This is a genomic window from uncultured Paraglaciecola sp., assembly GCF_943787955.1.
Classification (GTDB): Bacteria; Pseudomonadota; Gammaproteobacteria; order Enterobacterales; family Alteromonadaceae; genus Paraglaciecola.
Map to the genome: position 1 here is coordinate 115,343 of NZ_CALSOK010000014.1, position 48,789 is coordinate 164,131.

The 48,789-nt window shown below is 40.0% G+C and carries 53 protein-coding genes and 5 pseudogenes (1 of these 58 running past the window's edge); 17 read left to right on the forward strand and 41 right to left on the reverse strand.

Annotated features, from left to right (window positions below; translation table 11 throughout):
* Together Q0Y52_RS14105 and Q0Y52_RS14110 are read left to right on the forward strand one after the other, a co-directional pair.
* Positions 1-754 carry the end of a glycoside hydrolase family 43 protein gene (locus tag Q0Y52_RS14105; protein ID WP_297822596.1) on the forward strand. Its footprint begins 887 nt before the window's first position, so 754 of the gene's 1,641 nt are visible here — the last part of the coding sequence; its start codon lies beyond the left edge, outside the window; it ends in the stop codon at positions 752-754.
* Positions 755-945: 191 nt separating this feature from the next.
* Positions 946-2,016 (forward strand): annotated as a pseudogene (locus Q0Y52_RS14110) (IS1182 family transposase); the annotation flags it as partial.
* A 457-nt stretch (positions 2,017-2,473) separates the two neighbouring features.
* Here Q0Y52_RS14110 and Q0Y52_RS14115 read toward each other — a convergent pair.
* Both Q0Y52_RS14115 and Q0Y52_RS14120 read right to left on the reverse strand, forming a co-directional pair.
* Positions 2,474-2,659, reverse strand: a pseudogene (locus Q0Y52_RS14115) (SDR family NAD(P)-dependent oxidoreductase); the annotation flags it as partial.
* Positions 2,660-2,800: 141 nt separating this feature from the next.
* Positions 2,801-3,055, reverse strand: coding sequence for a hypothetical protein (locus Q0Y52_RS14120; RefSeq protein ID WP_297822598.1), 255 nt, complete (start codon positions 3,053-3,055; stop codon positions 2,801-2,803).
* 82 nt (positions 3,056-3,137) lie between these two features.
* On the opposite strand from Q0Y52_RS14120, the gene Q0Y52_RS14125 reads away from it, so the two are divergent.
* Positions 3,138-3,338 (forward strand): hypothetical protein, encoded by a 201-nt coding sequence (locus tag Q0Y52_RS14125; protein ID WP_297822600.1) that lies wholly within the window; start codon positions 3,138-3,140, stop codon positions 3,336-3,338.
* Between the two features lie 850 nt (positions 3,339-4,188).
* Here Q0Y52_RS14125 and Q0Y52_RS14130 read toward each other — a convergent pair.
* The 11 genes from Q0Y52_RS14130 to Q0Y52_RS14180 all read right to left on the reverse strand — a co-directional run bounded on the left by Q0Y52_RS14130 (position 4,189) and on the right by Q0Y52_RS14180 (position 12,059).
* Complete coding sequence (locus Q0Y52_RS14130) at positions 4,189-4,464, reverse strand: HPr family phosphocarrier protein (protein WP_297822602.1); 276 nt, start codon at positions 4,462-4,464, stop codon at positions 4,189-4,191.
* A complete protein-coding gene (gene rapZ, locus Q0Y52_RS14135) occupies positions 4,464-5,306 on the reverse strand; it encodes an RNase adapter RapZ (RefSeq protein ID WP_297822605.1) in 843 nt (280 codons plus the stop codon). Before rapZ ends, Q0Y52_RS14130 begins: the two co-directional genes overlap by 1 nt.
* Positions 5,307-5,756: a PTS IIA-like nitrogen regulatory protein PtsN gene (gene ptsN, locus Q0Y52_RS14140; RefSeq protein ID WP_297822606.1), complete on the reverse strand. Its 450-nt coding sequence runs from the start codon at positions 5,754-5,756 to the stop codon at positions 5,307-5,309.
* A 34-nt stretch (positions 5,757-5,790) separates the two neighbouring features.
* Positions 5,791-6,078 (reverse strand): ribosome hibernation promoting factor, encoded by a 288-nt coding sequence (gene hpf / locus Q0Y52_RS14145; RefSeq protein WP_297822608.1) that lies wholly within the window; start codon positions 6,076-6,078, stop codon positions 5,791-5,793.
* A gap of 25 nt (positions 6,079-6,103) precedes the next feature.
* Positions 6,104-7,597 (reverse strand): RNA polymerase factor sigma-54, encoded by a 1,494-nt coding sequence (locus Q0Y52_RS14150; RefSeq protein WP_297822610.1) that lies wholly within the window; start codon positions 7,595-7,597, stop codon positions 6,104-6,106.
* 168 nt (positions 7,598-7,765) lie between these two features.
* Positions 7,766-8,491 carry an LPS export ABC transporter ATP-binding protein gene (lptB, locus tag Q0Y52_RS14155; protein ID WP_297822612.1) on the reverse strand — a complete coding sequence of 242 codons (726 nt, stop codon included), beginning with the start codon at positions 8,489-8,491 and terminating at the stop codon, positions 7,766-7,768.
* A complete protein-coding gene (lptA, locus tag Q0Y52_RS14160; protein ID WP_297822615.1) occupies positions 8,491-9,039 on the reverse strand; it encodes a lipopolysaccharide transport periplasmic protein LptA in 549 nt (182 codons plus the stop codon). The genes lptB and lptA overlap by 1 nt, the downstream gene beginning before the upstream one ends.
* On the reverse strand, positions 9,002-9,568 hold the full coding sequence (gene lptC, locus Q0Y52_RS14165; protein ID WP_297822617.1) for an LPS export ABC transporter periplasmic protein LptC: 567 nt from the start codon (positions 9,566-9,568) through the stop codon (positions 9,002-9,004). The genes lptA and lptC overlap by 38 nt, the downstream gene beginning before the upstream one ends.
* Positions 9,565-10,119 (reverse strand): 3-deoxy-manno-octulosonate-8-phosphatase KdsC, encoded by a 555-nt coding sequence (kdsC, locus tag Q0Y52_RS14170; protein WP_297822619.1) that lies wholly within the window; start codon positions 10,117-10,119, stop codon positions 9,565-9,567. The genes lptC and kdsC overlap by 4 nt, the downstream gene beginning before the upstream one ends.
* Entirely contained in the window at positions 10,119-11,078 is a 960-nt protein-coding gene (locus Q0Y52_RS14175) for a KpsF/GutQ family sugar-phosphate isomerase (protein WP_297822621.1), read from the reverse strand. Before Q0Y52_RS14175 ends, kdsC begins: the two co-directional genes overlap by 1 nt.
* Positions 11,079-11,102: 24 nt before the next feature.
* Complete coding sequence (locus Q0Y52_RS14180) at positions 11,103-12,059, reverse strand: calcium/sodium antiporter (protein ID WP_297822623.1); 957 nt, start codon at positions 12,057-12,059, stop codon at positions 11,103-11,105.
* Positions 12,060-12,482: 423 nt separating this feature from the next.
* On the opposite strand from Q0Y52_RS14180, the gene Q0Y52_RS14185 reads away from it, so the two are divergent.
* Genes Q0Y52_RS14185 through murA form a run of 7 tightly spaced genes read left to right on the forward strand, consistent with a single transcriptional unit; the run spans position 12,483 to position 17,115 of the window.
* On the forward strand, positions 12,483-13,283 hold the full coding sequence (locus Q0Y52_RS14185; protein WP_297822625.1) for an ATP-binding cassette domain-containing protein: 801 nt from the start codon (positions 12,483-12,485) through the stop codon (positions 13,281-13,283).
* On the forward strand, positions 13,280-14,059 hold the full coding sequence (gene mlaE, locus Q0Y52_RS14190) for a lipid asymmetry maintenance ABC transporter permease subunit MlaE (RefSeq protein WP_297822627.1): 780 nt from the start codon (positions 13,280-13,282) through the stop codon (positions 14,057-14,059). The genes Q0Y52_RS14185 and mlaE overlap by 4 nt, the downstream gene beginning before the upstream one ends.
* Before the next feature lie 11 nt (positions 14,060-14,070).
* Positions 14,071-14,538: an outer membrane lipid asymmetry maintenance protein MlaD gene (mlaD, locus tag Q0Y52_RS14195; RefSeq protein ID WP_297822629.1), complete on the forward strand. Its 468-nt coding sequence runs from the start codon at positions 14,071-14,073 to the stop codon at positions 14,536-14,538.
* 3 nt (positions 14,539-14,541) lie between these two features.
* A complete protein-coding gene (locus Q0Y52_RS14200; RefSeq protein WP_297822630.1) occupies positions 14,542-15,210 on the forward strand; it encodes an ABC transporter substrate-binding protein in 669 nt (222 codons plus the stop codon).
* The gene (locus tag Q0Y52_RS14205; protein ID WP_297822632.1) at positions 15,211-15,525 is read left to right on the forward strand and encodes an STAS domain-containing protein; all 315 of its coding nucleotides are present in this window, start codon (positions 15,211-15,213) and stop codon (positions 15,523-15,525) included.
* A gap of 28 nt (positions 15,526-15,553) precedes the next feature.
* Complete coding sequence (locus Q0Y52_RS14210; protein WP_297822634.1) at positions 15,554-15,811, forward strand: BolA family protein; 258 nt, start codon at positions 15,554-15,556, stop codon at positions 15,809-15,811.
* A gap of 44 nt (positions 15,812-15,855) precedes the next feature.
* Complete coding sequence (murA, locus tag Q0Y52_RS14215; protein WP_297822637.1) at positions 15,856-17,115, forward strand: UDP-N-acetylglucosamine 1-carboxyvinyltransferase; 1,260 nt, start codon at positions 15,856-15,858, stop codon at positions 17,113-17,115.
* A 22-nt stretch (positions 17,116-17,137) separates the two neighbouring features.
* Here murA and Q0Y52_RS14220 read toward each other — a convergent pair whose 3' ends face one another.
* From Q0Y52_RS14220 to Q0Y52_RS14230, 3 genes are all read right to left on the reverse strand, one after another.
* Positions 17,138-18,145: a trypsin-like peptidase domain-containing protein gene (locus tag Q0Y52_RS14220; RefSeq protein ID WP_297822639.1), complete on the reverse strand. Its 1,008-nt coding sequence runs from the start codon at positions 18,143-18,145 to the stop codon at positions 17,138-17,140.
* Between the two features lie 152 nt (positions 18,146-18,297).
* Positions 18,298-19,662 carry a DegQ family serine endoprotease gene (locus Q0Y52_RS14225; protein ID WP_297822641.1) on the reverse strand — a complete coding sequence of 455 codons (1,365 nt, stop codon included), beginning with the start codon at positions 19,660-19,662 and terminating at the stop codon, positions 18,298-18,300.
* A gap of 66 nt (positions 19,663-19,728) precedes the next feature.
* Positions 19,729-20,166, reverse strand: a complete 438-nt coding sequence (locus tag Q0Y52_RS14230) for a DUF1043 family protein (protein WP_297822642.1) — start codon at positions 20,164-20,166, stop codon at positions 19,729-19,731.
* A gap of 185 nt (positions 20,167-20,351) precedes the next feature.
* Between Q0Y52_RS14230 and zapE the strand changes: the two genes are divergently transcribed.
* Both zapE and Q0Y52_RS14240 read left to right on the forward strand, forming a co-directional pair.
* Entirely contained in the window at positions 20,352-21,458 is a 1,107-nt protein-coding gene (gene zapE, locus Q0Y52_RS14235; RefSeq protein ID WP_297822644.1) for a cell division protein ZapE, read from the forward strand.
* 113 nt (positions 21,459-21,571) lie between these two features.
* Positions 21,572-22,294, forward strand: coding sequence for a YebC/PmpR family DNA-binding transcriptional regulator (locus tag Q0Y52_RS14240; protein ID WP_297822646.1), 723 nt, complete (start codon positions 21,572-21,574; stop codon positions 22,292-22,294).
* A 54-nt stretch (positions 22,295-22,348) separates the two neighbouring features.
* Here the strand turns inward: Q0Y52_RS14240 and Q0Y52_RS14245 are convergent, their stop codons facing one another.
* The 6 genes from Q0Y52_RS14245 to Q0Y52_RS14270 all read right to left on the reverse strand — a co-directional run bounded on the left by Q0Y52_RS14245 (position 22,349) and on the right by Q0Y52_RS14270 (position 28,768).
* Entirely contained in the window at positions 22,349-23,521 is a 1,173-nt protein-coding gene (locus Q0Y52_RS14245) for an ABC transporter permease (protein WP_297822648.1), read from the reverse strand.
* Positions 23,521-24,438, reverse strand: coding sequence for an ATP-binding cassette domain-containing protein (locus Q0Y52_RS14250; RefSeq protein ID WP_297822650.1), 918 nt, complete (start codon positions 24,436-24,438; stop codon positions 23,521-23,523). The genes Q0Y52_RS14245 and Q0Y52_RS14250 overlap by 1 nt, the downstream gene beginning before the upstream one ends.
* A 99-nt stretch (positions 24,439-24,537) precedes the next feature.
* Positions 24,538-25,557, reverse strand: coding sequence for a 5'-methylthioadenosine/S-adenosylhomocysteine nucleosidase (locus tag Q0Y52_RS14255; RefSeq protein ID WP_297822652.1), 1,020 nt, complete (start codon positions 25,555-25,557; stop codon positions 24,538-24,540).
* 182 nt (positions 25,558-25,739) lie between these two features.
* On the reverse strand, positions 25,740-26,294 hold the full coding sequence (folE, locus tag Q0Y52_RS14260; protein WP_297822654.1) for a GTP cyclohydrolase I FolE: 555 nt from the start codon (positions 26,292-26,294) through the stop codon (positions 25,740-25,742).
* A 360-nt stretch (positions 26,295-26,654) separates the two neighbouring features.
* Positions 26,655-27,083: a CopD family protein gene (locus Q0Y52_RS14265; protein WP_297822656.1), complete on the reverse strand. Its 429-nt coding sequence runs from the start codon at positions 27,081-27,083 to the stop codon at positions 26,655-26,657.
* An 8-nt stretch (positions 27,084-27,091) separates the two neighbouring features.
* Positions 27,092-28,768 (reverse strand): chloride channel protein, encoded by a 1,677-nt coding sequence (locus Q0Y52_RS14270; protein ID WP_297822658.1) that lies wholly within the window; start codon positions 28,766-28,768, stop codon positions 27,092-27,094.
* A 185-nt stretch (positions 28,769-28,953) separates the two neighbouring features.
* Between Q0Y52_RS14270 and Q0Y52_RS14275 the strand changes: the two genes are divergently transcribed.
* Both Q0Y52_RS14275 and erpA read left to right on the forward strand, forming a co-directional pair.
* Positions 28,954-29,658, forward strand: a complete 705-nt coding sequence (locus Q0Y52_RS14275; protein WP_297822660.1) for a DUF6776 family protein — start codon at positions 28,954-28,956, stop codon at positions 29,656-29,658.
* 113 nt (positions 29,659-29,771) lie between these two features.
* Positions 29,772-30,116 carry an iron-sulfur cluster insertion protein ErpA gene (gene erpA / locus Q0Y52_RS14280; RefSeq protein ID WP_007641372.1) on the forward strand — a complete coding sequence of 115 codons (345 nt, stop codon included), beginning with the start codon at positions 29,772-29,774 and terminating at the stop codon, positions 30,114-30,116.
* A gap of 77 nt (positions 30,117-30,193) precedes the next feature.
* On the opposite strand, the gene Q0Y52_RS14285 is transcribed toward erpA, so the two are convergent.
* The 8 genes from Q0Y52_RS14285 to rpe form a co-directional block, all read right to left on the reverse strand.
* Positions 30,194-31,012 (reverse strand): DUF1338 domain-containing protein, encoded by an 819-nt coding sequence (locus Q0Y52_RS14285; RefSeq protein WP_297822663.1) that lies wholly within the window; start codon positions 31,010-31,012, stop codon positions 30,194-30,196.
* Between the two features lie 24 nt (positions 31,013-31,036).
* Complete coding sequence (gene astD / locus Q0Y52_RS14290; RefSeq protein WP_297822665.1) at positions 31,037-32,509, reverse strand: succinylglutamate-semialdehyde dehydrogenase; 1,473 nt, start codon at positions 32,507-32,509, stop codon at positions 31,037-31,039.
* A 2-nt stretch (positions 32,510-32,511) separates the two neighbouring features.
* The gene (astA, locus tag Q0Y52_RS14295; protein WP_297822667.1) at positions 32,512-33,546 is read right to left on the reverse strand and encodes an arginine N-succinyltransferase; all 1,035 of its coding nucleotides are present in this window, start codon (positions 33,544-33,546) and stop codon (positions 32,512-32,514) included.
* Between the two features lie 10 nt (positions 33,547-33,556).
* The gene (locus Q0Y52_RS14300; RefSeq protein ID WP_297822670.1) at positions 33,557-34,777 is read right to left on the reverse strand and encodes an aspartate aminotransferase family protein; all 1,221 of its coding nucleotides are present in this window, start codon (positions 34,775-34,777) and stop codon (positions 33,557-33,559) included.
* Between the two features lie 363 nt (positions 34,778-35,140).
* On the reverse strand, positions 35,141-35,377 hold the full coding sequence (locus Q0Y52_RS14305; protein WP_297822674.1) for a hypothetical protein: 237 nt from the start codon (positions 35,375-35,377) through the stop codon (positions 35,141-35,143).
* A gap of 247 nt (positions 35,378-35,624) precedes the next feature.
* Positions 35,625-36,254, reverse strand: coding sequence for an aminodeoxychorismate/anthranilate synthase component II (locus Q0Y52_RS14310; protein ID WP_297822678.1), 630 nt, complete (start codon positions 36,252-36,254; stop codon positions 35,625-35,627).
* Between the two features lie 24 nt (positions 36,255-36,278).
* Positions 36,279-37,283, reverse strand: a complete 1,005-nt coding sequence (gene trpS / locus Q0Y52_RS14315; protein ID WP_297822680.1) for a tryptophan--tRNA ligase — start codon at positions 37,281-37,283, stop codon at positions 36,279-36,281.
* A gap of 39 nt (positions 37,284-37,322) precedes the next feature.
* Positions 37,323-37,994 carry a ribulose-phosphate 3-epimerase gene (rpe, locus tag Q0Y52_RS14320; protein WP_297822682.1) on the reverse strand — a complete coding sequence of 224 codons (672 nt, stop codon included), beginning with the start codon at positions 37,992-37,994 and terminating at the stop codon, positions 37,323-37,325.
* Positions 37,995-38,305: 311 nt separating this feature from the next.
* Here rpe and Q0Y52_RS14325 point away from each other — a divergent pair, with 311 nt between their 5' ends.
* Together Q0Y52_RS14325 and Q0Y52_RS14330 are read left to right on the forward strand one after the other, a co-directional pair.
* A complete protein-coding gene (locus tag Q0Y52_RS14325; RefSeq protein WP_297822684.1) occupies positions 38,306-38,947 on the forward strand; it encodes a TorF family putative porin in 642 nt (213 codons plus the stop codon).
* Positions 38,948-39,106: 159 nt separating this feature from the next.
* Positions 39,107-39,409, forward strand: coding sequence for a hypothetical protein (locus tag Q0Y52_RS14330; protein ID WP_297822687.1), 303 nt, complete (start codon positions 39,107-39,109; stop codon positions 39,407-39,409).
* A gap of 6 nt (positions 39,410-39,415) precedes the next feature.
* Here the strand turns inward: Q0Y52_RS14330 and Q0Y52_RS14335 are convergent, their stop codons facing one another.
* From Q0Y52_RS14335 to pilM, 11 genes and pseudogenes are all read right to left on the reverse strand, one after another.
* Positions 39,416-40,261: a Dam family site-specific DNA-(adenine-N6)-methyltransferase gene (locus Q0Y52_RS14335; protein ID WP_297822689.1), complete on the reverse strand. Its 846-nt coding sequence runs from the start codon at positions 40,259-40,261 to the stop codon at positions 39,416-39,418.
* A gap of 61 nt (positions 40,262-40,322) precedes the next feature.
* The gene (locus Q0Y52_RS14340; RefSeq protein ID WP_297822691.1) at positions 40,323-41,486 is read right to left on the reverse strand and encodes a DamX protein; all 1,164 of its coding nucleotides are present in this window, start codon (positions 41,484-41,486) and stop codon (positions 40,323-40,325) included.
* 157 nt (positions 41,487-41,643) lie between these two features.
* Positions 41,644-42,173, reverse strand: a pseudogene (locus tag Q0Y52_RS19585) (hypothetical protein).
* Positions 42,146-42,448 (reverse strand): hypothetical protein, encoded by a 303-nt coding sequence (locus Q0Y52_RS19590; protein ID WP_366939298.1) that lies wholly within the window; start codon positions 42,446-42,448, stop codon positions 42,146-42,148. Before Q0Y52_RS19590 ends, Q0Y52_RS19585 begins: the two are co-directional and overlap by 28 nt.
* Entirely contained in the window at positions 42,432-42,650 is a 219-nt protein-coding gene (locus Q0Y52_RS19595) for a hypothetical protein (protein WP_366939299.1), read from the reverse strand. Before Q0Y52_RS19595 ends, Q0Y52_RS19590 begins: the two co-directional genes overlap by 17 nt.
* Positions 42,651-42,755: 105 nt before the next feature.
* Positions 42,756-43,272 (reverse strand): annotated as a pseudogene (aroK, locus tag Q0Y52_RS14350) (shikimate kinase AroK).
* Between the two features lie 232 nt (positions 43,273-43,504).
* Positions 43,505-45,273, reverse strand: a pseudogene (locus tag Q0Y52_RS14355) (type IV pilus secretin PilQ family protein).
* Entirely contained in the window at positions 45,266-45,805 is a 540-nt protein-coding gene (locus Q0Y52_RS14360; RefSeq protein WP_297822693.1) for a pilus assembly protein PilP, read from the reverse strand. Before Q0Y52_RS14360 ends, Q0Y52_RS14355 begins: the two are co-directional and overlap by 8 nt.
* Complete coding sequence (locus Q0Y52_RS14365; protein ID WP_297822696.1) at positions 45,802-46,419, reverse strand: type 4a pilus biogenesis protein PilO; 618 nt, start codon at positions 46,417-46,419, stop codon at positions 45,802-45,804. The genes Q0Y52_RS14360 and Q0Y52_RS14365 overlap by 4 nt, the downstream gene beginning before the upstream one ends.
* Positions 46,416-47,000 (reverse strand): PilN domain-containing protein, encoded by a 585-nt coding sequence (locus tag Q0Y52_RS14370; RefSeq protein ID WP_297822698.1) that lies wholly within the window; start codon positions 46,998-47,000, stop codon positions 46,416-46,418. The genes Q0Y52_RS14365 and Q0Y52_RS14370 overlap by 4 nt, the downstream gene beginning before the upstream one ends.
* The gene (gene pilM / locus Q0Y52_RS14375) at positions 46,988-48,052 is read right to left on the reverse strand and encodes a type IV pilus biogenesis protein PilM (RefSeq protein ID WP_297822701.1); all 1,065 of its coding nucleotides are present in this window, start codon (positions 48,050-48,052) and stop codon (positions 46,988-46,990) included. The genes Q0Y52_RS14370 and pilM overlap by 13 nt, the downstream gene beginning before the upstream one ends.
* Before the next feature lie 136 nt (positions 48,053-48,188).
* On the opposite strand from pilM, the gene Q0Y52_RS14380 reads away from it, so the two are divergent.
* Positions 48,189-48,789 (forward strand): transglycosylase domain-containing protein (locus tag Q0Y52_RS14380; RefSeq protein ID WP_297822703.1); only part of this gene is annotated, 601 nt, incomplete at its 3' end.

Consider the following 48,789-nt stretch of genomic DNA (forward strand, 5'->3'; position numbering starts at 1 on the left):
GTTAAGAGTAGAAGGGGCAACAGCAGACGGACTTCCTGCGTTACATATTGCCGCGCCTAATTTACCAGAGCATCCTTGGCCAAAACAAGAAGCTCGTCATGAATTTGATAGCGAAACGTTGCCGATTGATTTTCAGTGGTTGCGCACTCCGTTTCCAGAAACCTTTATGAGTTTATTTGAACGTCCCGGTTATTTGCGTTTAACGGGTAAAGAGTCAATAGGTTCTTTATATGAACATGCATTGATTGCACGTAGGCAACAAGCCTTTGTTTTTGATGCTTCAACCAAAGTCGATTTTTCACCGACTAATTTTCAGCAAACAGCGGGATTGGTTTGTTACTATAACAGTCATAAGTTTCATTATTTGTATATCTCGGTAGATGATGATGGGCAGCGATTTATAGATGTGATGAGTTGTTTGGCTAACCCACAACTGAGTTTGTCTTTTCCATTGCGCGAAGGACATACTGAAGGCTTGTTCACTGACCCAAGGTTCATTCTGCCTACTGAAGGTGAGGTATATTTGCGCGCCAGAGTCGACCACCATGTGTTGAAATTTGAATGGTCACTCGATGCAGATTTCTGGAAAACATTACCTTATCGCTTCGACTATAGTGTTATTTCTGATGAAGCAGGCAAGGGCGAAGGGGCAAGTTTCACCGGAGCCTTTGTAGGTATGGCTTGCCATGATACATCAGGGCAAAATTGCGTAGCTGATTTTGACTTTTTCGAATATATCGAAGGGCCGAGTTAATCAAACAGAATACCTTCGTAATACATAGAAATAAATGTATGAGCATATTAAAGTTTGAAACTCAGCCTTACCTAATAAACTAACAGGCGGGTTTGAGCGATCAGCGGTCGTAACCCAAGCTGAATATATTGATCACTTTTTTGATATTTGTTGATGCTATCGGTCGGAATCCTAATGGCAGGTGATAAAATGTCTGCCGCAAGTTTGTTGAGTTATGTCGTCAGCTCAACATGTTTGAGGATTCAGCGTTCGCCATTGATGGTAGTAAGTTTAAAGCCGTCAACAACAAATCCAAGAATTATACACCCGCCAAAGTTCAGGCTCATATCGAGCGAACAGAAAAGAGTATTCAACAATACTTAAGTCAAATGGACACCAAAGACGGGGATGAAAAGAATATTGACACCACAATATCTACTTCAAAATTAGCATGGCTTGAGCAGCGATTAATTGAGCTTAAAGCACTCGAAATACAAGTGAATGAACACCCAGACAAGCAAGTATCACAAACCGACCCTGATGCACGTTTGATGAAGACGCAACATATGGAAAGACAGGTGTGCTACAACGTGCAAAGCGCTGTGGATACTAAGCATCACTTGATTATTGAACACGATGTCACCATGACAACCGACAGGGGCCAGCTCACCTCAGTAGCAGCGCAAGTTCAAAAAACGTTGGGTAAGAAAGACATCACTATCATCGCCGACAAGGGCTACTTTAGTCGCATAGATATTAAAGCGACACAAGACTTAGGCATGACGGCAAACGTGCCACAGACTGATACATCAGGCTCAGAAAAAAAAGGCATATTCAACAAATCATTATTTAAATACGATAAAGACCAAGACCTTTATATTTGCCCAGCGGGCGAGGAATTACCGTACCAACGTGACGTGACCGAAAGAGGCCTTGAGCAAAAGGTATACGTTAATTTTTACGCTTGCCGTGATTGTAGTATTAGAGATAAATGCACGAAGTCATTAAAAGAGCCAAGGAAAATGAGACGTTGGGTTCACGAAGATGAGATAGACGCGATGCAGCAGCGGCTCGACGATAATCCAGAGATATCGGTTGTGAGAAAACAAACTGTGGAGCATCCGTTTGGTACTATCAAAATGTGGATGGGCGCGACACACTTTTTAATGAAGCGTAGAAAGAATGTCAGTATCGAGATGAACCTGCATGTGCTGGCTTATAACCTGAAGAGAATGATGACAATAATGGGGACAACTGGTTTGATGGAGGCCATCAGGCAATAAGGGGAGATTTAGCCTGATTTCATGAGATAAAACTGCCTTCAAACGTCACTTTTATCATCAACAACCCGCCTTAACACTCCAAATCCAAAATTCCGTGCTAACGCTAATAATCAGTGACTAAGTCATTTGGAAGGTTGAGTATCACAGAGGGTAAGATTTGGCGGTTGTAATAGGAGTTTTTACACAGTCTGCCGACAAAGCGGTCATTAGCACTTAGAGTAATATTGGTTCATTTCGCTATTAAAACCCATCTTTAGGAACGTTCTCTATCCTTCGGCCATGTGCCAAAAGCCGCCATTGGCGGTAGCTTGATAAAACTGGTTTTGATGGTCTGCAATGCGACATAGCTGACTTAAGTGATATCAATTTTCAACTTAAAAAAACAGATTGGCAGGAAAATTATTATATAAATTGATCACAAAAATAGGGGAAGATCAACCAGCTCTTAGATGGTGTTGTCACGGATATCTGCCTCAACAAAGATGGTTTTTTTACCCGTCAAGGCTTCCACTCGTTTAAGCGACTCGTTAGAGGCATTGCACAGATTGTCCAATACGATAACTTGATGATCCGTTTCCAATAATTGCAAAACCCTATGGCTGCCAATGTAACCATCGCCTCCCGTTACCAAGATAGTTTGCATTTGATTAGTATCCTTGTTGTTCTAGGTTAGACATATATTGAGTACCGCAATTTAGTTTGTACATCGAGCGGTATCATCCTGGGAAGTATCCTGTTGGTGGTATGCGGGTGTCTTACGAGCATGCGCTAGGCTGGATTGCTATTACGGTGCAATTTCACCGGCACCGTCACTGGCACTGCAAATATAAACATCTTCTGTGATGCCGCTGTGCGCAAAATAACGCTGCGCAAGTAAGAGCTTAGCCCCTTCCACCATGGCGTGGGGCATCAGGGCAACAATGCAGCCACCAAAACCACCCCCCGTCATCCTTACCCCGCCATGTTCACCGAGGTATCCGGCCAAAATTTCAACAATAAAGTCAATGGGAGGTACTGTTATCTCAAAGTCATAACGCATGGAGTTATGAGAAGCTGCCCTGCATTTAGTCAGGCAACAACAGCACACCGTTGCACTGACTTCATTTAAAAAAGCCTATGACTTGTTGCCGCAAAATAGCCAATACGCCTACGCCTACATCCTGTCGATGGATGGACAAGGACAGTCAAAGAAAGCCTTGAACACCCTTCAAATGATCGTCAAACGCTATGCCGACAGGCAAAACTTACTGGAACTCGGTGTTTATTTAGCCCAAAAGAATCAAGACCGTAGTGCGTACCAGTTTTTCACTCAACAGCTGTGAGCGGCATTCAGCAAAGAACCTATATAATGCACTCGTGTATTAAGGGCTTAAGTCACGAATTTGCAGTGAGAAAAAAACATATAGACTTTGGTGAATGTGGGTCATGAGGTGAAGTGTGCCAGTCAAGTCCAGTTAGGCATATTTTGGCCAGTTGGGACAGCATTAATTGTATCTATTTTATTTGGCATAATGCCGATTGATATACAGATTCTAAGTGATAACGGTTTCCTAAAACATATTAGTGGTTTTTGCAATTTGCTGCAGGTTTCTACGTAGCATCGCTCGCAGTGATAGCCACCTTTCCAAGTGAAAATATGGATGTACCAAGAGACGAGAGCCCTCTTTAAGTTAAAAATACAGTTATCACTACAAGACAGTATCTCTCATGTTTAACACAGCATAGTGTTATTCTCCTAAATTTGTAGACACCTTTTATTTAGAAACCGAAGTAAGGTAAAGGTGTTATTAATAAAAATACTCCGATGAAATTTTCCATATAGGGCATTCTCGTCGAACATCGTTGCTAAAAATCAACAAAAGCTTAGGTCAGCTATCAGGTGTGAGTTCAACTGGTCACTGCAACACACTGGTTAAATCGCTCTGCTGGTGTCTCATAGTCTAACGTCTTTCTTGGTCTTTCGTTTAGTTGTCTGGCGACTTGGCTTTATTTCAGTTGAGAATGCTCAACGTCGCCTTTCTGTCGATAAGGATAATTTCTGATTAGTATAAAGTGCAAAGAAACACAGTATAAAAAGTGTAACCGGTTAGAGGGTGGCGACCGCGCGGGACGATGGCGCGAAGCGAAGCTTTTCATTTCTACTTATAAACAAAAAGTGTTATTCAGAGCTTATTATTCCTCCTCATTAAACTTAGTGACGATCAAGGTTTCTACCGCGTCCATTGCTGCTTGTGCATCTTTACCTTCACTGACGACTCGCACTTCTTTACCTTGGTGGCTTTCGAGCATCATTAAGCCAAGTACGCTGTTGGCTGAGGCTTGCTTATCGCCTTGGTGTAGCGTGATTTGTGCATCAAACTTATTGGTTAGCTGAACAAGCTGCGTGGCTGCTCTTGCGTGAAGCCCTAATTTGTTAACGATCACCAGTGTCTTTTCGAAACTAGGCATCAGTTTTGTTCGCGGTGGCGAATTTGTACATCAGGGTGAGAGTTACTGAAATTTTTGGCTAACATTTCAGCAACAAAAACGGATCTATGTTGGCCGCCCGTGCAACCAATCGCTACGGTGACATAACTGCGATTGTTGCGCTCTAAATGGGGTAACCATGTGGAAATTAAGTTTTGAATTTGCCAAATAAACTTAGTCACTATGGGTTGCGAGCCCAAAAATATCTGCACCGGTGCATCTAACCCTGTTAAGTGTTTGAGGTCCGGTTCCCAATGAGGGTTAGGTAAGAAGCGACCATCAAAAACATAATCTGCATCTTTTGGTATGCCATGCTTAAAGCCAAAGGATTCGAATACCAAGACCAGTCTAGAACTTTTTTTACCTAAAATGCGTTCACGGACTAATTCAGCAAGCTGATGGACCGACAGTTGGTCAGTGTCTATATACAAATCAGCACGTTCGGCAATAGGTGCGAGTAATTGGCTTTCTGCTTGGATAGCATCAGACAAAGACTTATTTTGTTTGGATAAAGGATGCAGTCGTCTTGTTTCGCTAAAACGTCTAATCAACATGTCATCGCTGGCATCTAAATAAAGTATGGTCATATCCCAAGTGGAGGGCAGATAATCAAGAATTTCGACTAGCTCATTAGGATCTTTTGGTAAGTTACGGACATCGATGCTAACGGCCACTTGGTCGTATTCATCAACTACAGTATGAGTGAGTGTGGGTAAAAGGTTAACTGGAATATTATCCACACAATAATAGCCAAGATCTTCTAATGAGCGCAGCACTATAGATTTACCTGAGCCAGAACGCCCACTAATAATGATAAGTTTCATTTATCCTAGTGCCTCAAATAACTCTTGGTCTGTTTTTGCTTGGCGCATTAGGCTTAACGTGTCCTTATTGTTTAGTTTCGTGGCAATAGCAGACAAAGTGCCTAAGTGTTCAGATGCTTTGTCTTCGGGTACTAAAATAGCAAAAAAGATATCAACAGGCGCATTGTCTATGGCGTCATAATCGATTGGTTTTTTACTGGTCAATACAATAGCCATAACATTTTCTAGTTCTTGTAGGCGACCATGTGGCAGGGCAATACCATTGCCAATGCCAGTGCTGCCCATTTTTTCTCTGCATGTCAGACTAGACAAAATAGTAGCTTGGTCAATATCAACATCAATTAAATGTTGGTTAGCAATTTGACTAATAAGTTCAAGTACTCGTTTTTTACTGGTTCCTTGAACTGCACATAAAGTACAGTCAGGATGAAGAATATCTTTTATTTCCATTATGAATTCTAATTGTGGTTTATCGTTGACGCTATCAATGGCGTTTAATTTTTTCCTTGTGCTTAATCACTTGGCGGTCAAGTTTATCGATTAAAGCATCTATTGCTGCATACATATCTGACTGTTCAGATGTAGCAAACACCTCTGTTCCACTGAGGTGTAAAGTGGCTTCCGCTTTTTGATTAAGCTTTTCCACATTTAATATTACATGAACATTATTTATATGCTCAAAATGTCGTTCTAGTTTAGTAAATTTCGTATGTACGTAATCTCTTAAAGAATCTGTAATATCTACATGATGGCCGGTAAGGTTAATTTGCATATCGCCTATTCCTTCTTCAATTCGCCTAAAGCAGGCTCTTACGTTGGTTAGATGGTGGGATCATGAGTGACTCCCGGTATTTTGCTATTGTTCGCCGCGCTACCATAATGCCTTGGTCGGCCAACACCTGAGCAATTTTGCTATCGCTTAAAGGTTTACTGGGTTTTTCTGCAGCTACTAACTTTTTAATCAATGCCCTTATTGCAGTTGATGAACATTCTCCGCCTGCATCTGTGGCTACATGGCTAGAGAAGAAGTATTTCAGCTCAAAAATACCTCTTGGTGTATGCATGTATTTTTGTGTTGTAACTCGCGAAATAGTGGATTCGTGCATATCTACCATTTCAGCGACATCGTTCAACACCATAGGTCTCATCATTTCGGGGCCATGTTCAAAAAAACCCATTTGTTGCTGCACTATGCAGTTAGACACTTTAAGAAGAGTTTCGTTGCGGCTTTCAACACTTTTAATAAACCACTTTGCCTCTTGTAAATGTGAACGAATAAATTGACTGTCTGAAGTGTTCTTAACACTTTTGCTCATCGCTGCATATTGCTGATTGACGTTGAGTTTAGGAAGGCTATCTGGGTTAAGTTCTACTTTCCATCGGCCATTTTTCTTAGAAACAGATACATCAGGGATAACGTAATCTGATTCACCTGTGACTATGGCAGTACCTGGCCTAGGATTAAGGGTTTGCAACAGACGCATGGCTTCCCGCAACTCTTCTTCTTTGAGACGAGTTTTTCGCATTAGAGTACGATAGTCTTTACTGCCTATCAGATCGCAGTAATCAGTAATCAACAACTTGGCTTCTTCTAACCAAGGTGTATCTGATGCAAACTGCCGTAATTGGATTAGTAAACATTCTTGGGCGCTGCGAGCGCCTGAGCCTATGGGATCAAACATCTGGATGCGTTTAAGTACTACTGCAACTTCGTCCAGTTCAATCTCTTCGTCATCCATACTGGCTAGGACTTCTTCAGTGCTAATAGTCAAATAACCGGCTTCATCGATAGAATCGATAATGGCCATAGCAATAGCAATATCGGTATCGCTAAAATGGGTTAAACGCATTTGCCAAAGCAAATGGTCTTGAATATTTTCTGTGGTTTCGCCTTGAAATACTTGATCATCATCGCCTGCTGATCCTGCACTGCTCATAGAGGAAGGGGCTGATGAAGCACTTAAATATTCATCCCAAGTACTGTCTAAGGGTAAATCCTCTGGTATGTCATTATTTTGCAGGGCATCGCCGCTATCGACACTATCCGCATTGACTTCAACTTGAGTGCTGTCGCTATCTTTATTATCGGCACTGTGGTTAGTTTCAAGGGCTTTTTCGCCACTACCACTGTCATCTGACTCGTTTACTTCTAACAACGGGTTAGAGTCTAAGGCTTCTTGAATTTCAGCTTGTAAATCCAAAGTAGACAATTGCAATAGCTTTATGGCTTGTTGCAGCTGCGGTGTCATTGTAAGTTGTTGGCTAAATCTTAACTGTAAAGAGGGTTTCATTAACTTCTTATGTTTAATCTGTTGTTGTTATCAGACGAGATGAACTCTTCATTCTAGAAATTACAGCGTGTTGTCGAAGTTATCCCACATCAATCATAAAATACTAATCAAGTTCGCTTGCTTGACAGCTTTGCTGGAAGCTTAATATTTTAAGTAATATTCTTTTAACTATAGCCTGAATTGTTCACCTAGGTATACATCTCTTACACGTTGATCACTTAAAACTTCTTCCGAAGTGCCAGAAGCTATCAACTCGCCATGGCTCACTATATATGCTTTTTCACATACATCTAAGGTTTCACGCACGTTATGATCGGTAATTAATACACCTAGACCTCTATCGCGTAATTGTTGAATTATTTTTTTTATGTCGTTAACTGAAATGGGATCAACCCCAGCAAAGGGTTCGTCTAATAATATAAATTCTGGATCAGCCGCCAAGGCTCGCGCAATTTCTACTCTTCTGCGTTCACCGCCAGACAGACTCATACCTAAACTATTGCGAATATGGTTGATATTAAATTCGTCCAATAATGAGTCGGCCTGTTGTTCTCGCTGTTCTTTTGATAATTCTTTACGAGTTTGTAATATCGCCATCAGATTTTGATATACGGTTAGCTTTCTGAATATTGATGCTTCTTGTGGTAAATAACCTATGCCTTGCCTAGCACGCACATGCATTGGTTGCAGAGTAAGATTCTGTTGATCAATATAGATGTCACCTTTGTCTAAAGGTACTAGCCCAACAATCATATAAAAAGTGGTGGTTTTACCAGCGCCATTTGGTCCTAATAAACCCACTATTTGACCAGTCGATACTTCAATGCTGACATCTCTTACAACTTGTCTAGACTTATAAGACTTAGCTAAATGTGTGGCTTTCAATACGGCCATTAAGGTTGTTCATCCTGTTGGGCTGTTTCAAGTTCTTTAGGCTTTGATACAGGCTGGAATGTGGTAATAACACGGCCACTTTCTTGATCGCTACCTTGAGCTATGATTTGTTCAAGTTCCATATTAAATGTGATTGATTTGCCTTGCACACTACTAGAATTCTGCTTTATCTCAGCATTCCCCTCTAATGATAGGGAGCGAGTTTGACGATGGTATTCAATCTTATCTGCCTTGGCAGTGACCATGCTGCCATCTTCTTGTTGTTGAGAATATGTAGCAGGGTTACCAGTGGCGATAAATATTTCATTGCCTTCACCCTTGCTGGCATCAATTTCTAAATCATCTGCACTGACTTTTAAAGATCCTTGTAGGATCACAACATTGCCTTGGTAAGTTGCTCTTTTGGCAATGCCATCAGCATTTTGGTACAAGGAAGCCAGTTCAATTTTTTTAGTAAAATCATCTTTCCCAGCATAACTATTAGTCGAAAATAATAACGTTGCTAAAAAACTAGTACGGAACAGACGGTTGGTAAACGGTTTTAACATGGTCTAATAACTCATATTTTTGGGTTTCTAGGCTAGCGGTGAAGCCATTACTGTTTATCACATAATTTGGGCCAATAATTTCGACTGGCTGATCTGAATACATGGTCTTTTCCACTAGGTTTACTTCGACAAAATTGGTGCGGATGACTTGTATATAACCTTTCTTATCAAGGCTGGTGATTTCTACATCGGTTTCAAATTGGATCCGTTGATCTTCATATAATGTCCCTTCCTGTGCGTCTACTTTCCATGGATGAAGTGATTGAGCAAATAACAAATAGTTAGGTTGTTTAAACAATGTGAACCCAAGGAGGTCAAAATTTTCCATCTTTTGGGCAAAAACCTGATGATTTATCTGTCCCAATTTATCATACAATGTACTGCGCATCTTACTTGCTAGGTAATTAGGAACCCAAGCGTCTTCTGTTTGCGAGTCTACCTTTAATACTTCTTTAGCAAGCCATCCGGGAAGACTCAAGGCTAATGCTAGTAAAAATAACACCACAATACACAGGGTAACGCGATTCATATACTGGCGCTGTGTATGGTATGTAACTGCCCATGAGACAGCAGGATTAAATCGCATAATTCACGCACTGCCCCAAATCCACCTTTAGTCCGAGTCTGATAGTGCGCCTGTGCAGCTAAAAGCGGGTGGCCATCTTGTACACATATATTACATTGCGACACCTTAAACATGCCTAAGTCAGGCATATCATCCCCTATTGCAGCAGTCTCACTTATAGTAACGGATATTTTATTTTGTATGGCTTGCAAAGCTGGCTGTTTGTCTTCACAGCCTTGATAAATATGTTGAACTCCTAGAGATGTCATCCGCTGCTCTACCATATTTGAATTACGCCCAGTGATAACTGCAACTTGCACACCAATTTTTTGTAATGCTTTGATCCCGTAGCCATCTCGTGTATGGAATGCTTTAAGCTCCTCTCCATTTTGACCCATGTAAATTCGGCCGTCCGAAAATACACCATCAACATCACAGGCTAATAGTTTTATTTGCTTAAATTGTATTATTAGTTTTTTATCAATCGGTCCATAAGGAGTCATTAACATAGACATTAAATAATACCTGCTTGAAGCAGTATCTGCATATTGATAGCCCCTATTGGTTTGCCATTATTATCAGTTAAAAAAAGCGAACTTATTTTATGTTTTTGCATGAGTGTAAGGACTTCGGCAGCCAACATTTCTGGTTTAGCTGTAATGCAGTTAGGGGTCATAACCTCATGGATTTTAGTTTTGTGAATATCTATTCTATCGTCAAGTATTCTGCGTAAATCACCGTCTGTGAAAATACCCAATAATTGACCATCGTCATCGATCACTCCTGCCATACCTAAGGCTTTTTGTGAAATAACTAATAAAACTTCACGCAAATTTTGTTGTTCTGAGACCAAAGGTAAAGATTGCCTTGTGACCATCACGTCTTCTAATTTAATTAAGAGCTTTCTACCTAATGAACCGCCTGGGTGTGACAATGCGAAGTCTTCAGACGTAAAACCTCTTGCATCGAGAAGCGCAACGGCGAGTGCATCACCCATAACTAAGGTCGCAGTTGTACTTGAAGTAGGCGCAAGACCAAGTGAGCAGGCTTCCTGCTCAACTTTGATGCACAGATTAATATCGGCATATCTGCCAAGAGTACTCTGAGGGTTTGATGTCATAGCAATAATAGGCACACCCATGCGCTTTACCACAGGGATCAATGCTAATAGTTCGGACGTTTCGCCTGAGTTTGAAATGGCTAACAAGATATCTTGTTTGGTGAGCATACCTAAATCACCATGGTTGGCTTCCGCAGGGTGCATAAAAAATGCGGGTGTGCCTGTGCTGGCTAATGTGGCTGATATTTTATGGCCAATATGACCTGACTTCCCCATCCCGCAAACAATTATTTTACCCTCGCAAGGTAAAATTAATTGACAAGCCTCTACAAAAGAATCATCGATATATTGGGCTAATTGCGCGATTGCTCGTTGTTCAATTTCTAATACTTTTAAGGCTGATTGTTTAATCATAGTGTGATTCTAAGCGTCGCTGTATTAACTAAATAACAAATATTGATAAGCACAGAAGCAAGTAATTAGACACATACCTTCCATTCGGTTAATACACCTGCCTCCTTTTAAATTAAAACTAAATACGATGAGTAATATTGTCAGCCCTAACATCACGTAACTGTCCCGTGTAGCCGCATTTTCATCTATTACTCCTGGGGCGATAAGACCTGGCATAGCCAGTACCGCCAAGAGATTAAAAATATTTGAACCAATTATATTACCTAGCGCTAAATCATCTTCGTTTTTCAACACTCCTGCAATGCAAGCCGCCAGTTCTGGTAAACTTGTACCAATAGCGATGATGGTTAAGCCAATGACTAATTCACTTAAACCAAAGTAGCGTGCTATCACTTCCGCAGAATCTACCATAAAGTAGGCGCTTGTTGGCAACAGTATCATACCCACTATTAACCACATAACGGCTATTGAAGTTGATACACCAGAAGGAATTTCATTTTCAGTTTCAGGTTGTAAAGGGTCGCCTTTTTCCATATTGAAAGACACCCAAGTGAGTCCACCAATAACAGCAAAAAATAAAGTGATTAAGATAATCCCCTCTATTTTGAGTAACAAATGATCAGACAAGAAATATACAGCCAGAAGGCTTACCAGCAATAACACCGGCATTTCTTTTTTTAGGGTACTTGATGCAATAGAGAGAGGTTTAAGTAGGGCTGTTAATCCTAGTACTAAAGCAATGTTAGTAATATTTGAACCGAGAGCGTTACCCACTGCAGTATCTATATTGCCGTTGAATGAGGCTGTGGCAGCTATCATGATTTCTGGAGCAGATGAGCCCATAGCCACGATAGTAAGGCCTATGATCATAGGTGAAACACCTATGTTTTTAGCTAATACTGAGGCGCCAAAGACAAATCTATCTGCGCCCCAACTCAAAACAATAAGCCAAATTAGGAAATAACAAGCTTCTAAAATCACAAAATTTCACTTCTAGTTTTGTTAGGGATTATAAATAGTTAAATTCAATTGTCGCAAAAAGCAAAGGCTTTGCATATGAATGTTAGTATAATTTAGTGTCGAAAATTTTTCGCACCCTCAAGGGTCCTTGAACCAGATGTATATTTAAAATGGGTTGATATATGCTTAAACTGTAACGAAAGCATGTATGTTTGTTGTATTTGATTTGCTTTTTTTGGATAAGATAGCAGCAAGTTAGACCCAATAATCTTATTATTAATAGATAACGTTAAGCTATTATTCAGTGATAGTTGCATTAAATCGAATATACCTTGTTACTTTTTGTCTTTGTTCTTTTATGCAGAAAACTTATACACTAAATATGTCTTGTAGTTAGGTTTTTATGCTTAGCTCTATCAACAACATTGGAATGTTCCTAAATTAATGGAAAATTTGATTGAAATTAACAATCTAACCTTTAGCCGGAGTGGTAGAGTCATATACGATGATATTTCACTGCAGATTAAAAAAGGTCAAACTACCGCTATTATGGGCCCTAGTGGTATTGGAAAAACTACCATGTTGCGCTTGATGGGAGGCCAGTTGATACCCGACAAAGGTGATATTAAATTTAAAGGTGAGTCTATCCCGGGAATGCGCCGCAACCGTTTATTTGAAGTGCGTAGACAAATGAGCATGTTATTTCAAAGTGGTGCGTTATTTACTGATATGTCGGTGTTCGATAATATCGCCTTTCCGCTGAGGGAGCATACAAAGTTATCTGAGTCCATCATACACACTATTGTGATGCTGAAATTGCAAGCTGTGGGCTTAAGAGGTGCGGCAGATTTGATGCCTGCTGAATTATCTGGGGGAATGGCACGCAGAGCGGCTCTAGCAAGAGCGATTGCTTTGGAGCCAGAGTTAGTTATGTATGACGAACCATTTGCAGGGCAGGATCCTATCTCAATGGGAGTGTTAGTAAAACTGATTAAAGCCTTAAACGATGCTTTGCAATTAACCAGTGTAGTTGTGACTCATGATGTTACTGAGGTATTAACTATTGCAGATTATATTTATATTTTGGCTGAAAGAAAGGTCATAGGTAGTGGTACTCCAGAACAAATTAAAAACAGTGAATCACCTCTAGTCCAACAGTTTTTGCAAGGTCAAGCAGATGGTCCGGTTCCTTTTCATTACCCTGCTAGTAGTATTGCTCAGGCTTTTTTGGGTAGTGAAGTATGAATTGGTTAATCCATTTAGGTACGAGCACCCTTAACCGTCTAGAAATGTTTGGTCGTGCCTCTTTTATGTTGTTCGGAGCCATCGTTGCTAAACCTCAACCTGTAAAAATGATTCCTCTGATTATTAAACAAATACATATAGTTGGTGTGCAGTCATTACTTATTATAGTGATATCTGGCCTATTCATTGGCATGGTAATGGCATTACAGGGTTATACTATCTTGGTTGATTATGGCGCTGAAGGCAGCCTTGGGCCTATGGTTGCCTTATCATTATTAAGAGAGCTCGGCCCAGTGGTCACCGCTTTATTGTTCGCTGGAAGGGCGGGGTCGGCGCTAACAGCTGAAATTGGTCTAATGAAAACAACGGAACAACTTAGTAGTTTAGAAATGATGGCGGTTGACCCACTGCGAAGAGTCATTGCGCCGCGCCTTTGGGCGGGCATAATATCCATGCCAATGTTAGCGTTAATTTTTAGTGCGGTTGGTATTTTAGGAGGACACTTAGTCGGCGTTGATTGGTTAGGCGTAGATTCTGGCAGCTATTGGTCTATTATGCAGTCCACTGTGGATTGGAATAAGGATGTGGTGAACGGTATTATAAAAACCATAGTGTTTGCTTTTGTGATTACTTGGATCGCCACTTTTAAAGGATATGATTCTGTACCCACCTCAGAAGGTATAAGTAAGGCAACAACAGAAACAGTCGTATTTTCGTCGTTAGCGGTACTAGGGCTAGATTTTATATTGACAGCATTAATGTTTGGAATTGAGTAAAGGAAATAGGAATGAAATCTAGAAAGTCAGAACTATTAGTGGGTGCGTTTGTTGCATTAACTATCGCTGCAGGTCTTATGCTAGCACTTAACGTGGCCAATCAAAGCATGTCCAGCAGTGAAGATACATACATATTATATGCAAAGTTTGACAATATTGGTGGGTTAAAAGTCCGCTCAGCAGTTAAAGTGGGTGGGGTAACCGTTGGTAGAGTCGACAATATTACGCTTAATAATAGTGATTTCACTCCAGTGGTGACCATGAGTATTTCGTCAGAGTTTGACCAGTTCCCAGAAACAAGTTCGGTATCTATACTTACCTCAGGTTTATTAGGAGAGCAATACATTGGTTTTCAACCTGGTTTTGCTATCGAGGGTATTGAAAACTTGGCCGAAGGTGACTACATAGAAGACACTAAATCAGCTCTGGTATTAGAAGACCTTATTGGTCAATTTTTATTTAGTAGCAACGACGGTTAATTGATGACGTTGATTGGAGAAAATAACGTGGTAAATAAATTTGCACTTCTATTATTGGGTGTGATGTTGATTTTTAGTGCTGGCATGACGAAAGCACAAGACAAAAACCCGTACATAATGTTGGAAGATGTAGCGACTAAAACTTTCAACAGGATTAAAAAAGAACACCAGCTTATAGAAGAAAATCCAGAGCTTTTGAGAACGGTTATGGAGGAGGAGTTGCTACCCTATGTGGATTATAATTTTTCCGCATTAAAAGTTCTAGGTAAGTATTATAAAAAAGTACCAAGAGAGAAAATCCCTGAATATATTAGTGTGTTTCGTTCATACTTGATTACTACCTATGCATTGGCTATGGCCTATTACGATGGCCAAGACGTTGAATTTCAACCTGTTCGTGATGTGACTGATGAAAGAACAGTAACAGTCAGAGCTGTGGTTAAAGAGCCTGGCCGACCAGATATTAATTTAGCTTTTAAATTACGTAAAAATAAAAAAACCAATGTATGGAAAGCCTACGATATGGTTGCTGAAGGCATAAGTCTTTTATCCAGTAAACAAAGTGAATTCCAATCTATTTTGCGACAGGATGGTATACAAAAAGTGATAGATTTGATGAATAACACAATTAGTAAACCTATTAACATCGACGCGGCAAAAAAAGGCAGGTAGATGACTAAATTAGACGTCATTGAGTCACCTGTAGGGTACTTCATCTTACAAGGTGATCTAAACCGTAACACTATCGCTAAGTCAGACGCATTAGCAACTCTTGCTCAAAGCATTCAAAGCAAATCCAGTGTTCATGCTCCCACCCTTGATATGTTAGGTGTGAACAATTCCGATACTGCAGGGTTAGCTTGGTTGATGAACTTTTTGAAAGATAACCAACAACAAAATTTTCATGTTGAACTTAAAAACATTCCAGAAAGCTTGATAAAGCTTGCAAAAATAAGCGACGTAGACAGTTTTTTGTCGGTACAATGACCTACTATTTTACACATCTGGACTTGTCATGGATAATCAACAAATTGAAACGCTTCTTCTCGAAACATTAAGCTTAGCTGAAGCACATGTAAAGGGTGATGGCTCTCATTTTCAAGTGATCGCTGTGAGTGATCAGTTTGAAGATATGAGTAGAGTTAAAAAACAGCAATTTGTTTATGCGCCTTTGGCCACAAAAATTGCGGAAGGTAGCATGCATGCAGTTTCCATTAAAACCTTCACCGAAAGCCAATGGAAGCGTGAGAAAATGTTTAACCTTCCTCAATAATATTCAATTCCGCCATCATCCTAAACATCAAATAGAGTGCATCTATGAACAAATTAATTATCAAAGCTTGCCCGCCGCTAAATGGAATTGTGACCATTTCAGGCGCCAAAAATGCTGCATTGCCTATTCTGATGTCAAGCATACTGGCAGGCTCTACTTGTTATTTTGACAATGTTCCTGAGCTCAGAGATATACACACCAGTTTATCTTTGTTAAGTGAGTTAGGTGCTAACGCTTATCGCCAAGATGGTCAATCTGTAGTAATTGACCCGAGTCCTATACATAATTTTAATGCTTCTTACGAATTAGTCAAAACCATGCGCGCATCCATCTTAGTGCTTGGGCCACTTTTGGCTAAATTTGGTCAGGCAAATGTGTCTTTACCTGGAGGTTGTGCTATAGGCGCTCGCCCGGTAAATTTGCACCTGCAGGGTCTTGAACAGATGGGCGCTAAAATTGATGTAGATAATGGTTACATCAGAGCCTCTGTGAATGGAAAGTTACAAGGTGCTCACATATTTATGGATGTGGTTAGCGTTGGTGCTACAGAAAATTTGATGATGGCTGCGTGTTTAGCTCAGGGCGAAACTATTCTTGAAAATGCGGCAAAAGAACCAGAGATTGTTGATTTAGCTCATTGTCTAAATGCTATGGGTGCTAAAGTAATAAATGCTGGAAGTGATAAAATTATTATTCAGGGAGTTGAGTCTTTATCAGGGGGGCGTTATCGTGTATTGCCAGACAGAATCGAAACAGGCACGTTTTTAATTGCTGCAGCCGTAACCGGGGGCAGGGTTCGCTGTGAAAAAGCTGCACCAAAAACACTTGAAGCAGTACTCGATAAATTGTCTAAAGCTGGGGCTAAATTAACGGTTGGTGACGATTGGATCGAGTTGGATATGACAGATAGAAAACTTATCAGTGTTGATATTCAAACAGCCCCACACCCTGGATTTCCAACTGATATGCAAGCGCAATTTGTTGCGCTTAATTGTTTGGCTGAGGGAACAAGTGTGGTGACAGAAAATATTTTTGAAAACCGTTTTATGCATGTACCCGAATTGCAGCGAATGGGCGCCGATATATCGTTGCAAGCCAATAGTGCAGTCTGCAATGGCAAGTCGAACTTGAGAGGTGCTCAAGTAATGGCGACTGACCTAAGGGCTTCGGCGAGTTTGGTGATTGCAGGGTTGGTGGCAGAAGGGCTAACCACAGTAGATCGCATTTACCATTTAGACCGTGGTTATGAACATATTGAAAGAAAGTTAAACGGCCTAGGTGCTAACATCAGACGTGTTTGCTGATTACAAAACAGTCTACTGGCTATTACTGCAATTCAGCCACTATCATGTCTAACTTCAGAATTGCCCCCTCTCTGTTTACTTCAAAAGAAACGGAGTTTCCTGGCGTAGTATCTGCAATGTAATCCAAAGTGTCACGAATATTAATGGCCGGAATAGTGTTAACGGATAAGATAAGATCATTAACTTGTAAGCCACCCAATTCAGCTGGACTTCCTTGAACCACAGATGTCACGATGATCCCCGCGCTTGTTGGTCCAGCCTGTTGACCTACAAAACCTAATGCTCCTCGAGTAACCTTGCCAGTTGCGATGATTTCAAGCATGACTTTTTTAGCCAAATTGTAAGGTACAGCAAAAGACACACCATCTACCGATTCAACACGATTTCGACTGATACGAGTTTTAAAATTAGCATTATTGATACCTATCAAAAAGCCTTTACTGTCTATTAGTGCTCCGCCAGAGTTACCCTCGTTTAATGCCGCGTCTGTCTGAATGTAATCAAAATAATTATTTAGCTCGTTGTTACTAATCCGGCTAACAATTCCTTTTGTCACTGTTTGTCCTAAGTTGTAAGGATTACCTAAGGCTAAGACTACGTCTCCTACTAGAGTGTTAGGATCATTCAGTTGGGGAATGGGATGTAGGTTTTCTATTGATATGTTGAGTACCGCTAAATCTGTTATAGGATCATAACCGACAATTTGAGCTTCTTCGAGTCTTCCATCTTGTAATCCTACTAAAATCAGCTTGGCATTTGCAATAACGTGATAACAGGTCAGGATATAGCCATTCGAGGTCATAATTACGCCAGAACCAAGACTTGTTCGTTCGATTGGCTTTCGACGATTATAACCACTTCTTTCGATGCTTTGACTATAGATGTTAACTACTGCAGGACCTGCTGCGTTAACCGCTGGATTAAAACTATGTCTTTGTGAGCTTTCTTGCTCAGTGAATAAGGTTAGTGGCAGACCACTACCAGTGCGTAAATCGGGGACAAGCAGCAAAATGACCGAGGAAATGATCATGCCTATAAGGATGGATTTTAGAAAGAAAGGTAAAGATTTTAGCACGAGCGATATTAAATTTTTTCTACGACAGGTATCAAAATAATAACATTGATATCATTACGTTGATAGCGTTACTCGGTCAGAATACCGCTACCAGTCGTTAGATATTATTAACGGATCACTAGATACAAAGAAGAAATGCCGCGTTTAACATTGAGCGCAATGACGCCTTTTGCCTCTTCTAGTTCAGTGCGTAATTGAACTAGGTTATCCACTTTTTTTCGGTTGATACCGATTATCACGTCACCATCTTTTAAGCCAATACGACTCGCTGGAGAGCGTGGCCCAATACCTGAAACAACTACACCGTTATCACCTTGTTCAGATTTACCGTTGGTTAAGGTAGCTCCCTCTAAAGCTGGATGTATTTCTTTGGCAACCACCACATTTTGGGTTGCATCACCTAGTACAACATTTAATTTTTCACGTTTGCCTTTGCGAAGCACTGTTAATTCAAGCTTAGCGCCTGCACCACTACTGGCTACTTTGGCTCTTAATTCTTGGAAACTCGCTACGGCTCTATTATTAATTTCTGTAATAATATCTCCAGCCTGAATTCCTCCTTTATCGGCCGCTGAGTCTGGCGAAACTTCACTGACAAATGCGCCCTGATTGACATCTAGGTTCATAGCATCTGCCAAGCCAGAATCGATGTCTTGACCCATGATGCCGAGTAAACCACGGCGTACTTCACCAAATTCTATTATCTGGTCGACTAAACTTTTCATCATATTACTAGGTATGGCAAAACCAATGCCAACATTGCCACCATTCGGTCCAAAGATAGCAGTATTAATCCCTACTAATTCACCTCTTAGACTCACTAAGGCCCCGCCAGAGTTTCCTCGATTAATCGCCGCATCAGTTTGAATAAAGTTCTCGTATCCACCAATGTTCAAACCTGATCGTCCAAGCGCGCTAACGATACCTGAAGTGACGGTTTGATTCAGACCAAATGGGTTACCAATCGCGACCACAAAATCACCTACTCTCAATTCGTCTGAATCAGACAGAGGCATAGCAATCAAAGCATCAGGATCAATTTTTAACAACGCAATATCACTTTGATCATCTGAGCCTAATTTTTTGGCTTTGAATTCACGACCATCAGTTAGCTTAACAGTAATATCATCAGCGTTATCCACTACATGATTATTTGTCACCACATAGCCTTTATTTGCATCGATAATAACGCCCGAACCTAATCCTTTAAATGGTCTTTCTTGAACTTGTTCCTCTGTTCCACCAAAAAAATGCTTAAACATTTCTGGAACACGTTGACGAGAAACTTGAGTGCCTTCTACAGAAATGCTGACAATTGCCGGTGTGGCCTTGTCTAGCATTGGCGCGAGACTAGGTATCTGATTATTATCGCTTGAAAAAAAAGGTATTGCCGCGCTAGACACCAAGCTGACTGACATGCTGGCAGTCACTACACAACAAGCAACTAAAAAACGATTGACTACTTTTCTCATTGGTTATCATCTCCGATATCTATGTTTAAAACAGTTTAAAGACTATCTTAGTCACGAAAAAGTTCATTATTTACTGTCTTTAATGGGGGCTTCTTTACTGCCCGAAAACAAACCTGAGCTTTGTGAAGAGAAATCTAATGGTTGTATGTCTGCACTAGATTTTTCACGCACAGGCTTGGTACTTTTATTACGTAAATAAGCCGTCGTATGTTCGCCAAAGTAACTTATTGAAGTGCCTTCTAATCCATTCTGCTGGCTGCTTAGTAGTTCCTCATAATCTTCAATCTGCTTTTTTAACGAGGCGGATTGTGCGATTAAGCTTTCTGCAATTTGCTTGGTTTCTTGAATATGAACAGCTGCTTGCTGGCTCATTAATTCTTGAACTGTTTGCTGACTTTCGGTTTTACCTGATGTCTGCTGTTCTTTTTCGCTGACAAATCTTGCAACAAAAAAACCTATAACTCCGCCAACTAATAACAACAATAATCCTATAAACCAATCCATAACGTCTCCTATTTCTTTACTTATTTCTGCCCATTTGGTTCACTACTGTTTAATAAAAATATAGAGTATTGACCATGAGCAAGCACGGTATATTTGTTATTATACGCCCAGCATTTTTAATGCGGTCATTTTATTTGTATTCAAGTGTTAAAAACACACATAAGTAAAAGGAAAAACATCACAGAATGATTGAGTTTACACCATGGCAAAAATATCAAAGTGATCTGCAAGATCCTGAATTTCTCTATGATGCCGCTCAGGAAAATGCGGTAAAGGAATTACAGCGGCTTTATGACGAATTAACTCATCCTGAGAAAAAACTAACTTGGCGAGTAAAGTTGCAGAGCAAGTTTGGCAAGGGGATGCGTAAACCTAGTATTCAGGGTATATATTTTTGGGGTGGGGTAGGACGGGGTAAAACATATCTGGTTGACACTTTTTTTGAATGTTTGCCCTTTAAAAGAAAGTTGCGTATTCATTTTCATCGTTTTATGCATCGTGTGCACCAAGAACTTAAATCCCTGGAAGGTCAACCTGATCCTTTAAAAACCATAGGCAAAATTTTTGCCAAAGAGACAAAAGTGATTTGTTTTGATGAGTTTTTTGTTTCTGATATTACAGATGCAATGATTTTAGGTACCTTGATGGAAGAACTTTTTGGTCATGGGATAGTGTTAGTGGCTACTTCAAACATAGAACCTGACAACCTTTATCGTAATGGTTTGCAACGAGCCAGGTTTTTACCTGCGATTGAGTTGATAAATCAAAATACGCGCATTGTGAATGTGGATAGTGGAGTAGATTATCGCCTGAGAACCCTAGAGCAGGCAGAAATTTTTCATTTTCCATTAGATAATCAAGCTAATGAAAATTTACATAAATATTTTATACAGCTAGCACCCGAACTAGGCATTGAGAATCAAAAAATTAAAGTAGAAGGGCGATTGATCCCAACATTGCATTATGCGGACGGGGTTGTCATGTTTGAGTTTCGGGATATTTGTGATGGGCCCAGAAGTCAAACCGACTATATCGAATTAAGTCGTCTTTATCACACAGTATTGATTGCTAATGTAGAGCAAATGGGACAAACAACAGATGATATTGCCCGGCGTTTTATTGCTATGGTGGACGAGTTTTATGAACGTAATGTTAAGTTGATCATGTCAGCTGAGGTGTCTATGGAAATACTTTATTTAGATGGCCCACTTAATTTTGAATTTAGACGCTGCTTAAGTAGGTTAAAAGAAATGCAGTCACATGATTACCTTGCAGCGCAACATGTTCCTTAACTGCAGTATAGGTTGTTGAATAGATTTTGTTATCTGGCATGAATATCGGTAAAATCTTTAACGCTAAATCTAATCGGGCCAGTCGCTCGACATTATTAGAAGAGAATACATAAATGGGTAGAAAGTTTGAAGTGCGTAAAATCTCCATGGCAAAAACCGCTGGAGCAAAAACCAAAGTCTATTCCAAGTACGGCAAAGAAATTTATGTTGTTGCCAAAAATGGTGGCGTAGACCCTCAAGCAAACTTGGCTTTGCGTAGGCTGATTGAAAAGGCCAAAAAAGACCAAGTACCTAGTCACGTTATTGACAAAGCGATTGATAAAGCCGCAGGGGGGGCAGGTGAGGACTATGTGCCTGCTCGTTATGAAGGGTTTGGTCCTGGTGGATGTATGGTGATTGTTGACTGTCTAACCGACAACAATAATCGCACTATCACTGATGTGCGAAATTGTTTCACAAAGACAGGCGCTAAATTGGGTGTTGAGGGTTCAGTAGGACATGTGTTTGATCACCAAGCGGTGTTTGCCTTTAAAGGTGATGATGAAGATGCAGTACTCGAAATTTTAATGGAAGCTGACGTTGATGTAACCGAAGTAGAGTGTGAAGAAGGAGTCGTAACTGTTTATGCGCCTCACACGGAATACAATAATACACGAACAGCCCTAACCGATGACTGTCCTGATATCGAATTTGATGCTGATGAAATTACCTTTATCCCTCAGACCGAGTCTGTTGTGAGTGGAGATGATGTTGCTACGTTTGACAAATTTATGGATATGTTAGAAGACTGTGACGATGTACAGCACGTATATCACAATGCAGTTGTTGAACGTTAAATTATGCCATCATCATTAAAAAGCTGAGCTTATGCTCAGCTTTTTTCAGAATTACTATGGATTACTTTTTAACATACTGCGCCAAATATCTGCCCAATCTGGCTCCTTACCAAACAAGGTGATGTTGGCTCTGAATACGCGAGTAGCAAATAAACGTACGTAGTACACGCCTGCCATCAAAAACACCAACGATAAACCGACTTGCCAGACTGGTACACTCATTGAAGCAATACGCATAGGCATAAAGCTGATAGAGGTAAGAGGCACTAAAGATAATACTGTGGCCACCTGCCCATTGGGTTCTCCCATCACAATAAACACCAACATAACGGGTAACATGGGTAGTAGCATCAACCCAGTTTTCCCTGAGTGATTAGGGTCATCTATGGTCGCAGCAAAACCAACAAATACATAATTCCAAAATAACACACCTGTGACACAAAAAATTAAAATCTGTATCATTACTGTGGCTGACACATTCATAGTTTCGCTACCACCGTCTGAAAAAACGGCGACGCCAGTAAACACAATTGCCATCACAAAACATGTGGTCAACAAGCTTTTAATACTCGACAGACACAGGCCTAATGCTTTGCCGTCGACCCATTCTTGATGGCTTATACAGGTGAGTAATTGTTCGGTAATACGGTGTTGTTTTTCTTGTGTCACCGAGGTGAGTGATAAACCAAAGCTAGTAAAAACTGCCATCGCACTTAAAATGGCTGCAAGCAGTCCAAGCACTTTTACACTGCTGCCCACCACTTCTTCTGCTTGATTTACAAACGTCATGGATATCGGGTTCTGTAATTTTTTTAATTGTTCCGGGCTAATGTCCATCGCCCTTAACAATATATCTTTTTGTTCAGCAACCAATGCTTGTTCTAATTCTTGTTGCCAAACACTTTGCTGAGCAATATACAGAGTAAACTCGTCTGACTGATCAACCTTTAATATACCATCCAGCGATAATTCAGCTATCTTCTCGAATAGTTGTTGCTCTTCGACGCTAGTATCTAGTGAAGACAACACAAATTTACTGTTTAGCTCAGTCTGTAACTGACCTATAACGGCTATATTAATGGTTTTCTGGGTACTTGATTGGCTCCACATCTGCACAGCAAAAATTGCTGCATAGATTAATAACATTAAAAAATAGCCTATTAGTTCCTGTTTCCATTTAAAGTTGCGCATAAATTCCCAACGCGCAACCAATAGCACCTTATCCATTATGTGGCTCCTTTGACACTGTCAATGTAGATGTCATGTAAACTGGGTTGTTCAGTTTGTAAACTTTCAATTTGATGCTCGGTTAACATACTTTGTAAAAACTGAGGAACATGGCATGACGGCGCCAAAGTAAATTGAATGGTATGGGTATCAATACTGATAACTTGGATGATTTGCTCGGTCAGTAAAAAGGATTCAATGTTGACTGGATCACTAAATGTCACCGTTAAATTGGTGCCTAGTTGCGCGGCTTGGCGAATATCTTTAATTGAACCATATAGCGTTGCCTTACCTTTATTCATCAACATAAACCTGTCGGCTAACTTTTCAACTAAGGACATTTGATGGGCGCTGAGAATAATAGTGGTCCCTTGTTGCCTTAACAACTGCAGAAATGATATGACTTTTTCTTGGTTAATGGGATCTAAACCGGAAAAAGGTTCGTCAAGAAAGACGATTTTGGGTCGGTGAATGATGGCACTGATCAATTGCACTTTTTGTTGATTACCTTTGGATAGGGTCTTCAGTTGGTCTTTTTGTCGTTCTGCTAAATCGAAGCTGGTTAGCCACATGTTGGCCTGCTCTGATGCATCTGCTCTTGTCATCCCTTTTAACTGCCCCATGTAAACTAGGGTGTCTTGAATGTTGCTCTCTTGATATAGGCCTCGTTCTTCAGGCAAATACCCAAAGTCGCCACTGACTAATTTGGGTATCTTTTGACCTTCAATATCTGTAAATGAAATCACTCCAGTATCAGGATAGGTCAAGCCGATTAACATACGAATTGTAGATGATTTACCTGCACCGTTAGGTCCAAGTAAAGCGAAAATCTCTCCCGATTTTACTTCAAAAGATAAATCATCCACGGCGAGTACTTCAGCGTATTGTTTTCTAATCTGTTTGACTGATAATTGCACACCCTCTCCTTTTTAATCACACAGCTATTTTTATATCAGCTTACCCTTTGTGAAATTCCCTATATCAGCTTAATTGTTTCAAAAAATATTATTGGCCAGTTATTGGGCTAATTGTGTTGCAACAATTTGATCAAGCAGGCCAATCATTAATTTCGTGCCTGTACCTGAAGCAATACCATCAAACACATTTTCAACATTTTTGCCGTGTTGCCCGCCAGCTAAATCACTAATAGAACGAATAATTACCCAGTCTACATTATTAACAAAACATACTTGTCCAACAGCAGCTGATTCCATTTCAGTCACCTCGGCACTGTACACCCGTTGTAACCAATTACGGTATTCTGCGTTATCAAGAAATACTGAACCGGTGACACCATTACCGCCCACTTTGATTTGAATAGGTTTCCCTGAAGGCATATTGATTGGACTCACGGCTTTAACCGCTTTTTTAGCCAAATCGATTAATTCAGGCGTGGCGCTAAAATAGGGCATTTGCTTAGGTTTATCCCAGCCCTGTTTAACTATTGTCATTTCTTCTGGATGAATATAGCCATAGTTTTCATAAGCGGGTGAATGTGGGTCTTGTTCGCGTCTTTCTTTGTATCTTTGAAGCGCGTTTTCATAATAGTCGGGTAATACAAAGCTGCCGGCCTTTTTGGGATCAGGATTGACATATACGGACTCATCATGAAAATACCAACGTTCTGGTACTGAGATGTCACCCGGCTGAAAATCAGGATTGACAGCACCGGCAATACCCATCATTACCACTCGGTCAATAGGGAAATAATCCAGTGCCATCTGCATCGTCATAGCCGCATTAGGCACACTGATACCTGTAGTAAATATTACCACTGGCTCGCCTTTGTAAGAGCCCAGTTGGTATTTGACCCCCCTGATGGTAAGCGTTTGATTGATTTGGGCATCAGCCAGTTGACTGAATGCTTCATCAATCGCTTTAATTTCTGGGGCGTAGGCGGCAACAATCGCGGTCCATTTATTTTCATCTGTAAACTCTTTTGGCCCATAAGCGTTAATATCTTTTGCAAAAGAGCTGTTTGCAATTAGTAAGGAGCTAGAGATAAGAAGAAAATAGATGCTGATTTTATTTAACATAATAACATTACTCTTATATGAATGTGTTTCCGCACTATAAAAGTGCAAAGGAATAGTAGGAAATGGCCAAGTCGGAATTATTTACCGTAATTGCACCAAATTAGTGAGATTTTTTATCTCAGGCGTTTAAATATAGGAAGTTCATGCCATTAGTTGTATGACTGCACTAACTCGCTAAATAATTATTTACCTATTAAGCGTAGAAACTCGTTTCTGGTTGCATCAGATGTGCGCATGGAGCCCAGCATTACTGAGGTGATCATCGATGCGTTTTGCTTTTGAACACCGCGCATCATCATACACATGTGTTTGCCTTCCATTATAACCCCTACACCTGATGCCCCCGTTACTTTCTGCACTGCATCGGCAATTTGTTTGGTTAAGCCTTCTTGGATTTGTAAACGTCTTGCATACATATCTACAATTCGAGCAAACTTTGATAGTCCCAACACTTTACCATTAGGTAGATACGCAATATGACAACGACCTATAAAGGGTAAAATGTGATGTTCGCACAACGAGTAGAACTCAATGTCTTGGATGATGACCATTTCATCAGTATCTGCTTCGAAAATAGCTCCATTTACAACACCATCTAAATCTTTTTGATAGCCATCAGTTAAAAACTGCATGGCTTTGGCCGCACGTTTTGGCGTATCGACCAGTCCACCACGACTCACGTCTTCCCCTATGATTGAAAGAATATCTGTGTAGCAACCGGCTAATTTATCTGACATGTATTTTGACTCTTCGAAAAGTAGAATGAATTGAATATGAGCATATGATATCGAGGTAACTCATTATTAGGTCTCCGATGATAACATTTTCTTAGGATAGGATTAAATACTGCCGTCATATTTATGTCTGTTGAATAAATAACTGATTTGAAGCTTTTTGTTGTTGTTGTATTAATAGTCGAATTTCTAATCTGTGGTATTTGGGTCAGTTTTAGCTTCCTCGTAGGCTTGAGTGTAATCTTCAGATCTTGGTTATTGTTTAAATACTAAATAAGTTTTATCTGCTGTTACTTAAGCGCTGTTGGTTGACATCCATGTCGATTTTCTTGAGTTTCATAGGTTATAGGTCATAGATCGTGCTCAAAAATATTTTACAGTCGCTAAGACAATAATAGCCAAGACAAGAAGGACAGGCGCTTCATTTAAAAAACGGTAGAAGCGTGAAGAATGAGTGTTTTCATCTTTGGAAAATTTCTGCACTAATACAAATAAATAGCCATGGTATACATATAAAACTGTCACTAAGGAAAGTTTAATATGTAACCATTTGGCCGCTACGAACCAATCCTTTCCATACAAATTTATTAACCATACGCCAAACACCAAGGTCAATACGGCAAAAGGCGTGACAAAGAACCACAGCCGCTTTTCCATTATCTTGAACTGTTCTTTCACTGCTTGAACATCTGACTGAGCATGATAAACCATCAATCTAGGCAAATAAAACAAGCCCGACATCCAAGCAACCATAAAAAATACGTGTAGGGCTTTTATCCAAAGTAAAGTCATTGTGCTTCCTAGTAACTTGCTTTATGCAGGTGATGTCTAAGTATTTTCCAAGTAATAATACCTACTATTTCTTCTGTGCTAGAAAATATATACACAGCCCCCTTTCTGTTAACTTCAAGTAAGCTGTATACTTCAGCTAGCGTAGCCTGAAAGTGGACTCCTTGCATCGGAATAAAGATTAAACGTGTTGTTTCTCCTTCTTTTCCTTTGTCATATTTCACTAATGAATATTCAGCTGCTCCATCTGTATCAACCTTATATTGTACTACAGGGTTATGATGTTCCTTATCTAAGGTACTGATAAGTGGCTTTTTGTCGGCATTAAGCAGTTTGAATTCTTTGTCCATGACGGCTAATACGCCAGTCTTTTGTAATGATTCCATAACGGAAGAAATAGTATAAGGTAACTTTTGATAATCTAGTTGCTGAGTGAAAATAGAACTATTACCTAAAAACTGGGTCGAAGTGACATATGCAGGCACGATCACCAGGATAGTCGGTAAGATCATCTCTGGGCTGTAGGATAATTCCATCACAGCTGATAAAGCTGCTAATGGTGCATGAATAACAGCGGTCATCAGTCCTGCCATTCCCAACAGCGAAAAACTGCCATTTAAGTCACTGACATCATCTAAGAAAAAGCCCAGTGGAAATGCAAGCACAACGCCACTGAGCATTCCTAAAACAAACACTGGGCCTATTATGCCCCCGGGGATCCCTAGGCCAATCGCAAAAATAGTCAATAAGAATTTTGCCGCTACTACTGCGATAAGCAGTTGAATATTTTCATTTTGTGCTATTAGAATGTGTGCGGAGTGGAAATGTGCACCTAATGCATCAGGCAAAATATATCCCACTGCGCCAGTAATTACCCCCGCAATTAATAATCGACGAACCATATTAATACGACTAAACCCACTGATAACCAGCATCAATGTCTTGTTAAACAAAGTGGCTAAACAACCTAATAAGATGCCAAAAATGATTAAATATAGGTAAATCCACCGACTAAACTCGTTGAATTGAATAAAAGACAGCTCTTGTGCCTCACCAAATACAATACGAGTTAATACTGTGCCGCAAGCCGCTGCAAGCATTACGGGAATAAAAACATGGATTTTATATTCCCGTAATACAACTTCCATAACAAAAATTATAGCGGCAAAAGGTGTGTTGAAAGAAGCTGAAATACCGGCTGCAATACCGCATCCTGACAAAACGCGAATACTATTGTGGGGAAACTTCAGCCATTGGCCAAAAAAACTGCTGGCGAATGCACCTAGATGAATAGATGGCCCTTCTCGGCCTACTGAAAAACCACAAACTAACGCTAAAGTGCCACCGAAAAATTGGTTAATGGCTGTTCTAAATGGAATCTGCCCATAGTAGTGCTTAACTCTATGGATAACAAAAGGGATCCCCATTCGATAGTATTTAAATCCTGTCAGATAGGCAATGAGCACTATAGCGATAGCACCTAAACAAGGCAGAAGAAAGCGCATCAATGGCTCTAAAGTGGCGAATTGATTTAATTCTGGTAAGAATAATATTTGTAGCCATTCAACACTTAAACGAAATAAAATAATTAAAGAAGCAGCACAAGTTCCACCTACGATGCCGATGATACACAGCTGAATAGATGTACGTGGAGTGGCAAGTTCTTGTCTAAAAGCGTTGAGGTTCACAATTATAAATGGACTGATAACTGAGAAAAGTAGTAGTTTATCACAACCCTTTGTATTTTATAAAGTTAATCTATTAATCAGAGCCAAAAACATGAATTTTTGACAAATCAATCGACTATTTCAAACCACTAAATGATATTATCCTGCCATCTATAAAAACTTTGCAGCTTTTAAAAGGGCATAAAGTGATTATTTCTGAGCTAAAGAACAAACTTGGTGCATTTCAGTTTTATTTGATCCTAATTGTGATGATTGTGGCCACTGTTTATCTTGGTTTTTTCTGGGGAAACGCGCATTACACTCAACAACAAATAACAATATTCACCCATGAAAAAAGTATTCAAAATCTTAAGCTAGAAAATGAGAAACTGACCAAAAATCTAAATATTTTAGGGGTTGAACTTGAAGTTTCAAAACTGACTCAACAGCAACATTTTGTTGAAATTAAAAAAAGTATTGATGTTGAAAAAGAGTTACGCACTCAACTCGCTTTTTATCAACAAGTGATGGCACCAGAACTGAATGAACAAGGATTTCTGATTGAAGGGTTTAGTCTAGAGCCTGCTTTAAGTGATAATTCTTTTCGGTTTAAATTAGTATTGATGCAACAAACCAAAACCAAAAATACTCTTAAGGGAAATTTAAACGTGACTTTGATAGGCAGTGAAAATGGCAAAGCTAAGCAATATGCATTAGACGCTATGTTGTCTGATCACGAGCAAAAAAGTCTGACTTTTAGTTTTAAATATTTTCAAGTGATTAATGGGGAATTCAGATTACCAGAAGGTTTTCAGCCAGAACAAGTATCTGTGCATGCCGATATCTTTCAGTTTAAACGTAAAAAAGGTCAGTTAACGACAGTATTCGATTGGCTCATTAATCCAAACTAGGATAAGCATAACGCAATCGGTATTAATTAGTCTTAGTGAATACTTGACCATATTAGTCAAGCACTAGATAATCTGCTTGGTTACAGTTATTAAATTTTTCACCGAGGCAAGTTATGACAGTGCAAATTGCGTTACCTATTGAATTTTCTGATGCTGCCGCTAGAAAAGTAAAAACTTTGGTGGAAGAAGAAGAAAATCCAAACCTAAAACTACGTGTCTATGTGACTGGTGGAGGATGTTCTGGTTTCCAATATGGTTTTACTTTTGATGAAAAGGTTAATGAAGGTGACACCACCATAGATAAAAACGAAGTGACTTTAGTGGTTGATCCTATGAGCCTTCAATATTTAGTTGGCGGAGAAGTAGATTATACAGAAGGGTTAGAAGGTTCGCGTTTTTTAGTGACCAATCCTAATGCAACGACTACATGTGGTTGCGGTGCTTCATTTACTGTATAGAGTCAGTCCTGGGGTTGCATTAATATGAAAAAGCCAGTTGAGTGACAACTGGCTTTTTTATTACACCTTATTCAAAATCAACTATTAGTACTTTCAAATATTTTATCTGCAGAAGCCGCAACAAAGCCTTGGTACAATTCACCTGTAGGCATCTTGTAACGCTGAGCGAATTCATAAAAACAGCTAGGTATTAGCTTTTTGCCATTGCTGAACTCAACTTCGATTTTGTCTGCCATCGTAGATGATTGAGCTAACAGCACTTGTGGGCCACCTTTTATTTCACCCCCTGAAGAATTTAATATAAAGCCTTCATTTTTTAATAAGGTATTTACCTGTGCAAGAGATTGAAAATGGCCCATGTGATTTAAACTCACTGTAAAATGATTGGCTCTAAACCCCCAAGCTGACATCCAGGCAGCGTATTCAGAATGCGCAACTAAAAGTTCATATTCTTGTGGGCTGACTTGCCAATGTGTTCCTGAATACAGAAAGTTATCCAGTAACGCCGCATCATCAGAAATGTTATCAGTTATTTTTAGAATAATCTGTTGAATATCCAAGGGCATTTCTTCAACAATAAGCTCACTAATAAACACTTTGGGGTAAGTATCATCTGTATGTTCGAAGTGTTTAGCACGTAATTTTTTTTCTACAAAGGCATATTGACCTTTTTCTGAATAACCTAGTGCTAAAAAGTGTGCCGCAAGTTTATCTAAGTTGATTTTTTCAATATTAAGTGTGCGCAGTGCAATATGGTCATTAACTAACTTAGACGGTTTACCTGAATGCTCAGACTCGTATCCTTCCAATAAGTCATGTACTTTTTTTGCCGAAGGCGTAATGGTTAAATAGTCTTGCCATAAATGGCTAAACAAGCTATTTATTTTGTTATGCATAGTGCTAAAACTCTTGTTCTAAAATTAAATACTTAATCCTGGACTCAAAGTGCCAGGCAGTGTTGTTTTTTCCAGCTCTACTGAGGAAACCGGATAAGAGCAATAGTCAGCAGCATAGTAAGCACTTGCTCTATGATTACCACTATCGCCAATCCCGCCAAAAGGTGCGGCACCACTAGCGCCTGTAATAGGCCTATTCCAATTGACTATACCAGCACGAATACGTTGGTAAAAATGTTGATAGTCTGTCTGGTTATCTGCTAATAAACCTGCTGACAATCCAAAGCTAGTATTGTTGGCCTCATCTATGGCTTGGTCAAAATCACTATAACGAATCACTTTTAGTAAAGGACCAAAATGCTCTTCATCTGGCATATCATTAAGGATGTCAGACACGTCAATGATACCTGGACTAACAAAACCAGACTCAGTATCCAGATGCTTGAGTTCGACTAAGGTATTCGCGCCAAGAGTGATCAATTGCTGCTGTGCTTTGACCATCAAAGAGGCTGCATGTTGTGAAACCATCGCACCCATAAAAGGTTGTGCCTCGGCATCATACATTCCCACTTGAATATTGTTGGTGGCTTCAATCAATTTTTTTATGATGACATCCCCAGCTGCACCTCGTTGAATAAACAAACGACGTGCGCAAGTACAGCGTTGACCAGAAGTGACAAATGCAGATTGAATAATATCGTGTACCACAGCATTAGTATCAGACGCATCTTTGACTATAAGTGGGTTATTTCCGCCCATTTCCAAGGCTAATATTTTTCCGGGATGTCCAGCAAACTGTTCGTGTAACAATCTACCAGTTCGCGAACTACCGGTAAAAAACAGGCCATCTAATCCTCTATGAGAGGCAAGTGCTTTGCCTGTTTCTACTTCACCTTGAACCATGTTCAATACTCCAGCAGGCAAACCGGCTTGCTGCCAAAATTCTAAGGTTTTTTCTGCAACAACGGGAGTAAGATCACTTGGCTTAAATACAATAGTATTACCAGCTAGTAATGCAGGAACGATATGTCCGTTTGGTAAATGTCCGGGAAAATTGTATGGGCCAAATACCGCCACCACACCATGAGGTTTGTGCCGAATAAATGCTTTACCTAACGGCATGGCATTTTCTACTGTGCCAGTTCTCTCATGATAGGCTTTTTCAGATAAGGTGATTTTACCTATCATAGCGCCCACTTCAGTTGCCGTTTCCCATAATGGTTTGCCGGTTTCTTGAGCGATAGTTAAAGCAAGTGCTTGTTTATTTTGCCCGAGTAATTCGGCAAATTTTTTGACATAAACCAATCGTTCTTCAAAAGTGAGCTTGCTCCAAGCAATAAAAGCCAACCGGGCAGCTTTGACGGCAGCATCAACTTGTTCTTGGGATGCTGATTTAGCTTGCCAAATTATTTTTTTCTTTGCAGGATCAACTGATTGTATATCGTGACCTTCGCCAGCTAACCAGTTGCCTGTGATAAAATGTGTATGCTTATTCATGATTATGTCCTGAAATGAGTAGGAGCAAAGCGAATGTTGTCGCCATCGCTTACACCGAGTGCATCAGCGGCTTGTTGACCAATAGTGGCATGTTCAGTATTAACATCGATAAAGAGTGGCGCACACACGCCACGAAAATCTTGTACTTTAGTATTGATTATAAAAAAGTTTTGTTGATTATCATTAACTTCATCAGTCACCTTAATCTGCATTTTTATACTAGCTTGGGCACTTCGGATGTGTATTAAGTTTGCTTCAACGGTGGGACCCGCATCGAAAATATCTACATAACCTCTACAACTGAATCCCTCATGTTCAAGAAGTTGTAATGCGGGTTTGGTTTTTTCATGTACTTGGCCAATCACTGCTTGGGCTTGTTTGCTTAGCAAGCTTACATAAATTGGATATTTTGGCATAAGCTCAGCGATGAACTGTTTTTGACCAATTCCAGTGAGATAGTCAGCTGTAGGGAAGTCCATCGAAAAGAAATGCTCTTCTAACCATTGCCAAAAAGGTGATTGACCGTTTTCGTCATTAATTCCGCGCATTTCGGCGATAATAGTTTCAGCAAAACGGTTTCTGTGCTCCATCATAAAGAGAAAACGAATCTTGGATAATAATCTCCCGTTTAAGCCCTCTCTAGCACCTTGCCGCAAAAATAATGTGCATATTTCAGAGACACCAGTGTAATCGTTACACAAGGTAAGAATATCGACATTGTTATAAATTTTAAGCTCACGGGATGCATGCACTACCTTACTTAGATGGTAATGATAAAATGCATCGTCCAAACCAACACCGGCTACAATGCCGCTTGTACCCACAACTTCTTGTGTCTCTTGGTCTTGCATCACAAACAGATAACTTTCATCTGCTGGCTTGATTACCTCTTTTGCAAAAGCTTGAACTGACTTGCCTATTTTACTTCTAAGCAAAATTTCATTTACTGGTAACGAAGTAAAACCTACCCCAGATTCTTGGGCAATTTCATTTAGTGATGAATAATCATCCGGATGGATGGGGCGAATAATTTTCATATTCGATTACTCACTTAAAGGAGACGTCGGCGCCGGCTACTTTTGCCACTGCTCGTTCGAAACGAACCAACCCTTCTTGAATATCCTCATCAGGTATAATAAGTGATGGAGCAAAACGCACTACATTAGCACCTGCAATCAAGCACATTAAATGCTCTTCAGCGGCGGCAACTAAAAATTCTTTAGCACGACCAGAAAATTTTTCATTTAATGCTGCTCCCAACAAAAGACCTTTACCGCGAATTTCTGAGAAACAGTGGTATTGATTATTGATGGCTTCTAATCCCTTACGGAAAAGCTGTTCTTTATGTTTTACCCCATTCAACACTTCTGGCGTATTAACAATATCCAAGACTCTTTCTGCTATTGCACAACCTAGTGGGTTGCCGCCATACGTACTTCCGTGAGTACCTACCTTTAAATGTTTGGCAATTTCTGTGGTTGTTAACATGGCGCCAATTGGGAAACCACCACCAAGTGCTTTAGCGGTTGTGAGTATGTCTGGTATTACCTCAAGACCCATGTAGGCAAAAAGCTCCCCAGTACGACCAACACCGGATTGCACTTCATCAAAGATAAGCAGGGTGTTGTGTTTGTCACACAAAGCACGTACTCCTTTTACAAAATCAATAGTGGGACTGATTATGCCGCCTTCACCTTGCAATGGCTCCATCATAACCGCACAGGTTCTGTCGGATATCAATGCTTCAAAACTGGCTAAGTCATTATAATCTACGTGCTCGATACCACCTGGTTTAGGACCAAAGCCATCGGAATAAGCGGTTTGTCCACCGACAGTAACAGTAAAGAAGGTCCGGCCATGGAAGCCTTGTTTAAAGGAGATAATTTGATCTTTCTGCTCGTCAAAGTGGTCAAGGGCAAAACGACGGGCTAATTTTAATGCTGCTTCGTTGGCTTCAGCACCAGAATTGGCAAAATAGACTTTTTCGCAAAAAGTGGCATCGGTTAGTTTTTTGGCTAAGCGAAGCGCCGGCTCGTTGGTTAGAACGTTACTCAAATGCCACAGTTTTTGGCCTTGCTCAGTCAATGCGGATACGAGTTCAGGATGGCAATGGCCCAAAACATTGACTGCAATACCCCCAGCAAAATCGATGTATTCGGTGCCTGCTTGATCCCACAAACGAGAGCCTAATCCTTTTACCGGAATGATTGCTGCTGGGTTGTAATTAGGAACCATTACTTCATTAAATATGTCGCGAGTTACATTCATAATATTGCCTTACTAGTGTCATATCTTGATTTAAAAAAGAGCAGTAGTATGGCAGAAGGTTTGACACTTGTCTTTATGCATGTTGAAAGCAAAGCGCCATTTTTAAAGGGATGCATCTAGTTTTGCATGAAAAGTGAATAACTATTAAGTCGCTGGCAATTTAGTATTCACCGTCAGTATCAAGTAACGCCAATACTGGATGCCGGTATTGGCGTTTTCAACTATTTTAGCGGTGTTGCATGAATATGCTTAAAAAAATTAATCGTTATCCATACTTAAATCAAGTGTTTGCATATCTGTTTTTTTAAGTAATTCTAAGGAGCCTGTTGGCATACGCAGTGTGCGTATGAAATCTTTAGGCTTCTATAAATTGACCAGCTTATGCCTTTTTAACATACGATATTGTGCATGGGTTTTGCCTTGTATTAATACTAAAGCGAGGGGAGATAAGCTAGGCTCATTATGAGCCACTTCAGATATTGCATTAGCGATAACGACCCTCTGCATAAATATTTTATCAATTAAGTCGGCAATAATGTTTAATACGAATTTATCGATTAGATGGTTGAGAAATTGACCAGATGGAGTGATTCCGATCAAAGCAGAATGCTCTTCATATTTTTTTTCACTGAGAGTTCTAATTATGCTTCTCGCAGCACGATCTCAAAAAGCTTGAAATATAGCTTTGACGGACGCCAACCACAGAAGCTATTTGTTTGCAGGAAATAGCCGTTGCTAAGGCTTCCTTCCAAATACTTGATTTTTTAAATGTATTTATTCATGTGCAATAACGATTAAAGTCATCATTTATCTTACATCAATATAACGCAATTTCCACACTGCTACATCAGCGCTCTGGAGATGTTTTTGTTGTAAGAAAATTGTTGAGTATACGATGACCAAATTCGGTTAATAAAGATTCTGGATGAAATTGCACACCAAAAATTGGCAGAGTGTTATGTTCGATAGCCATTACTTCTCTATTTTCTATCCCACCTTGGCTTAACGCGTCATTCTTGCCGTTGTCATTATCACAGCACCATGCGGTTATCTTAAAGCCCTCAGGGATACTCGCTCCATCTAACACCAATGAATGATAACGCGTGGCGACAAACGGCATCGAAACGTCTTTAAACAAAGAGGAGTGGGAATGGTAAATTTTTGATGTTTTTCCATGAAGGATTTGTTTTGCATTAATGACCTTAGCACCAAATACCTGCCCTATTGCTTGATGCCCTAAACAGACACCTAACATTGGGATGACACCAGCGAATACTTTTATTGCTTCTATTGTTATTCCTGAACTATTCGGTGTACAAGGACCAGGAGAAAAAACCAAAAAATTGGGGCTCAAGGAATCTATTTCGGCGCAACAGATTTCATCATTGCGCAACACCACTACCTCTTGTCCCAACTCTTCAAAATAGCGAGCTAAGTTGTAAGTAAATGAATCATAGTTGTCAATCAACAGAAGCATTGCTTATTTTAACCAGTGATTAATCTAAGGGCGTTTAACAAAACCTACCGCTTCGTATGCTTTAGCTAAGGTAAAGGCTGCACGTTGGCTGGCTTTTTCTGATCCTTCACGCATTATTTTATTAAGCTCAGTTTGATCGCCCCTCAGCGCGTGATACTTTTGCTGAATAGGCTCTAGTAAGGCAACTATTGCATCGGCCACATCTGATTTTAAATGACCGTACATTTTATCTTCATAACTAGGTACCAGTTTTTCTATTGAGGAACCCGTGGCACATGATAATAGGCTTAATAAATTCGATACACCAGGTTTCTCTTTAGTATCAAAGTAAATGCGTGCTTGGTCGTCCGAGTCTGTGACTGCACGCTTAATTTTCTTAGTAATCTTTTTTGGATCTTCTAATAGGCCAATAAAATTATTAATATTATCGTCTGACTTAGACATCTTTTTTGTTGGGTCTTGCAAACTCATCACTCGAGCACCAAATTCGGGGATATAAGGTTCGGGTATGCTAAAAATGTTGCCATAAACATTATTGAAGCGTGAGGCAATATCTCTAGCCAACTCTAGGTGTTGTTTCTGGTCATCGCCTACAGGTACCTGGTTGGCTTGATATAACAAAATGTCTGCAGCCATTAATACCGGGTATGAATACAAGCCAGCATTGATATTAGACGTGTTTTTCGCTGACTTATCTTTAAACTGAGTCATGCGATTGAGCTCACCCATCTGGGTATAACAATTCATCAACCAAGCTAATTGGGCATGTTCTGGTACATGAGACTGCATAAAAACAATACTTTTAGCGGGGTCAATCCCACACGCTATATATAGCGCTAACCCATCTAAGCAGGCTTGATGCAGGACTTTAGGATCTTGCCTTACGGTTATCGCATGCAAATCAACCAACATATATAAACAGTCATGATCCTCTTGCATATTGACCCACTGACGAAGTGCACCCATATAATTGCCAATACTGAGTTGGCCTGAAGGCTGGCAGCCGCTTAGTACAATTGGTTTTGTCATGTTAATCGGTTCTACTTATAAATAGTGTTGAAAGAAAGGTTAATTAACTAAAGCAAGTTCTGAGCGCATTTGGTTAATCACTGCTTGATAATCCCCATGGCCAAAAATAGCCGAGCCTGCTACAAACATATCGGCACCTGCTTCTGCAATGGCGCGAATATTATCGATTTTTACGCCGCCGTCAATTTCTAATCGAATATCGAAACCTGATTGATCAATTAATGCGCGAGCTTGTTTTAGCTTGTTTAAGCTATTTTGGATAAAAAATTGACCTCCAAAGCCAGGGTTAACAGACATTAGCAAAATATGATGTAATTTATGCATCACATGATCAAGATGTTGTAGTGGAGTAGCGGGGTTAAAAACCAAACCTGGCTGACAACCAGAATCGATAATCAGTTGTAAACTTCTATCCACATGCATTGATGCTTCAGGGTGAAAGCTGATATAGCTTGCCCCAGCATCAGCAAACTGTTTTATCATATCGTCCACTGGTTGCACCATAAGATGAACATCGATATCCGCGGTGACCCCGTGTTTACGTAACGCTTTGCAAACTAACGGGCCAATAGTCAAATTTGGCACATAATGGTTGTCCATGACGTCAAAGTGAACGACATCTGCGCCAGCACTGAGCACGTTGTCTACTTCTTCACCTAACTTGGTAAAGTTGGCGGATAAGATAGACGGGGCTATTAAATACGGTTTCATCAATTTCCTTGCCAGCAAAAGACGTTACTTTACAGAAAAATCTAAATAGACAAAAGGCTCCTCTTTGCACCAATGTTGACACATTGTCCTTTTATGGTGCATTAGAAGTATTCAAATGCTGTGGGAGTGTCTTGCAAAACATCTTCTTTTTTAAATAATTATTAATGAAAACAATAGGATAAGTGATTTTTATTAAGTGGTGTTTGGTTGGGAAAATTTAGGCATCAGATTTGCGTTATTCAGTAAATAAAACAAAAATAATCTGTCACAAAACTTAATTTAATTACTGAAAACACAATCGGAGTACACACATGAAAACTTTAAAAATTACTGCTATGGCCACCGCCGTTTTAATTGCATCTAGTGCCAGTCAAATCGCGTCAGCAGAAGGTAGTGTTAGCGCAAACGTTGGTTTTGTTTCTGAGTATCACTTTCGTGGTATCCAACAAATAGGTAGTGGCTCGGCAAGTGCCGGTCTGGATTACGAAAACGGAGGTTTTTATCTAGGTACTTGGGCTGCAGATGTAGATGACGGACTAGAAATCGACTTTTATGCTGGTTATGGTATTGAACTCGATAGTGGTTTGTCTCTTGGTGCTGGTGTAACAACCTACCAGTACACCGGAGATTTTGATAGTGCCTACAATGAATTGAACCTCAGTGCTGGTTTCGGCATGTTCAGTTTAGAGTATAGTATTGGTACTCAAGATGATGACGCAGATTTAGGTATTTCAGAAGCAGATTATACATTTACCGGTGTTACAATAGAGCATAATGGTATCTCTGGTACTTTTGGTTCTTGGGGAGATGATTTTTCAGGTGAATACTTTGAAGTAGCATACGGTACTGAAGTTGGTGGTTTCGATGTGGGTGTAGGCGTAATCTTCAGTGGTTCTGATCTTGATGATGACGAAGCCATGTATTTCTCACTTAGTAAATCATTCGAGCTTTAGTCTTGGTTTAATGAGTTAGTTTTTTAAAAGGCGCATTTAATGCGCCTTTTTTACATCCATAGGTTAACGATGGAGTGCCGAACATTTCAGGTGAAGTGCAGTTGTCGCTTGGTGGATTACAGGTATAATATAACCAAGTATGATTAGGCGGACATCATTATGAACAGGAAGTCAAAATCGTTGTTAACCCTGTGCGGAATGACGTTAAGTGGTATAGCTGCGGTAGCTATGTTGAGTTTTTCTCAGGTCTCATTGGACAGCAAAAGTATGTTTTGTGGAGATCTAGACAATGTTGTCCTAGATCAGCAGCTACCTGTTAGTCATCCTGTAAATAGATGCGCTACAGAACAGTCCCAAGGCGTGAGTTGGTCGCAATGGTTTTCAGGACGCTCTAGCTCTTACCAATTCCATTTTATTGATTTACTTGAGTTATTGTCACGCTCAGGAAATCTTGAGGCCTAGCCCCAGTTAGCCTACTTGATAGAGTGCTAATAGTTCAGCTACTTTTAATCTAGTATTACCATTTCGACTGATAAAACGACTGACCTGAAGTTTAGTCAGCTCAGCACCTTGATAAATATCTCTTGTAAATTCAGTATCGTGATTGCTAACCAACACTGGAATATTGCGATCGTAACCTGTGCGCCGGGCCAATGATGCAAGTTTAATTTGGTTATCCAAAGTAAATCCACCAGTAGCATAACTATTGAACATAGCTGTTTTACTAATGGGTGCATAAGGAGGGTCGCAATATATTACTGAGCCTTTTCGTGCCTTTGCGAAAACCTTTTCAAATGATTCACATGTAAATGTTGCTAGTTGGGATTTCTCTGCAAAGTACACTAGCTCTTTTTCTGGGAAATAGGGCGCTTTGTACCTGCCAAAAGGCACATTAAATTTTCCGTTATTGTTATAACGGCATAACCCATTGTAGCCATGCCTATTTAAGTAAAGAAAGTACACCGCCCGTTCATAGATGTCCTCACTATTATTAAACTCTAATCTCATCTGGTAATAACGTTTTTCTTCGTTATAGTCTGAAGTAAACAGCTTGGCACTGTCTGTTATGTAATCAGTAGATTGGTGTTTTACGATATTGTATAAATTAATTAGATCAGGATTAATATCATTAAGCACATATTTAGAATAATCGGTATTGAGAAATACCGAGCCTGCACCAACAAATGGCTCAATGAGCTTTTTCGCTTGTGGAAGTTTAGCGTTTATGACTTCGATAAGTTTGTACTTACCGCCTGCCCATTTCAAAAAGGCTCTATTTTTTTTATCTTTCGTTACTGCCAATGTGTCAACCAAGTTGGAGCCCTAAGCTTATGGAGCCGAATTGTAACGGTACTGAACAAAAACAACAAATAGCTTAAGGCTCAGAGACGCTTATTTCTTGTTTGACTTGCTCAATACTCTTAACAAAAGGTGTGTTTTTTAATACTGCATCTGCCAAATTGATTATTTCTACTCTGGCAGCTTCTATTGAGGAAAAATGTTGGTTTTTTAGTAATACAAACCAATCTACATTATAACGTTGGGTTTTATATAACCACAGTTGTTGGCTGAGCTGTTGTTCCCTAACATAATCTTGCAAGATAATAATATTAGCCATCGCTGCTATTTGAATCACAAAATGTTTATTAGGTAATGCCAACAACATACCAGGTTCAGGTTTAAGAAAAGCGGTAGTTTGGATTTGTTCAGTATTAGCTAACCGCTCTCCTTTTTGTGAAGATATTGGTGTAATGTTTACCTTAAACTTATCTTCGATTTGATAGTCATTGACAGTGTCAGTTTGTGCTTCTATGTCCTCAACTATGGCGGGCTGCTTTGGCACTAAAGACCGATTCGTTTGTGTATTCAGTTTTTCATCAATATTGTAGCTTTGCAAAAGTACTTTATTTGACTGCTCATTAAGTTTGATAATGGCCGAGTTCCAATCTGTTACTAATAGTTCTTTAATACCCACTTTAGTCAAATTTGGTATGTTTTCTGAAACAACTGTAGTTCTATCAAATTGAGATGCTACTTGAGCAGTTTGAGTCGAGAATAACTGTTGTACTAACTCAGACTCGGAGACATCAGAAGGGACAACAGTTTGCTCTTGAGGCGATATATAATCGGTAACATATGACCGCATAGCACTCACTTTTTCTGAGTACTGCCAACCCAGCATCCCAATAAAAACGACTAAAAAAAACAGACTGAGTAAAGTGGCCATCCACCACTTTTTATAAATTGGTTTAGCTTCGAAAGTCTTATGACTTCGTTCTTTTATACGTTGCGCGAATTTTTTACGTTTATCTTGAATAAATGACTCTACATCAGAAAATTCATGACTTTTAGCGGGTTGTATGTCAATTTGGCTAGTTAACACTATGGGTTGTTCTTTGGATTTAGCCCCCAAAGATGACTTAGCTGATTCGGCCCAATCGGAGAGACCCATTAGCAATACATTAAGGTTTTGTTTGTTGTTCGCAAAGCGACTTTGTAAGACTAAATCCCACAGCTCTTTTACAAGCTTAATGGGCATTTTTTCAGCTTGAAAAACGCTTATCAAGATTGAACCATTATGATTATTAAATGGTTCTAGTCATTTGTTCAGCGGTTTTTCAGTTCTGACGCTACCATTTTTCATATACCTAGGTAGTAATGTTTATTATATCGATACAAAAAACTAAAAATTAGTCCTAAGAAAGAATGACGCGTAATACCTCTTCAGATATTTCATTTGTGACAAGCGCTTTGCCAATTCCTTTGGGGATGACAAAAAAAAGTTGCCCAGCTTGCACTTTCTTATCGTGGCGCATATGTCGGACAAAGTCCTCATATGCCATTTCACTAGGTGCAACTGTAGGTAAATCAAATGCTTGCAGTAAAGATTCGATACGACTGAATTCTGACGCTTCGAGCCAATTCATCTTAGTTGCAACTGCAGAAGCAAGAACAATGCCTGCTGAGACAGCTTCGCCGTGCAACCAGTTGCCATAACCCTTTTCAGCTTCAATGGCATGGCCAAATGTATGGCCTAAATTTAATATTGCTCTTAATCCAGATTCTCTTTCGTCAATAGAGACTATCTCTGCCTTAATTGCACAGCAACGGGCAATCATATATTGCAACGCTGCGAATTGTTTGTGCTTTATGGCTTTTTGATTTTCTTCTAACCATTTAAAGAATTCGGATCGTAAATCACTCCGTACTTGATGACCTCTGCCATGCCTGCAGCAAACTCTCGTTGAGGCAAAGTGGACTTAGACTGTTGGTATCGATCAGTACCGCTTTGGGTTGGTAAAATGCGCCAATCATATTTTTACCCAACGGGTGATTGACTGCTGTTTTCCCGCCCACGGATGAATCCACCTGTGACAATAAGGTGGTAGGAATTTGGATGAAGGGCATGCCCCGCTGGAAACTAGCAGCCACAAACCCAGTTAAGTCGCCGACTACACCACCGCCCAATGCGATTAATGTGGTGTCACGCCCTGCAGACATTTCCAACAAGCTTGGAAATGACCATTTCAAAGCTTTGCAGGTTTTTGTGTTGTTCTCCGTCAGGTACAACAATTTTACTCACGTCGTAGCCTGCTAAGGCTTGACTGACAATGGGGAAGTAAAGCGGTTCGACCACATCATTGGTCACGACTACTACTTTGTTTGTGGTGAGGTGTGTGGTCAAAACCTCAGGATGGGTCAAGCAGATTTGCTTCGATCAATATAGGGTAGCTACGCTCACCCAACTCAACTGTTAGTGTTGCCATAAGTGAGCTCGCCCTATTTTTGCTATATATGAAAAGGAGTGTTACAGACCTATTTTTCCAATGATCTGATTTGCCACAGCGCGAGCACTTTGATCATCGGTATCAACAATATAATCGGCTGCATCTTCATATAGTGGGTTGCGTTCTTCAGCTAGATTACGCAATACCGTTTCTGGATCATCTTTTTGCAACAACGGACGACGCTTATCTCGCTGCGTTCTGGCTACTTGCTTATCGATCGTCGTTTGCAAATATACTACTATGCCTCGTCGCCGACAACCTGTTTCTAACATTTTTACTGACCACCGAGCCACCGCCCGTTGCCAAAACAATGCCTTGCTTGTCGGTTAAGTCGTTAATGATGTTTTCTTCACGTAGACGAAAGCCTTCTTCCCCTTCAAGATCAAATATCCAAGCGATATCTGCGCCCGATCGTCTCTCGATCTCTTGATCGGAGTCAAAGAATTCTAAGTGAAGTTCGTCTGCTAGGTGCCTACCAATAGTGCTTTTACCAGCACCCATGGGGCCTATAAGGAATATATTACGTTTTTCAGCCATTTTTGCTTATTTCACAACTATGTTTAAGGGGTAGAAAGTTCTGTGCGGCTACCCTTTTATGGATTAACCAGACCTCGTCGAAAATTTCGAGGCGACGATTATCTCAGTTTTACAGTGAATTTTGCAAGCTTTGTAAAGGTTTATGCAGCCAGGAATAATAAAAAAACGGCCTAATCAAGTGGTTAGGCTGCTTTTTTGCATCGAATTTAGGCGGCTGAACTTCGACCAAATGTCACTTGGTTCTCAATTCATCCGCTAGTATTTTAGGTGTCACAAAGATTAGTAGCTCGCGTTTCTCTATTACTTCTGATGTGTTTTTGAATAGGTAACCCACAACAGGCAAATCCCCCAGAAGTGGTACTTTTCGCACATCGTTTGAGGAGCTCTGTTGGAAAATTCCGCCGAGTACTATGGTTTCTCGCCATTTTCTACTAATACCTGGGTACTGATTTCTTGGGTGTCAATTGCCACTGCATCGCCGGTTGACGTTGATACTGTGTCCCCTCGCGTATCTTGGGTCACAACCAAATCCATGATGATCCGATTATCCGGGGTGATGTGGGGGGTGACTTTCAAACTTAATACTGCTTTTTTGAACTCAACCGATGTGGCGCCACTTGAGGTTGCTTCTACATAGGGTATTTCTGTCCCTTGCTCTATGTAGGCCTCATGTTGGTTAGCAACTGTGATGCGTGGGCTTGCAATGACTTCACCTTTGTTTTCTGACTCAAGAGCTGATAACTCCAAGTCAATGATAGTGCCGTCTAGTAGGCGAGCTATTTGTATTCCTATTCGCCCAGCTGGACTGCTCACTGGTAACGCCACATTGAGTCTGTCTGTTATAGAAGGGACAATCCCACTGGCAACGGAATCAGCACCAGTCAATGAGCCTGATATGGCGCCGTTGTTTATGGTCTCACTTAACCCCCACTGTACACCAAATGATTCGCTTGCATTATCTCTTACGGTCACCATGCGAGATTCAATCAATACCTGTTTAATAGGAATATCCAAGGCGTCGACTAGGATTTTGGCCTCATCGATTGATGTTTGAGTATCACGAAGTAAAAGTGTGTTGGTTCTTTCATCAACTGCCACACTGCCTCTGAGTGTTAAAATGCTATTTTCTGTACCTTTGAGAATTAATGCAAGATCCTGTGCTTTAGCATAATTGATTTGTATGTTTGTGGAAACTAATGGTGCGAGTTCAGCTGCTTGTTGTTTGGATTGCAGCTGCTGAGTTTCACGAGCAGTCAGCTCTTCAGTGGGTGCAATAAGTAAAATGTTTCCTTCAAGCCTTTTGTCTAAGCCTTTGATTTTTAATATCATTTCTAAAGCCTGATCCCAAGGAACACCAGATAAACTGATAGTCACATTGCCGGTCACAGTATCAGCTGTGACTAAATTAAAACTGTTAACTTGAGCAATAATTTGCAGTACTTGGCGGACGGGTACATCTTGAAAATCAAGTGAAATAGGTTCGCCAGAAAAATTAGTTTGCTGGCCTTCTATTGGCGCATCTTTCGTACGTTTTTCAATTTCTATGCTTAAGCTGTTAGCCTTTTTCTGGTGACGAAAAGATATCTTATCCTGAAGTGAAAATTCAACTCTGGTTTGTTCTTCATCCTGGAACGTTTCAATGGCATTGACCGGTGTTGCAAAATCTACCACATCGAGTTTAAACAATTGTTCGCTGGCGAGTTTTGTTTTGGGTAAAACCAAACTTAGGTTTTTGCCACTTTCACTCAACTGCAGCTGAAAGTTTTCATTACTAAACACTATTAACGCTTTGGCTCCACCACTGGGTAGACGCGAAAACTGCACATCTAGCAATTCGGAGCGAAAAACGCTATTTGCCTGAGGTTCGAGATCAACCAAAACAACCGCTTCTTGTTGGCTTAGCGATTTAAATGCGAATAGGCTTAAAGCTAACGCAATGAACCAATACCAGACTGGATTAGTCCGATTAAGTTTTTTGTTAAAAATAAAACGCTCAGACATTATTTTCTCCTGCCTTCGAAAGCATAGTGAGTGTGGCTTGCTTTTTCTGCCAGCAGCCAGCTCCATCGGGCAGCATTTCAGTAAAAGAAACTGTGCCATTTTGAATAGAATCGATTTTCCCAAAGAACAACCCTAGGTAATCGCCAATTGTAGCTTTAAATAAACTTCCTGTATTAGACTGAATAAGAGCCCATTTTTTGCCATTGGACTGAAATACCCCACTAACGGATAACGCATCGATACCAAATTTTTCTAAAGGTTGTTTGCTACGGTTAAAGTCGGGCTGTGCACAATTTGGTTGGGCGGCTACGTTTATTTTGACACCTGCACCCGTATTTCGTGGACGTTGAAATGGGCTGCGCAAAGTGTCAGCAGAATAGATAAAAGTAGGTTTGCTATCAAATTCTGGATAAGGCTCAATATTAACACTAGTTGTTTGTTTCACTTCAGCAATAAATACCTGTAAATCGTCAACTTTGGCTTCACAGCCACATAACAGTAATGCAGCCAACACAATTTTAATATATTTCATTGTGTTTTACCTTCTGTAACTGTGTCTTGTTCGCTTGACGTTCTATACGTTTTTGCCTGTACTGTGAGCTTAAGGGAATTACTTTCCTGGGTAACTTCAAAATCATGCACTGTGACAATGCGAGGTAACCCTGCTATGTCTGAAGCAAATTGCCCAAAGTTGTGATACCCACCAAACACTTCCATTTCAATAGGCAACTCTGAATAAAATTCTTTTGGGATCTCTCTTTGCCAATTTAATAATCTAAAAGTGAGCCCTGCTGATGTGCCTACTAACGTGATGTCATCCAATAATCCGGGTGTTTCATTGCTCGTAGGAAGTGATTTTAACATAGAAGAAAAATCACTTTTCAATTGACCTAATTGCTCTTCGTAGGCTTCTAAGTTAACCGCAATGCGATATTTTCCTTGGTAGACTTGTTTTAATTTTATTTCTTTATTTTGTGCTGCTTCAAGTAAAGGTAGTTTATCTTTCACTAAAAAATAATACCCAACTACTAAACTAACAATTATGCCAAACATTGCGACTAAAGATTTAACTTCAAAGGGCCAGATAGCGACTTGCTCGAAATCTAAATCATTGACCTCTTTTAATTTATTAACATCAAATTTCATTTAATTGGCTCCTTATTAATGATTGAGAAATCTGGAGCCACACTAGGATTAATAGTAAAAGTCAGCTTAAAATCACTGACTGCTTCTAAAGCGGATGTATCCGCCTTGATTGAAGATAATTCGCCACTACTGAATACAGTAGATTCTTGCAGTTGACGCATAAAATCTGCCAACCTGTTGTTTGATTCACTGACACCCAATATTTCAATAAGATTGCCTTGGCGAGAAAAACTGCGAAAGGATAAACCATGTGGTACCAGTCTAACTAACTCATCCAAAACGATTGGCACGGCGTTTCTGCTTGACTCAAGTTGCTCAATTAAGGCCATTCTTTGTTCAATAGCTTCCTTGTCTTTTTTGATATTTTTAATTTTCTCAATTTGTTGATCCAATAAAGCCGTTTCTTGTTCAATAAAATTGTTTCGATAATTTTGGTAATCTGTCATTTTTTCTAACACAGATCCAGCAGTAAACATTAAGCCAATTGCACTAAGTGCAAGTAAAGTCAGTAAAGTCAGGTAATTCTTCTTATGCTCAGCCCTGCGCCCTTCGCGCCAAGGCAATAAATTTATATGTGCCACGGTTTAAAACTCCTACTGGCTAAACCTGCAGCGATAATAAGTTGTCCAGAAATCTGTTCGAAATCACCTTGATTAACGTTGTCTGTTATCACCATGTCGGCAAATGGGTTGAAACACATGACCTCAATACCTAAATCCGCAGTTAAGTCTTTAGGTAAGGATGTTAGGTGTCCGCCGCCTCCACATATCAGCAAAGAGCTAGGACGAGCTTCGCCAGATGCACTGATGTAAACTTGCAATGCTCGGTTAATATTTTGTTGGAGATTAGCTAAAAACATGGGGTAAGCGTCTTGTTTCCATGTTTCTGGTAATGTGTCATCTGTTAATTGTTGTTCAATTTGAGAGCGTTCTTGGCTGTAGAGCATGGTGAGGTCTTGGATCAATGCGTCCATACCAAAATTGTGATCTTTAGTATAAATAACTTCTCTATCTCTAACCACACACATTTGTAAATGACTGGCTCCAATATTGATACAACAAACAGTTTCATGCTTTTCACTTGGATAGAAAGATGCAACCGCTGCACCTAAGGCGTAACTTTCCACATCAACAATTTTGGCTTCGTAATCCACTTCTCCCAATAACGTTATTCTGCGATCAACTAATTCTTTATGAACCGCACTTAATAACACTTCAACCTTATTATTTGTGGTTAGGTTGTCACTTCTCTCTTCGAAGTCAATGTAAACCTCGTTCAGCGGATAAGGAATCAAACTTTCCGCTTCTAGTTCAATTTGGCTTTCAAGTTCGTAATCGGTCTGCCCCGGGTCCATGTATACAATCTTATTGAGTACTGTTGAGCCTGATACTGCTATGGCAACAGACTTGTATTTACTTTTTAAGGCAAGCTTTACTTTTTTTAGCGCATGGCTCACTGCTTCGAAATCCTTAATTTCACGCTCTGCAAAAGCATCGCCCAGAATTGGCTCACAGGCATAAGCTAGCAAATTATATTGTTCACCTGATTTTTCGATTATCACGGCTTTAATAAACCGGGTACCTATATCTAGGCCAATCATTTTTTGTACTTTAGCGCCAAATAATTTTTTCAATTTTAGACATCCATTTACATAGGAATAATTTACTGCATCATTATTGCGTAATTTTTTGTTATTTATGGTTCTAATAACTGTACATAGGTATAAAATGTAGAACATTTATTAGACTTTGCCTTGGTATTATTTATCCGTGAAACTACTTAAATCCTCATTAATAGCTATTTCTGTCACATTTGTAGTTGGTATTACTATATTGATAGGTACCTATATCTATATCAAATCTGACTTGCCTAGCGTCGACGTTCTCAAAGACGTTCGATTACAAACGCCGATGCGCATTTTTACCAAAGATGGCAAACTTATCTCCCAATATGGGGTGAAACGCCGCATCCCACTTACCCTTGAGCAAATTCCGGAACAGTTAAAACAAGCAGTTATCGCCACCGAAGATAGCAGGTTTTATGAACACCCTGGCATAGATCCTATCGGCATGTTGCGTGCATTAGTTAATTTAGTTATCACCGGTGAAAAAGGGCAGGGTGGAAGTACCCTAACTATGCAAATGGCCCGAGACTTTTTCTTGACCCGCGAAAAAAAATACATCCGTAAAATACGTGAAATCATTTTAGCGTGGCATATGGAACAACTATTAAGCAAACAAGAAATTTTAGAGTTGTATTTAAATAAGGTAGAATTAGGCCACCGAGCTTTCGGTTTTGGTGCGGCAGCGCAAGTCTATTATGGCAAGTCACTCAATGAACTGACATTAGCCCAAATTGCCACTATTGCAG

What these genes read in the sequence shown, in the direction of transcription:
- mlaE (WP_297822627.1), top strand. Translation starts at nt 13,280, where the DNA reads ATGAATTGGTTAATCCATTTAGGTACGAGCACCCTTAACCGTCTAGAA.
- Q0Y52_RS14360 (WP_297822693.1), bottom strand. Translation starts at nt 45,805, where the DNA reads ATGAAATATATTAAAATTGTGTTGGCTGCATTACTGTTATGTGGCTGT.
- Q0Y52_RS14310 (WP_297822678.1), bottom strand. Translation starts at nt 36,254, where the DNA reads ATGCTTCTGTTGATTGACAACTATGATTCATTTACTTACAACTTAGCT.
- Q0Y52_RS14130 (WP_297822602.1), bottom strand. Translation starts at nt 4,464, where the DNA reads ATGCCTAGTTTCGAAAAGACACTGGTGATCGTTAACAAATTAGGGCTT.
- Q0Y52_RS14330 (WP_297822687.1), top strand. Translation starts at nt 39,107, where the DNA reads ATGAACAGGAAGTCAAAATCGTTGTTAACCCTGTGCGGAATGACGTTA.
- mlaD (WP_297822629.1), top strand. Translation starts at nt 14,071, where the DNA reads ATGAAATCTAGAAAGTCAGAACTATTAGTGGGTGCGTTTGTTGCATTA.
- Q0Y52_RS14285 (WP_297822663.1), bottom strand. Translation starts at nt 31,012, where the DNA reads ATGCATAACAAAATAAATAGCTTGTTTAGCCATTTATGGCAAGACTAT.
- Q0Y52_RS14365 (WP_297822696.1), bottom strand. Translation starts at nt 46,419, where the DNA reads ATGAAATTTGATGTTAATAAATTAAAAGAGGTCAATGATTTAGATTTC.
- trpS (WP_297822680.1), bottom strand. Translation starts at nt 37,283, where the DNA reads ATGACAAAACCAATTGTACTAAGCGGCTGCCAGCCTTCAGGCCAACTC.
- rapZ (WP_297822605.1), bottom strand. Translation starts at nt 5,306, where the DNA reads ATGAAACTTATCATTATTAGTGGGCGTTCTGGCTCAGGTAAATCTATA.
- Q0Y52_RS14245 (WP_297822648.1), bottom strand. Translation starts at nt 23,521, where the DNA reads ATGGATAAGGTGCTATTGGTTGCGCGTTGGGAATTTATGCGCAACTTT.
- astA (WP_297822667.1), bottom strand. Translation starts at nt 33,546, where the DNA reads ATGAAAATTATTCGCCCCATCCATCCGGATGATTATTCATCACTAAAT.
- Q0Y52_RS14120 (WP_297822598.1), bottom strand. Translation starts at nt 3,055, where the DNA reads ATGCGTTATGACTTTGAGATAACAGTACCTCCCATTGACTTTATTGTT.
- Q0Y52_RS14220 (WP_297822639.1), bottom strand. Translation starts at nt 18,145, where the DNA reads ATGATCATTTCCTCGGTCATTTTGCTGCTTGTCCCCGATTTACGCACT.
- Q0Y52_RS14255 (WP_297822652.1), bottom strand. Translation starts at nt 25,557, where the DNA reads ATGTTAAATAAAATCAGCATCTATTTTCTTCTTATCTCTAGCTCCTTA.
- kdsC (WP_297822619.1), bottom strand. Translation starts at nt 10,119, where the DNA reads ATGTCTATGTTAATGACTCCTTATGGACCGATTGATAAAAAACTAATA.
- hpf (WP_297822608.1), bottom strand. Translation starts at nt 6,078, where the DNA reads ATGCAAATTAACCTTACCGGCCATCATGTAGATATTACAGATTCTTTA.
- lptC (WP_297822617.1), bottom strand. Translation starts at nt 9,568, where the DNA reads ATGAATCGCGTTACCCTGTGTATTGTGGTGTTATTTTTACTAGCATTA.
- Q0Y52_RS14325 (WP_297822684.1), top strand. Translation starts at nt 38,306, where the DNA reads ATGAAAACTTTAAAAATTACTGCTATGGCCACCGCCGTTTTAATTGCA.
- Q0Y52_RS14150 (WP_297822610.1), bottom strand. Translation starts at nt 7,597, where the DNA reads ATGAAACCCTCTTTACAGTTAAGATTTAGCCAACAACTTACAATGACA.
- murA (WP_297822637.1), top strand. Translation starts at nt 15,856, where the DNA reads ATGAACAAATTAATTATCAAAGCTTGCCCGCCGCTAAATGGAATTGTG.
- folE (WP_297822654.1), bottom strand. Translation starts at nt 26,294, where the DNA reads ATGTCAGATAAATTAGCCGGTTGCTACACAGATATTCTTTCAATCATA.
- Q0Y52_RS14175 (WP_297822621.1), bottom strand. Translation starts at nt 11,078, where the DNA reads ATGATTAAACAATCAGCCTTAAAAGTATTAGAAATTGAACAACGAGCA.
- Q0Y52_RS14265 (WP_297822656.1), bottom strand. Translation starts at nt 27,083, where the DNA reads ATGACTTTACTTTGGATAAAAGCCCTACACGTATTTTTTATGGTTGCT.
- Q0Y52_RS14205 (WP_297822632.1), top strand. Translation starts at nt 15,211, where the DNA reads ATGACTAAATTAGACGTCATTGAGTCACCTGTAGGGTACTTCATCTTA.
- Q0Y52_RS14230 (WP_297822642.1), bottom strand. Translation starts at nt 20,166, where the DNA reads ATGGATTGGTTTATAGGATTATTGTTGTTATTAGTTGGCGGAGTTATA.
- Q0Y52_RS14240 (WP_297822646.1), top strand. Translation starts at nt 21,572, where the DNA reads ATGGGTAGAAAGTTTGAAGTGCGTAAAATCTCCATGGCAAAAACCGCT.
- lptA (WP_297822615.1), bottom strand. Translation starts at nt 9,039, where the DNA reads ATGTTAAAACCGTTTACCAACCGTCTGTTCCGTACTAGTTTTTTAGCA.
- erpA (WP_007641372.1), top strand. Translation starts at nt 29,772, where the DNA reads ATGACAGTGCAAATTGCGTTACCTATTGAATTTTCTGATGCTGCCGCT.
- Q0Y52_RS14210 (WP_297822634.1), top strand. Translation starts at nt 15,554, where the DNA reads ATGGATAATCAACAAATTGAAACGCTTCTTCTCGAAACATTAAGCTTA.
- astD (WP_297822665.1), bottom strand. Translation starts at nt 32,509, where the DNA reads ATGAATAAGCATACACATTTTATCACAGGCAACTGGTTAGCTGGCGAA.
- zapE (WP_297822644.1), top strand. Translation starts at nt 20,352, where the DNA reads ATGATTGAGTTTACACCATGGCAAAAATATCAAAGTGATCTGCAAGAT.
- Q0Y52_RS14225 (WP_297822641.1), bottom strand. Translation starts at nt 19,662, where the DNA reads ATGAGAAAAGTAGTCAATCGTTTTTTAGTTGCTTGTTGTGTAGTGACT.
- Q0Y52_RS14340 (WP_297822691.1), bottom strand. Translation starts at nt 41,486, where the DNA reads ATGCCCATTAAGCTTGTAAAAGAGCTGTGGGATTTAGTCTTACAAAGT.
- Q0Y52_RS14200 (WP_297822630.1), top strand. Translation starts at nt 14,542, where the DNA reads ATGACGTTGATTGGAGAAAATAACGTGGTAAATAAATTTGCACTTCTA.
- ptsN (WP_297822606.1), bottom strand. Translation starts at nt 5,756, where the DNA reads ATGGAAATAAAAGATATTCTTCATCCTGACTGTACTTTATGTGCAGTT.
- Q0Y52_RS14185 (WP_297822625.1), top strand. Translation starts at nt 12,483, where the DNA reads ATGGAAAATTTGATTGAAATTAACAATCTAACCTTTAGCCGGAGTGGT.
- lptB (WP_297822612.1), bottom strand. Translation starts at nt 8,491, where the DNA reads ATGGCCGTATTGAAAGCCACACATTTAGCTAAGTCTTATAAGTCTAGA.
- Q0Y52_RS19590 (WP_366939298.1), bottom strand. Translation starts at nt 42,448, where the DNA reads ATGTCTGCAGGGCGTGACACCACATTAATCGCATTGGGCGGTGGTGTA.
- Q0Y52_RS14300 (WP_297822670.1), bottom strand. Translation starts at nt 34,777, where the DNA reads ATGAATGTAACTCGCGACATATTTAATGAAGTAATGGTTCCTAATTAC.
- rpe (WP_297822682.1), bottom strand. Translation starts at nt 37,994, where the DNA reads ATGAAACCGTATTTAATAGCCCCGTCTATCTTATCCGCCAACTTTACC.